The sequence below is a fragment of the Vibrio sp. ER1A genome (genome assembly GCF_000733315.1).
GTDB classification, from domain to species: Bacteria; Pseudomonadota; Gammaproteobacteria; order Enterobacterales; family Vibrionaceae; genus Vibrio; species Vibrio mediterranei.
The window spans coordinates 2282-59952 of sequence record NZ_JPJA01000097.1 but is presented as its reverse complement, the minus strand read 5'-3'; the positions used below and the strand labels follow the sequence as shown (position 1 = coordinate 59952).

The 57671-nt window shown below is 45.3% G+C and carries 54 protein-coding genes, 1 tRNA gene, 1 rRNA gene and 2 other annotated features; of the genes, 23 read left to right on the top strand and 33 right to left on the bottom strand.

Features of this window, described 5'->3' with window-relative positions; translation table 11 throughout:
• Positions 1-111 precede the first annotated feature (111 nt).
• A complete protein-coding gene (coaA, locus tag HW45_RS27065) occupies positions 112-1035 on the top strand; it encodes a type I pantothenate kinase (RefSeq protein ID WP_006074988.1) in 924 nt (307 codons plus the stop codon).
• Positions 1036-1182: 147 nt separating this feature from the next.
• Here the strand turns inward: coaA and birA are convergent, their stop codons facing one another.
• Both birA and murB read right to left on the bottom strand, forming a co-directional pair.
• The gene (birA, locus tag HW45_RS27060) at positions 1183-2142 is read right to left on the bottom strand and encodes a bifunctional biotin--[acetyl-CoA-carboxylase] ligase/biotin operon repressor BirA (RefSeq protein WP_038231145.1); all 960 of its coding nucleotides are present in this window, start codon (positions 2140-2142) and stop codon (positions 1183-1185) included.
• Entirely contained in the window at positions 2139-3173 is a 1035-nt protein-coding gene (gene murB, locus HW45_RS27055) for a UDP-N-acetylmuramate dehydrogenase (protein ID WP_038231144.1), read from the bottom strand. The genes birA and murB overlap by 4 nt, the downstream gene beginning before the upstream one ends.
• A gap of 59 nt (positions 3174-3232) precedes the next feature.
• Between murB and HW45_RS27050 the strand changes: the two genes are divergently transcribed.
• Both HW45_RS27050 and pssA read left to right on the top strand, forming a co-directional pair.
• Entirely contained in the window at positions 3233-3664 is a 432-nt protein-coding gene (locus tag HW45_RS27050) for a GNAT family N-acetyltransferase (RefSeq protein ID WP_038231146.1), read from the top strand.
• 91 nt (positions 3665-3755) lie between these two features.
• A complete protein-coding gene (pssA, locus tag HW45_RS27045) occupies positions 3756-5096 on the top strand; it encodes a CDP-diacylglycerol--serine O-phosphatidyltransferase (RefSeq protein WP_038231143.1) in 1341 nt (446 codons plus the stop codon).
• Between the two features lie 85 nt (positions 5097-5181).
• Here pssA and typA read toward each other — a convergent pair whose 3' ends face one another.
• On the bottom strand, positions 5182-7014 hold the full coding sequence (gene typA / locus HW45_RS27040) for a translational GTPase TypA (protein WP_038231142.1): 1833 nt from the start codon (positions 7012-7014) through the stop codon (positions 5182-5184).
• Positions 7015-7524: 510 nt separating this feature from the next.
• On the opposite strand from typA, the gene glnA reads away from it, so the two are divergent.
• The 5 genes from glnA to HW45_RS27015 all read left to right on the top strand — a co-directional run bounded on the left by glnA (position 7525) and on the right by HW45_RS27015 (position 14955).
• A complete protein-coding gene (gene glnA, locus HW45_RS27035; RefSeq protein WP_006074981.1) occupies positions 7525-8934 on the top strand; it encodes a glutamate--ammonia ligase in 1410 nt (469 codons plus the stop codon).
• 116 nt (positions 8935-9050) lie between these two features.
• Positions 9051-9569, top strand: a complete 519-nt coding sequence (locus HW45_RS27030) for a DUF4124 domain-containing protein (RefSeq protein WP_038231141.1) — start codon at positions 9051-9053, stop codon at positions 9567-9569.
• 144 nt (positions 9570-9713) lie between these two features.
• Positions 9714-10763 (top strand): nitrogen regulation protein NR(II), encoded by a 1050-nt coding sequence (gene glnL / locus HW45_RS27025; protein ID WP_038231140.1) that lies wholly within the window; start codon positions 9714-9716, stop codon positions 10761-10763.
• 50 nt (positions 10764-10813) lie between these two features.
• Complete coding sequence (glnG, locus tag HW45_RS27020) at positions 10814-12217, top strand: nitrogen regulation protein NR(I) (RefSeq protein WP_006074978.1); 1404 nt, start codon at positions 10814-10816, stop codon at positions 12215-12217.
• 176 nt (positions 12218-12393) lie between these two features.
• Positions 12394-14955 carry a bifunctional diguanylate cyclase/phosphodiesterase gene (locus HW45_RS27015; RefSeq protein ID WP_038231137.1) on the top strand — a complete coding sequence of 854 codons (2562 nt, stop codon included), beginning with the start codon at positions 12394-12396 and terminating at the stop codon, positions 14953-14955.
• Here the strand turns inward: HW45_RS27015 and hemN are convergent.
• The 5 genes from hemN to lexA all read right to left on the bottom strand — a co-directional run bounded on the left by hemN (position 14948) and on the right by lexA (position 19007).
• Positions 14948-16339: an oxygen-independent coproporphyrinogen III oxidase gene (gene hemN / locus HW45_RS27010; protein WP_038231134.1), complete on the bottom strand. Its 1392-nt coding sequence runs from the start codon at positions 16337-16339 to the stop codon at positions 14948-14950. The genes HW45_RS27015 and hemN overlap by 8 nt on opposite strands.
• Positions 16340-16531: 192 nt before the next feature.
• Positions 16532-17026, bottom strand: a complete 495-nt coding sequence (locus HW45_RS27005; protein WP_006074975.1) for a DUF2489 domain-containing protein — start codon at positions 17024-17026, stop codon at positions 16532-16534.
• 14 nt (positions 17027-17040) lie between these two features.
• Complete coding sequence (gene yihI / locus HW45_RS27000; protein WP_038231131.1) at positions 17041-17601, bottom strand: Der GTPase-activating protein YihI; 561 nt, start codon at positions 17599-17601, stop codon at positions 17041-17043.
• Complete coding sequence (locus tag HW45_RS26995; protein ID WP_006074972.1) at positions 17601-18239, bottom strand: class I SAM-dependent methyltransferase; 639 nt, start codon at positions 18237-18239, stop codon at positions 17601-17603. The genes yihI and HW45_RS26995 overlap by 1 nt, the downstream gene beginning before the upstream one ends.
• Before the next feature lie 147 nt (positions 18240-18386).
• The gene (gene lexA / locus HW45_RS26990) at positions 18387-19007 is read right to left on the bottom strand and encodes a transcriptional repressor LexA (RefSeq protein WP_038231129.1); all 621 of its coding nucleotides are present in this window, start codon (positions 19005-19007) and stop codon (positions 18387-18389) included.
• Positions 19008-19291: 284 nt separating this feature from the next.
• Here lexA and plsB point away from each other — a divergent pair, with 284 nt between their 5' ends.
• Positions 19292-21751: a glycerol-3-phosphate 1-O-acyltransferase PlsB gene (gene plsB, locus HW45_RS26985; protein WP_038231127.1), complete on the top strand. Its 2460-nt coding sequence runs from the start codon at positions 19292-19294 to the stop codon at positions 21749-21751.
• A 57-nt stretch (positions 21752-21808) separates the two neighbouring features.
• On the opposite strand, the gene ubiA is transcribed toward plsB, so the two are convergent.
• Both ubiA and HW45_RS26975 read right to left on the bottom strand, forming a co-directional pair.
• Positions 21809-22666: a 4-hydroxybenzoate octaprenyltransferase gene (ubiA, locus tag HW45_RS26980; protein ID WP_038231124.1), complete on the bottom strand. Its 858-nt coding sequence runs from the start codon at positions 22664-22666 to the stop codon at positions 21809-21811.
• Positions 22666-23205, bottom strand: a complete 540-nt coding sequence (locus tag HW45_RS26975; RefSeq protein ID WP_031494467.1) for a chorismate lyase — start codon at positions 23203-23205, stop codon at positions 22666-22668. Before HW45_RS26975 ends, ubiA begins: the two co-directional genes overlap by 1 nt.
• A gap of 159 nt (positions 23206-23364) precedes the next feature.
• On the opposite strand from HW45_RS26975, the gene HW45_RS26970 reads away from it, so the two are divergent.
• Entirely contained in the window at positions 23365-23772 is a 408-nt protein-coding gene (locus HW45_RS26970) for a flagellar basal body-associated protein FliL (RefSeq protein ID WP_038231123.1), read from the top strand.
• A 10-nt stretch (positions 23773-23782) separates the two neighbouring features.
• On the opposite strand, the gene glpG is transcribed toward HW45_RS26970, so the two are convergent.
• The 6 genes from glpG to ftsY form a co-directional block, all read right to left on the bottom strand.
• Entirely contained in the window at positions 23783-24616 is an 834-nt protein-coding gene (glpG, locus tag HW45_RS26965; protein WP_038231121.1) for a rhomboid family intramembrane serine protease GlpG, read from the bottom strand.
• A 2-nt stretch (positions 24617-24618) separates the two neighbouring features.
• On the bottom strand, positions 24619-24939 hold the full coding sequence (gene glpE / locus HW45_RS26960; RefSeq protein WP_006074964.1) for a thiosulfate sulfurtransferase GlpE: 321 nt from the start codon (positions 24937-24939) through the stop codon (positions 24619-24621).
• Between the two features lie 469 nt (positions 24940-25408).
• Positions 25409-26263 (bottom strand): RNA polymerase sigma factor RpoH, encoded by an 855-nt coding sequence (gene rpoH / locus HW45_RS26955; protein WP_038231119.1) that lies wholly within the window; start codon positions 26261-26263, stop codon positions 25409-25411.
• A gap of 301 nt (positions 26264-26564) precedes the next feature.
• Positions 26565-27521 carry a permease-like cell division protein FtsX gene (gene ftsX, locus HW45_RS26950; protein ID WP_006074723.1) on the bottom strand — a complete coding sequence of 319 codons (957 nt, stop codon included), beginning with the start codon at positions 27519-27521 and terminating at the stop codon, positions 26565-26567.
• Entirely contained in the window at positions 27511-28182 is a 672-nt protein-coding gene (gene ftsE / locus HW45_RS26945) for a cell division ATP-binding protein FtsE (RefSeq protein WP_038231118.1), read from the bottom strand. Before ftsE ends, ftsX begins: the two co-directional genes overlap by 11 nt.
• Before the next feature lie 65 nt (positions 28183-28247).
• Positions 28248-29480, bottom strand: a complete 1233-nt coding sequence (gene ftsY, locus HW45_RS26940) for a signal recognition particle-docking protein FtsY (protein ID WP_038231116.1) — start codon at positions 29478-29480, stop codon at positions 28248-28250.
• A gap of 206 nt (positions 29481-29686) precedes the next feature.
• Here ftsY and rsmD point away from each other — a divergent pair, with 206 nt between their 5' ends.
• Together rsmD and HW45_RS26930 are read left to right on the top strand one after the other, a co-directional pair.
• Positions 29687-30331: a 16S rRNA (guanine(966)-N(2))-methyltransferase RsmD gene (gene rsmD, locus HW45_RS26935; protein WP_031497060.1), complete on the top strand. Its 645-nt coding sequence runs from the start codon at positions 29687-29689 to the stop codon at positions 30329-30331.
• On the top strand, positions 30328-30633 hold the full coding sequence (locus tag HW45_RS26930) for a DUF1145 domain-containing protein (RefSeq protein ID WP_006074718.1): 306 nt from the start codon (positions 30328-30330) through the stop codon (positions 30631-30633). The genes rsmD and HW45_RS26930 overlap by 4 nt, the downstream gene beginning before the upstream one ends.
• Before the next feature lie 30 nt (positions 30634-30663).
• Here the strand turns inward: HW45_RS26930 and HW45_RS26925 are convergent, their stop codons facing one another.
• The 4 genes from HW45_RS26925 to HW45_RS26910 all read right to left on the bottom strand — a co-directional run bounded on the left by HW45_RS26925 (position 30664) and on the right by HW45_RS26910 (position 33508).
• A complete protein-coding gene (locus HW45_RS26925) occupies positions 30664-31251 on the bottom strand; it encodes a YhgN family NAAT transporter (RefSeq protein WP_006074717.1) in 588 nt (195 codons plus the stop codon).
• Between the two features lie 77 nt (positions 31252-31328).
• A complete protein-coding gene (locus tag HW45_RS26920; protein ID WP_038231115.1) occupies positions 31329-31565 on the bottom strand; it encodes a YecH family metal-binding protein in 237 nt (78 codons plus the stop codon).
• Between the two features lie 89 nt (positions 31566-31654).
• Complete coding sequence (locus tag HW45_RS26915; protein ID WP_038231113.1) at positions 31655-32275, bottom strand: lysoplasmalogenase; 621 nt, start codon at positions 32273-32275, stop codon at positions 31655-31657.
• Positions 32276-33136: 861 nt separating this feature from the next.
• Positions 33137-33508 (bottom strand): hypothetical protein, encoded by a 372-nt coding sequence (locus HW45_RS26910; RefSeq protein WP_006074713.1) that lies wholly within the window; start codon positions 33506-33508, stop codon positions 33137-33139.
• Between the two features lie 260 nt (positions 33509-33768).
• On the opposite strand from HW45_RS26910, the gene HW45_RS26905 reads away from it, so the two are divergent.
• On the top strand, positions 33769-34089 hold the full coding sequence (locus HW45_RS26905) for a DUF2500 domain-containing protein (protein ID WP_031494782.1): 321 nt from the start codon (positions 33769-33771) through the stop codon (positions 34087-34089).
• Positions 34090-34155: 66 nt separating this feature from the next.
• Positions 34156-35166, top strand: coding sequence for a 5-oxo-L-prolinase (locus HW45_RS26900; protein WP_038231111.1), 1011 nt, complete (start codon positions 34156-34158; stop codon positions 35164-35166).
• Here the strand turns inward: HW45_RS26900 and HW45_RS26895 are convergent.
• Both HW45_RS26895 and rhtB read right to left on the bottom strand, forming a co-directional pair.
• Positions 35163-36389: an EAL and HDOD domain-containing protein gene (locus HW45_RS26895; RefSeq protein ID WP_038231110.1), complete on the bottom strand. Its 1227-nt coding sequence runs from the start codon at positions 36387-36389 to the stop codon at positions 35163-35165. The two genes, HW45_RS26900 and HW45_RS26895, sit on opposite strands and share 4 nt — an antisense overlap.
• A gap of 16 nt (positions 36390-36405) precedes the next feature.
• On the bottom strand, positions 36406-37023 hold the full coding sequence (gene rhtB / locus HW45_RS26890; RefSeq protein ID WP_038231107.1) for a homoserine/homoserine lactone efflux protein: 618 nt from the start codon (positions 37021-37023) through the stop codon (positions 36406-36408).
• 126 nt (positions 37024-37149) lie between these two features.
• On the opposite strand from rhtB, the gene HW45_RS26885 reads away from it, so the two are divergent.
• Together HW45_RS26885 and HW45_RS26880 are read left to right on the top strand one after the other, a co-directional pair.
• Positions 37150-38142, top strand: coding sequence for an alpha/beta fold hydrolase (locus HW45_RS26885; protein ID WP_038231105.1), 993 nt, complete (start codon positions 37150-37152; stop codon positions 38140-38142).
• Between the two features lie 141 nt (positions 38143-38283).
• Positions 38284-39105 (top strand): Cof-type HAD-IIB family hydrolase, encoded by an 822-nt coding sequence (locus HW45_RS26880; RefSeq protein WP_006074707.1) that lies wholly within the window; start codon positions 38284-38286, stop codon positions 39103-39105.
• 80 nt (positions 39106-39185) lie between these two features.
• Here HW45_RS26880 and HW45_RS26875 read toward each other — a convergent pair whose 3' ends face one another.
• The gene (locus HW45_RS26875; RefSeq protein ID WP_038231102.1) at positions 39186-39644 is read right to left on the bottom strand and encodes an EVE domain-containing protein; all 459 of its coding nucleotides are present in this window, start codon (positions 39642-39644) and stop codon (positions 39186-39188) included.
• 54 nt (positions 39645-39698) lie between these two features.
• Between HW45_RS26875 and HW45_RS26870 the strand changes: the two genes are divergently transcribed.
• Entirely contained in the window at positions 39699-40727 is a 1029-nt protein-coding gene (locus HW45_RS26870; RefSeq protein ID WP_038231101.1) for a COG3650 family protein, read from the top strand.
• A 2-nt stretch (positions 40728-40729) separates the two neighbouring features.
• Positions 40730-41320, top strand: a complete 591-nt coding sequence (locus tag HW45_RS26865) for a tRNA-uridine aminocarboxypropyltransferase (RefSeq protein ID WP_038231099.1) — start codon at positions 40730-40732, stop codon at positions 41318-41320.
• Positions 41321-41326: 6 nt separating this feature from the next.
• On the opposite strand, the gene yigB is transcribed toward HW45_RS26865, so the two are convergent.
• The 6 genes from yigB to lptM form a co-directional block, all read right to left on the bottom strand.
• The gene (gene yigB / locus HW45_RS26860) at positions 41327-42046 is read right to left on the bottom strand and encodes a 5-amino-6-(5-phospho-D-ribitylamino)uracil phosphatase YigB (protein WP_038231097.1); all 720 of its coding nucleotides are present in this window, start codon (positions 42044-42046) and stop codon (positions 41327-41329) included.
• Positions 42047-42988: a tyrosine recombinase XerC gene (gene xerC / locus HW45_RS26855; RefSeq protein ID WP_006074702.1), complete on the bottom strand. Its 942-nt coding sequence runs from the start codon at positions 42986-42988 to the stop codon at positions 42047-42049. It abuts the gene before it with no gap.
• Positions 42966-43682, bottom strand: a complete 717-nt coding sequence (locus HW45_RS26850; protein WP_038231095.1) for a DUF484 family protein — start codon at positions 43680-43682, stop codon at positions 42966-42968. Before HW45_RS26850 ends, xerC begins: the two co-directional genes overlap by 23 nt.
• Positions 43683-43779: 97 nt before the next feature.
• Positions 43780-44610, bottom strand: coding sequence for a diaminopimelate epimerase (dapF, locus tag HW45_RS26845; protein ID WP_038231094.1), 831 nt, complete (start codon positions 44608-44610; stop codon positions 43780-43782).
• Positions 44611-44620: 10 nt separating this feature from the next.
• Positions 44621-45874: a diaminopimelate decarboxylase gene (gene lysA / locus HW45_RS26840; RefSeq protein WP_038231093.1), complete on the bottom strand. Its 1254-nt coding sequence runs from the start codon at positions 45872-45874 to the stop codon at positions 44621-44623.
• A gap of 36 nt (positions 45875-45910) precedes the next feature.
• Positions 45911-46030, bottom strand: coding sequence for an LPS translocon maturation chaperone LptM (gene lptM / locus HW45_RS30415; protein WP_443083049.1), 120 nt, complete (start codon positions 46028-46030; stop codon positions 45911-45913).
• A gap of 74 nt (positions 46031-46104) precedes the next feature.
• Between lptM and cyaY the strand changes: the two genes are divergently transcribed.
• The gene (gene cyaY / locus HW45_RS26835) at positions 46105-46419 is read left to right on the top strand and encodes an iron donor protein CyaY (RefSeq protein ID WP_006074697.1); all 315 of its coding nucleotides are present in this window, start codon (positions 46105-46107) and stop codon (positions 46417-46419) included.
• On the opposite strand, the gene HW45_RS26830 is transcribed toward cyaY, so the two are convergent.
• Entirely contained in the window at positions 46416-48941 is a 2526-nt protein-coding gene (locus HW45_RS26830; RefSeq protein WP_038231092.1) for a class I adenylate cyclase, read from the bottom strand. The genes cyaY and HW45_RS26830 overlap by 4 nt on opposite strands.
• Before the next feature lie 346 nt (positions 48942-49287).
• Here HW45_RS26830 and hemC point away from each other — a divergent pair, with 346 nt between their 5' ends.
• From hemC to HW45_RS26810, 4 genes are read left to right on the top strand one after another with little or no spacing between them, the layout of a single operon-like run.
• Positions 49288-50226, top strand: coding sequence for a hydroxymethylbilane synthase (hemC, locus tag HW45_RS26825; protein ID WP_038231091.1), 939 nt, complete (start codon positions 49288-49290; stop codon positions 50224-50226).
• A 6-nt stretch (positions 50227-50232) separates the two neighbouring features.
• Positions 50233-50991 (top strand): uroporphyrinogen-III synthase, encoded by a 759-nt coding sequence (locus tag HW45_RS26820; RefSeq protein ID WP_038231090.1) that lies wholly within the window; start codon positions 50233-50235, stop codon positions 50989-50991.
• Complete coding sequence (locus HW45_RS26815) at positions 50975-52159, top strand: uroporphyrinogen-III C-methyltransferase (protein ID WP_038231089.1); 1185 nt, start codon at positions 50975-50977, stop codon at positions 52157-52159. The genes HW45_RS26820 and HW45_RS26815 overlap by 17 nt, the downstream gene beginning before the upstream one ends.
• Positions 52159-53340 (top strand): heme biosynthesis protein HemY, encoded by a 1182-nt coding sequence (locus HW45_RS26810; protein WP_038231087.1) that lies wholly within the window; start codon positions 52159-52161, stop codon positions 53338-53340. Before HW45_RS26815 ends, HW45_RS26810 begins: the two co-directional genes overlap by 1 nt.
• A 39-nt stretch (positions 53341-53379) precedes the next feature.
• On the opposite strand, the gene HW45_RS26805 is transcribed toward HW45_RS26810, so the two are convergent.
• The 3 genes from HW45_RS26805 to rrf all read right to left on the bottom strand — a co-directional run bounded on the left by HW45_RS26805 (position 53380) and on the right by rrf (position 54764).
• Positions 53380-54372, bottom strand: a complete 993-nt coding sequence (locus HW45_RS26805) for a phosphotransferase (RefSeq protein WP_038231085.1) — start codon at positions 54370-54372, stop codon at positions 53380-53382.
• A 126-nt stretch (positions 54373-54498) separates the two neighbouring features.
• Positions 54499-54589: transfer RNA gene (locus HW45_RS26800), tRNA-Ser, on the bottom strand.
• 59 nt (positions 54590-54648) lie between these two features.
• Positions 54649-54764, bottom strand: a 5S ribosomal RNA gene (gene rrf / locus HW45_RS26795).
• A 141-nt stretch (positions 54765-54905) separates the two neighbouring features.
• Positions 54906-57266: a sequence feature (most likely nonfunctional fraction of RNA operon), on the bottom strand.
• Positions 57267-57359: 93 nt separating this feature from the next.
• Positions 57360-57671, bottom strand: a sequence feature (23S ribosomal RNA rRNA prediction is too short).

Below are 57671 nucleotides of genomic sequence, written 5' to 3'. Positions count from 1 at the left end.
TACACATTTCGGGGAATTACGCACGCTGTGTCGCATGAAATATTTGATTTATCCCTTTGTTCAGGTATGTTCAGCACTCTACGTGTATGGAAACCTTAAGTTAGGTGAGTTATGAGCCCTTTTATGTCATTTAGTCGCGAGCAGTGGTCTGCACTTCGCAACGCTGTCCCTATGACATTAACAGAAGATGATCTGAAAGAGCTTCAGGGTATTAATGAAAACCTGACGATACAGGAAGCCACTGATGTTTACTTGCCTCTTTCTCGTCTGCTTAACCTGTACGTTGCCGCGAGACAGAGTCGCAACTCCGTTCTTCAAGAGTTCTTGGGACAAAGTGACCATACGCCACCATTCATCATTGGTATTGCTGGTAGTGTTGCGGTCGGGAAAAGTACCACGGCTCGCTTGCTAAAAGCCTTGCTCAGTCGCTGGGAAAACCATCCTAAGGTAGAGCTTATTACGACTGACGGTTTCCTTCATCCTAATAAGGTACTGTTAGAAAAAGGGTTAATGGCGAAAAAGGGCTTTCCCGAGTCCTATGATATGCGTCGCTTGGTGCAGTTTGTTTCCGATGTCAAAGCGTGTAAGCGTAACGTTGTCGCTCCCGTCTATTCACACTTAACTTACGATATTACTGATGAGCAGAAAGTCGTCGACCTACCTGACGTGCTAATCATCGAAGGTCTCAATGTCCTGCAAAGTGGCATGGACTACCCTCACGATCCACATCGCGTGTTTATCTCTGATTTTCTCGATTTTTCTTTGTATGTCGATGCAGACAGTGAACGCATTGAAAACTGGTATGTGCAGCGCTTTATGAAATTCCGCCAAGGCGCCTTTACTAAGCCTGGTTCTTACTTCAGCCACTATACCCAGTTAAATGAACAAGAAGCAAAAACTAAAGCGAAGAATATTTGGGCATCGATTAATGGGATCAACTTAGTGCAGAATATCTTGCCAACCAAAGAGCGAGCTCAATTGATTTTACAGAAAGGTAAAGATCATAATGTTGAGACGGTTTATTTGAGGAAGTAGGCTGTTTTGATGAGGGGTTATGTGCGTCAAAGGTAGATCCCTGCCTACGCAGGGATGACAACATGCGGTGTGGTGACAATATCTAGTGTGGTAACAATATTTGATGCAGTGAGTGAAGTTGCTAAATTAGTGATAAGTTAAGCCACATCAGTTCAGTTTACGCAGAGAGATCTCACCACCAATAAATGGTTGAATACCCGCTTCTGTTTCCAGCAAAACGGCGCCAGTGGCATCAATGCCGCGCACAATACCTTGAATGTCTCGATTGCCCATAACCAGACGAACTTCTCGATCCAAAAAGTTATCATGACGATTCCAACGTTCAACAAAACCGTGTAAGCCACACATTTCGTAATCTTCTAGAGCGTTCTGCCAAGCCTTGATAAAGGCCACCACCAAATCGTTACGGCTAAATGGTTTGTCTACCACTTCATTGAGTGAGGTCCAAGGCTGATCGATGCCTTCTACTTGTTCACTCATATTTAGATTCATACCCATACCCATGACTAGGTTTGCCGCGCCACCAGCTTGGCCTGACATTTCAACCAAAATGCCGGCTAACTTCTTGTCATTAAAATACAGGTCATTCGGCCATTTAAGTTTTACACCATCAATCCCAAGTTGTTCTAAGGCTTCGACTATCGCCACGCCAATCACCAGACTCAACCCCATCGCCGCTGCCATTCCTGCTTCTAACTTCCAATACATGGAGATATAAAGGTTACTACCGAATGGTGATACCCATTGGCGGCCACGGCGGCCACGGCCTTTAGACTGGTACTCAGAAATGCACACCGCACCCGACTCTAAGCTGTTTTGTTTGTCGAGTAAGTATTGATTGGTAGAGTCGATAATAGGAATCAACTCAAATGGTGAGGTAACAGATCGCGATAGTTTCTCTTTGGACAACAGTTCCATAGGGGCCGCTAGTTGATAGCCTTTCCCCTGAACGCGAAAGATATCAACCCCCCAATCACGAATGCCTTTAATGTGCTTACTTACAGCGGCACGAGAAATACCTAGCTGCTCACCCAACATCTCACCCGAATGAAATCCGCCTTGAGAAAGCTGCTCTAAAATCGCCAATTTCACATGATGCTCTCTCATAGCATGTCCTTTAAATACACTTCTTGTTGAGCACCCATAAAGCGTACCTCATGCTCAAGCTCTACATTAAATTTCTTCAGCACACAGTCGCGGACATAAGCGGCAAGATTAACAATATCCTCCGCCTTGGCATTATTGGCATTCACCAATACAAGAGCCTGTTTAGGATGCACCATGGCCCCACCTTGAGTATGCCCTTTCAGACCACACTGATCGATAAGCCAACCAGCAGCCAACTTCATCTTGTCACCCGATGGATAAGCCACTAGCGCTGGGTATTGCGCTTTGAGCGTTTCATGCTGTTCGATACTGACAATCGGGTTTTTAAAGAAACTCCCAGCATTACCAGTCACAGTAGGATCAGGCAGTTTCTCTTTTCTCACTTTTACGACCACATCAAACACTTCTTTTGGCGTGGTCGTATCTGGGTCAAGAGACTGTAACGGACCATAACTTAATATAGGCTGCCATGTTTTATTTAGCTTAAGGCCAATGGCGGTCACGAGCGCCTTATCTTTCAGCTCGTGCTTAAAAATGGAGTCACGATAACCAAAACGACATTGATTATTAGACAGCCGCTTTATGGTATAGCTGTCTATACAAAGGTACTCCACATAATCACATACTTGCTGAAGCTCTATGCCATAAGCACCAATATTCTGAATAGGTGCGCTACCAGCACAGCCAGGGATTAAAGCCAAATTTTCAACACCAGCGTAACCCTGCTCCACACACCATTCCACCAAACTCGGCCAGTCTTCACCCCCTGATACATGCAAAAGATGTTCAGTCTCAGAGCTGGAGTACGAAATACCTTGCAACCGATTAATGATAACAACGCCCTGATAAGGCTCCGTAAATAACATGTTACTGCCCTTACCTAGCATCAGTTTAGGTAGCGCTTGCCAGTCTGGGTTTTGGTAAATCGCAATTAGGTCGTCGACCGATTCAGCTTCTACTAGCACCTGACACTGCTGTGAGATACCAAAGGTGTGAAATGGGCGAAGTTGGGCATTGTTTTCAGTTTGCATGGGCGTTCATTGATGGCTTACACTGCCGCTATTCTATCCTTTTGAGACGAGCATTGGCTATGGATACGTTAAAATTCGGTATGCTAGACCCCATTAAACTGCCGATTGCCAAAAAACTGTATAAAGCACACTACCCAGCTGGCAAACCAAAAAGTGATGAACGTATTCTCACTCTTAGCCAAGGCCACAGCCTCTGTGCCCTCGTACGATTTCGCACCATCGAGCAGTATCGATTGATGACCGGCATGCTGGTTCTTCCAGACTTCCGACAACAAGGTGTCGGTCATCATTTCATGGCACAACTGCGACAAAATGAGCTGACCAACAACGATTTTTGTTTTGCGCTAGAACATTTACAGGGATTTTATGGGCAACATGGCTTTAAAGTGATTGCCCAAGAAGAGCTACCAGGTCCTCTTAAGCAACTGTTTTCTCGTTATATTCACGGCGGAAAAGCACTGGCAGCTATGCGATACATTGATCCCCGTTAAACTTATCAACGCTTTACTACCCATTTAGGGCAAGAGTTTGGTAAAATTCTAGGTTCGCAATTTTGCAATGACCAAAGGTACAGTCCCTCATATGATGGCTCTTAGGAACTCTTTTGAACAGCTTCCCTCAATCGCGCAGGATCCCAATGCATTGGATGTATTGTATTCCGCCAAAGATTATCGCGAGTATTTAATTCAAGCGATACGCGAAGCACAATCAAGAATCTACCTAGTCGCTTTGTATTTAGAAGATGATGACGCTGGACGCCAAATCCTGACTGAACTTTATCAAGCAAAGCAAAAGAATCCGGCTCTCGATATTGCCGTTTGTGTTGACTGGCACCGTGCACAACGTGGTCTGATTGGCGCAGACCAGTCTGATGGCAACGCAGTGATGTATCGCGAGTTTAGACAAAATCACGAGCATGCCGTTCCTGTTTACGGTATTCCAGTGCGCGGAAGAGAAGTATTTGGGGTCTTGCACCTTAAAGGCTTTATTATCGATGATAAAGTGATATACAGCGGCGCTAGTCTTAACAACATCTACTTAAATTACGATGAGCGTTACCGATTCGACCGCTACCATGTTCTGAACAACCCTGAACTAGCAAATAGTATGGCTCAGTTTGTTGCAAACGAACTGATTGCCAATCCTGCCGTCAACGACCTGTCATTACCAGAAAAGCCAACGACAAAAGATATTAAGGCAGAAATCCGGCAGCTACGTGGTTCACTGTCTCAGGCACGTTATCAATTTAACGCTCAGCCGAGTAATGAGCACCAAGTAGCAGTGACACCTATTGTTGGTATTGGTAAGCGTCGTAACAGGCTTAACCAAAGCATCAATCAGCTATTAGCTAGTGCTAAAGACGAGATTTTTATTTGTACCCCTTATTTCAACTTCCCTAAGTCGGTAGCAAAAGAAATCAAGCGTGCCCTGAAACGCGGTGTTAAAGTGAAAATCGTGGTGGGTGATAAGACGGCGAACGACTTCTACATTTCTCCAGAGGAAGACTTCAAAACCATTGGTGGTTTGCCTTACCTCTATGAAATGAATCTGCGTCGCTTTGCTAAAGCTAACGAAGCACATATCGCGAGTCGCAATTTGTGCATTCGCCTATGGAAACATGATGACAACAGCTTCCACCTAAAAGGTATTTGGGTCGATAAGCGTTATATGCTGATTACAGGCAACAACCTAAATCCACGAGCTTGGAGCTTGGATTTAGAGAATGCCATTTTGATTCAGGACCATTACTCGCATCTTGTCGACAAGTTTGAGGCTGAGGTGGAAAACATCCTTGAACACACCCAGTTAATCTGTACCTGTAAGCAGTTGGAAAAAGTGGAAAACTATCCAGCGCCTGTACAAAAACTGCTAAAGAAAATTACTCGAGTTCAAGCTGATAGAGTATTGAAACAGTTACTTTAAGTTATTCAACCTGTAACGTCTTCGAAAAAGCAAACACAAAAAAACCAGCCTCACGGCTGGTTTTTTTACATCTCATCTAAATCAATTAAGACTTAGCTTCGCGACTTGCACGCTTACGATCGCTTTCCGAAAGGAACTTCTTACGGATACGGATGCTTTCAGGTGTTACTTCTACTAGCTCGTCATCATCGATGAACTCAAGTGCTTGCTCTAGAGTCATAATGATTGGCGGAGTAAGAACCTGTGCGTCATCAGTACCAGAAGCACGAACGTTAGTTAGCTGCTTACCTTTAAGCGGGTTAACCGTTAGGTCGTTGTCACGGCTATGGATACCGATAACCATGCCCTCGTAAACCTCAATACCATGACCGATAAACATACGGCCGCGCTCTTGTAGGTTAAACAGTGCGTTCGTTAACGCTTTACCAGCACCGTTCGAGATAAGTACACCGTTTACACGCTGACCAATCTCACCGCCCTTGAATGGACCGTAGTGATCGAACGTGTGGTATAGAAGACCAGAACCAGACGTTAGTGTCATGAATTCAGTTTGGAAACCGATTAGACCACGAGATGGCATCATGAAGTCCATACGAATACGACCTTTACCATCTGGAGCCATGTCCGTTAGCTCACCTTTACGTAAGCCGATAGCTTCCATGATGCTGCCTTGGTGCTCTTCCATTACGTCGATAGTTACAGTTTCGTATGGTTCTTGCTTCTGACCATCTTCTTCTTTGATGATAACTTCAGGACGAGAAACCGCTAGCTCAAAGCCTTCACGACGCATGTTTTCGATCAGGATAGATAGGTGTAGTTCACCACGACCAGATACACGGAACTTATCTGGATCATCCAGTTGCTCAACGCGCAGTGCTACGTTGTGTACCAGTTCCTTCTCTAGACGCTCAAGGATGTTACGTGAAGTCACGAACTTACCTTCTTTACCTGCGAATGGAGACGTGTTTACTTGGAATGTCATGGTTACTGTTGGTTCATCAACAGACAGTGCTGGTAGCGCTTCCACTTCACCCTGTGCACAGATAGTGTCAGAGATTTTTAGCTCGCCAAGACCAGTGATTGCGATGATGTCGCCTGCAGTTGCTTGCTGAACTTCGTGACGCTCAAGGCCTAGGTAACCTAAAACTGTACCTACTTTACCGTTACGAGTCTTACCATCAGCACCGATAACCGTTACTTGTTGGTTCGGCTTAACCGTACCACGAGTCACACGGCCTACACCGATAACACCAACGTAAGAGCTATAGTCTAGCTGAGAGATCTGCATTTGCAGTGCACCCTCAGGGTCAACAGCAGGTGCTTCAACGTTATCAACGATAGCTTGGAACAATGGTTCCATGTTCTCGCCTTCTTCGCCTTCTTCCAACGTTGCCCAGCCGTTTAGCGCTGATGCGTAAACTACTTGGAAGTCTAATTGTTCGTCAGATGCACCTAGGTTGTCGAACAAGTCAAATACTTGGTCCATAACCCAATCAGGGCGGGCACCTGGGCGGTCGATTTTGTTGATAACAACAATAGGCTTAAGGCCATGTGCAAATGCTTTTTGCGTTACAAAGCGAGTTTGCGGCATCGGACCATCTACAGCGTCAACGATAAGCAGTACAGAGTCTACCATCGACATAATACGCTCAACTTCACCACCGAAGTCCGCGTGTCCCGGAGTATCTACGATGTTGATGCGGTGATCATTCCAGTTGATCGCTGTGTTTTTAGCAAGGATCGTGATACCACGTTCCTTTTCGATATCATTCGAGTCCATAACTCGCTCTTCAGTTTCACCGCGAGACTCTAGAGTACCGGATTGCTGAAGTAGCTTGTCAACAAGGGTAGTTTTACCGTGGTCAACGTGCGCGATAATCGCAATGTTTCTTAACTTATCAATCTGTGGAGTTGACATAGATTTCTTTCACTCAGTCAAGAGTCGCCGCACGATAGCCGCTGACTCGATTAAAAAAACGCCCGCAATATACCAGAAATTACGAGAGTTGTGATCTTCTTCGTTGAAATCTTGCTTAAACATAGTCGGTTTAAGCTAGTTTTGCCGTAAATATCGGGCGCTAGCGCCAAATTCACTATTTTAGCGCAGCCGATCTGCTCATCGTAGGATTGCAGTTGACACCGATTCAAAAACCATGCTGAATGTATGGCATCATTGATTCAACTTGGTGCAGAAATTTAACATTGCACCATAAAAGTGCATTCAATGATCATTTTGGTGCATCATCTTGCTCCATTATGATGAGTAATTTTGTAACACCATGAAAAATAATGGATTTATTTTTTGGCACGGTTTTAGCTTTAGTAAAATCAGCATCGATTAACGCACTTCAATAAGCAGACGTTAATCAATGCCGATTAACACTAATCGAGTACTTAACCGCTTTAATAACACTGGAGGTTTTCCAAGATGTCAGTAGAAAATGTTCTATCGCTGATCCAAGAGAACGAAGTTAAATTCGTAGATCTACGCTTTACAGACACTAAGGGTAAAGAGCAGCACGTTTCTATCCCTGCACACCAAGTAGATGCAGACTTCTTTGAAGAAGGCAAAATGTTCGACGGTTCATCAGTTGCTGGCTGGAAAGGCATCAACGAATCAGACATGGTAATGATGCCTGACGCGGCAAGCGCAGTTCTAGACCCATTCACTGAAGATGCAACTCTGAACATTCGTTGTGACATCCTTGAGCCTGCAACAATGCAAGGCTACGACCGTGACCCACGTTCAATCGCTAAGCGCGCAGAAGACTACCTACGTTCTACTGGCATTGCAGATACTGTACTTGTTGGTCCAGAGCCAGAGTTCTTCCTATTTGACGATGTTAAATTCGCAACAGACATGTCTGGTTCATTCTTCAAGATTGACGACGTAGAAGCGGCTTGGAACACAGGCACTGACTTCGAAGGTGGTAACAAAGGTCACCGTCCAGGCGTTAAAGGTGGTTACTTCCCAGTAGCTCCAGTTGACTCTTCTCAAGACATCCGTTCTGCAATGTGTCTAGTTCTAGAAGAAATGGGTCAAGTTGTTGAAGCTCACCACCACGAAGTAGCAACAGCGGGTCAGAACGAAATCGCTACTCGTTTCAACACGCTAACGGCTAAAGCGGACGAAATCCAAGTTTACAAGTACGTTGTACACAACGTTGCACACGCATTTGGTAAGACAGCGACATTCATGCCTAAGCCTCTAGTAGGTGATAACGGTTCTGGTATGCACGTTCACCAATCTCTAGCGAAAGACGGTGTTAACCTATTCGCTGGCGACAAGTACGGCGGCCTATCTGAAATGGCGCTTTACTACATCGGTGGTGTTATCAAGCACGCTAAAGCAATCAACGCATTTGCTAACGCATCAACTAACTCGTACAAGCGTCTTGTACCAGGCTTCGAAGCGCCAGTTATGCTTGCTTACTCTGCACGTAACCGTTCTGCTTCTATCCGTATCCCAGTGGTACCAAGCCCGAAAGCGCGTCGTATCGAGCTACGTTTCGGTGACCCATCAGCAAACCCATACCTATGCTTTGCTGCAATGCTTATGGCTGGTCTTGACGGTATCAAGAACAAGATCCACCCAGGTGAAGCAATGGACAAAGACCTTTACGATCTACCAGCTGAAGAAGCTGCAGAGATCCCAACAGTGGCTTACTCACTAAAAGAAGCGCTAGAGTGTCTAGACGCTGACCGTGAGTTCCTAACTTCTGGCGGTGTATTCTCTGATGACTTTATCGATTCTTACATCGATCTTAAGTCTCAAGACGTAGAGAAAGTAAACATGACAACTCACCCACTTGAGTTCGAACTATACTACTCAGTATAATTCAAAGGTTTACAACCAATTATTAGGCTCGCCTCGCAGGCGAGCCTTTTTTATGTCCGTGTTATTTCTTGCAGCATTACCATCAAGGCTCTTAAGTAAAGCAAGGTTCCGCTAACATGAAATCTGCCCTGATATTGATACTGTGTATCCTGAGTCCTCTAACTTGGAGTATAGAGATCTACACCTGGGTCGATGAAAAAGGTGTGCAGCACTTCAGTGATCATCCTGCTAACCCTCAATCGTTGTTAATTGTGTTGCCTGAGCCTCCCGCCCCTTACTCCAGCAATGAAGTTTCCCCAGCAACAAATTCTTTCTCAGAAACACCAACACCCAAGCCTATCAGGCTAAAAGTGAGTATCCGCACTCCTACTCACGATGCCACCATTCGCAACAACGCTGGTAATTTCGATGTTATTGGTCACATAGATGGCAAACTTCACGTCACAGCCAAACTGCAGCTTCTTCTCGATGGCAAGGTATATGGTGCACCGAAAACTACTCCTCATTGGTCATTAACCGCCATTGACCGAGGAACTCACACCCTAACCATTCAAGCGCAACAAAACGGCAAGGTTATTGCATCGTCCAATACGATAACAGTGCATTTACATCGTGCATCGGTGCAATCGCCATAGCCATCAGCGTTTACGCTTTTACTCTATAAAAAATTGCGCCATACTTGGAATTATCAATGCACCATTTTAGTGCATAAACAAAAGACATTGCGTGCAACGCACCATCATGAGGCAACGTAATGCAAAACCGATTAAGGATAGCGTGTGGCAAACTGTGAACTCACCAGTGCAATACTCAATAATGTGGTAACGGCGACCTTGATGCTCAATGAGGGATTAACAGTTCAATACGCTAACCCTGCCGCAGAGCAATTGTTCTCGCAAAGTTCCAAGAGACTGCTTAATTGCCACCTTTCTCAGTTTATTCAACACGCTTCTCTAGACTTGGCCTTGCTAACCCAGCCTCTACAAAGTGGTCAAAGTATTACCGATAGCGATGTCACTTTAGTTGTTGATGGCAAACCGCTGTTATTAGAGGTGACCGTTAGCCCCTTATCTTGGAATAAGGAACTGATGCTTTTGGTGGAAATGCGTAAGATTGGTCAACAAAAAAGGCTAACTCAGGAGCTCAACCAGCATGCTCAACAACAAGCTGCAAAGTTGCTGGTAAGAGGTCTCGCTCATGAAATAAAAAACCCACTTGGTGGCCTGCGAGGAGCGGCACAACTGTTATCAAAGATGTTGCCTGATCCCTCACTTAATGAGTACACCAATATCATCATTGAACAAGCAGACCGATTAAGAGCGCTGGTCGATAGGCTTCTTGGGCCACAACGTCCAGGAACGAAAAAAGAAGAAAATCTGCACCTCATTTTAGAAAAGGTACGTCAGTTGGTAGAGCTTGATGCAGGAACCAGCCTGACCATAGAGCGAGACTATGACCCTAGTCTACCGCCGATCTTGATGGATACCGACCAAATCGAACAAGCGTTATTGAACATTACCAGTAATGCCGCGCAAATATTAAAACAACAAGAGAATGGGCAAATCACCTTGCGCACGCGCACTGTGCATCAAGCCAATATTCACGGACAGCGCCATAAACTCGCTGCTCGGATAGAGATCATTGACAATGGCCCCGGCATTCCGGCCGAACTCCAAGATACGCTGTTCTACCCCATGGTAAGCGGCAGAGAAGGCGGAACGGGTCTTGGGCTGTCCATTTCGCAAAATTTGATCGACCAACATAATGGAAAAATAGATGTAGAAAGTTGGCCCGGTCGCACCATTTTTACTATTTATCTGCCTATTTAGCCTCAAGGAGAAAGAGGACTTAATATGGCTTGCTGTAAGGAAGTTTGGCTATGAGTAAAGGATATGTATGGGTCGTCGACGACGACAGCTCAATACGATGGGTAATGGATAAAACCCTTTCATCAGCAAATATCAAATGCGAGACATTTGCTGATGCAGAGAGCGTGCTAATGGCATTGGAGCGGGAAACACCGGATGTATTGGTGTCCGATATCCGTATGCCCGGTATTGATGGCATTGAGCTGCTTAATCGAGTTCAAGAAAGCGCCCCAGATTTACCAGTCATCATAATGACCGCACACTCTGATCTCGATGCGGCGGTAAACGCCTACCAAAAAGGCGCTTTTGAGTACCTACCTAAACCTTTTGATATTGATGAAACACTCACTCTGGTCGAGCGCGCTATTACTCACAGCCTAGAGCAGAAAAGTGCCCTTTCGCAGGAAGAGGTGATCGCAGCTGATGCACCGGAAATAATTGGTGAAGCACCCGCTATGCAAGAAGTGTTTCGAGCGATTGGCCGTTTATCTCGTTCCTCCATTTCTGTGCTCATAAATGGTGAATCAGGTACGGGTAAAGAGCTTGTCGCGCACGCCTTACATCGCCATAGCCCTCGCTCTAGCAAACCTTTTATCGCACTCAATATGGCAGCAATTCCCAAAGACCTTATCGAGTCAGAGCTATTTGGCCATGAGAAAGGTGCATTTACTGGTGCAAATAGCGTGCGCCAAGGACGTTTTGAACAAGCCAACGGCGGGACCTTATTCTTAGATGAGATTGGCGACATGCCATTGGATATTCAGACTCGATTGCTGCGCGTCTTAGCCGATGGACAGTTCTATCGTGTCGGTGGGCACTCTGCAGTCAAAGTGGATGTACGTATCGTCGCCGCGACTCACCAAAACCTCGAAAAGCTGGTGACCGAAGGCGAATTCCGCGAGGATTTATTCCATCGCCTTAACGTCATTCGTATCCATATCCCATCTCTTCGAGAACGCAAACAGGATATTGAAAAGCTGACATTGCATTTCTTGTCTTTAGCAGCAGAAGAACTCGGTGTGGAGACCAAGTCTCTTAATCCGGACACAGTGGATATCTTAAATAAGCTCGACTGGCCGGGAAATGTGCGCCAGCTTGAGAATACCTGTCGATGGCTCACGGTAATGGCCAGCGGCAGTGAAATTCTACCAAGTGATTTGCCTACAGAGTTACTAGAGGAACCTAGGCGCGTTACTGATATCGGTGCTGGGGATTGGCAGTCACTACTCTCTTCATGGGCTCAGCAGGCCCTTGAGTCTGGTGAGACAGAAATACTTAACCATGCACAACCGCAATTCGAGCGTATATTGCTTGAAGCTGCTCTCAGCCACACCAATGGCCATAAGCAAGATGCAGCGAAAGTGCTCGGCTGGGGACGGAATACTCTTACCAGAAAGCTAAAAGAACTCTACTAACAAAGTTCTTATTAGATCATCGACTTGCCTAACGCACCGCCATTATTTAGGTCATTTAGTCTCAAATGACCTAAATAATTCTATCAATCGGCCGATTTATAACTATTGATTATTAACACGTTACGGCAAAGCCTCAGGCCTATCTGCGAGCTCGTTGCCACACAACATCAGAGCATATGCCAGGTTTACTGAAAATCTCCTTCAAGAAAGCCCTAATCACACCATTTATTTTGGTGTTTCTGTGCTCGATCGGCACCATTTTATGGCTACAGAAAGAGCACTACGACGACCTTGCGCTGGAGATAAGTGAAAAGCAGCTTACTAGCTTAAGCTACAACGTGATTCAGAGCTTAGATATCTATCTTGAAAGGCCGATGGCAGTGGCCGACGCATTAGCTCATGCGATTGAATACCATCAGCTGTATTCCGCCAATGATGCCCTAGCTATCGAAGATTATTTGCTGTCCAGTTTTAAATCCCTTCATACTGAGTTTTCGCAAATTGACTTATTGGGTTTTGGCGGCGAGTTAGGTGAATTCCTTGCCATACGAAATGCAAAGTCCATTCATACCCCAAACGGTTACTCTTTGATGGTAAAGGACGCGAATACTGGTGAGCAGCTTAATATCTACCAAGGTGAAAACCGACAGTCTCAAGTCATCGATACCATAAAACCTTATGACCCAAGATTGCGCCCTTGGTACCAGCCGGTCAAAGAAAACCCCGTGGCTATGTGGTCAAAGCTGTATGCCAACGCCGACGCGGAACAAGAAGTGACAATTTCTGCTCTCGCTCCGGTATTTAGCTCAGACGGAGACATTCGAACCTTCGTTGGAGTGGCTGCTGTTGATGTACAGATCGATACTTTTAGTCTCTTTCTCAATGAACTAAAACACGACCATAATGCGCAAGTCTTTATTATTGATAACCAGCGTCAGCTCATCGCACAAGCCGATGATGAATCGATTCTTGATGCTAACGGGCAAAGGCTATCAATGGCTGACAGCTTGCATCCTGCTTTGACCTTTCTTGATCAAACTTTAGATAATACCGAACTGACTGAACCTCACTTATTCGCCTTTCCTTACCGAGGAGACACCCATTATGTGATGGTTAGTCATTATCAAACTAATACCAATTTAAGTTGGTACGTTGTGGTGTCTATCTCCAATCACGCTCTGCTTGGCGATATACCCATGATCAGCAACCAAACGCTAATCGCGGGCTTGATTTTAGGCGTGCTGGGGTTACTTGTCGGTATCGTCATCATCAACCGACTGATTCTGCCTATGTCTGAAACCGCTGAGGCGGCAAAACAGATTTCTAATGGCTCTTGGGACTACCCATTACCCAAAAATAATCGTATCAAAGAGATCTCGCTGCTCGTAGAAAGCTTCTCCGCCATGCGCTCACACTTGCAAGCATCGTTTCATACTTTGCGAGAACAGCTCACGCGTGACAACTTGACCAAGCTGTATAGTCGACAAGGCTTTATTGAGACCTGCAATGCTATGAAAAGCAACAGCGGCTGTATGATGCTGCTCGGCATTAATCAATTTAGAGATATCAATGACAGCTTAGGTCACCATCAAGGTGATATTTTACTCTCTGTCATTGCAGAGAGACTCAAAGCGTGGGTGTTACTTGAAAATGGTGTGCTAGGGCGAGTTGCCGGTGACGAGTTTGCCATCTATCTACCCGACGTGCTGCCACAGCAACAACTGTGTTATCAACATCGAATTCGACAGATATTCAGCGCCCCCTTTGTGATGCAAGGTGAGCCATTAATGTTACAGGTCTCTATTGGTATCGCACCTATTACCGAAGAGGACACAACAGACACAACGCTGCGAAATGCGGGCATTGCCCATAGCCACGCAAAGTTTGATTGTCAACGCTGCTGCATTTATACCCCCGACATGGCGGAGAGTTCGAAAAAGAAAACGCGCTTGTTAGCGACATTACGTCATGCCATTGCTAACAATAAGTTTGAGGTGCATTTCCAACCCATAATTGAACTCGACAATGGCCAAACTTTAGGTGCTGAAGCTCTACTGCGACTTCGTGATGATGAAGGACAATTCATTTCTCCTTTGGATTTCATTCCTATTGCTGAAGGTTCGGGACTGATTAGCAGTATTGGTCGGATTATGGCAGAGAAAAGCCTCGAAACCGTTGTCAAAGCTATCAAACAACAACAGTTACCTGCGCACTTTCAATTGCACATTAATGTCTCAGTCATTGAACTAGCGAGCGCAAGCTATGTGGATGAATTGTCAGGACTGCTCAAACGAGCAGGTTTTCCGGCAAGTCAGCTTACTGTCGAAGTGACGGAATCGCGACTGGCTGACAATGATCCTATCACCCTTGGCAACCTCAGCAAAATTAGAGCGCTTGGCGTTAATATTGCTATTGACGATTTTGGTACTGGCTATTCTTCCCTCGCCTATCTCCACAAGCTGCCATTTAATAGCCTGAAGGTCGATAAAGCCTTTGTAGATAGACTGACTCCAGACAATGCTGAGCAGAGTGTTGTTGCAGCAATCACTAAGCTATCAAGCAGCTTTGGGTTTACGCTCGTGGCTGAAGGGATTGAAACACCACTGCAAGCTAAGCTCGTTCATGACCTTGGCTGTCATCATGCACAGGGGTATTTGTATGGTCGACCGACACCGTTAGAACAATGGCCGCAGCTGGCTGCTGCGACCAATATGAAAAATACGGTAGATATTAAATAACGCGGGAGAACTGTTGCTGACGCGCTTTTTGACGCAGATATTTGTCAAAACACATGCAGATATTACGAATCAATAAACGACCACGCAGTGTCACTTCAATTGAATCGTCTGACACTGCAACTAATTCATCATCAATAAACGTTTGCAGCAATTTCATATCTTCAGCGAAATAGCTTGAGAAGCTAATGCCAAAGGTCTTTTCTATAAATGTTTTGTCGAGCTTGAAGTTACAGATAAGCTGCTTGATCACTTCACGGCGAATCAAGTCATCTTTATCAAGGACTACACCTTTCCACAGTGCATGTCTCAAATCATTCACTTGAGCGTAGTACTTTTTCAGCTCTTTCTGGTTTTGTGCGTAACTGTCGCCAATCATAGAAATCGCAGAAACACCAAAGCCAACTAGGTCGCAATCACCTTGCGTCGTGTAACCTTGGAAGTTTCGATGCAGCTCACCCGCACGCTGTGCAACCGCTAGTTCATCTTCAGGAAGAGCGAAGTGATCCATACCGATAAACTGATAGCCTGCGCCAGTCAACGTCGCAATAGTATCTTGCAAGATCGCCATTTTTTCTTCAGCTTGAGGAAGATCCTCGTCTTTAATCTTACGCTGCGCGGCAAATAAGTTTGGCATGTGAGCATAGTTAAACACCGATAAACGCCCTGGACGCATGGTCAGAACCTGCTCAAGAGTCTCGGCAAAACGCTGTTTCGTTTGCTTCGGTAAACCATAGATAAGGTCGAGGTTGGTTGAACGGAAACCTAGTTGTTTGGCGCGCTCAGCCATGGCAAAGATAAACTCTTCATCTTGCTCACGATTCACCAGCTTTTGCACTTCTTTATTGAAGTCTTGAACGCCGATACTCAAGCGGTTAAAGCCTTCTGAGCGCAGATGGTCCAACATATCCAACTCAATTTCACGCGGGTCAACTTCGATACTGATCTCAGCACCTTCTTGGAAGAAGAACTCACCACGAAGAATTGCCATCAATCGACTGATCTGGCTTTTGGTTAGGAAGGTTGGCGTACCACCACCAAAATGCAACTGAGTCACTTTACGACCCTGAAGCAATGATGCACGCTGACGAATTTCGTGTTCGATAACATCGAGATACTCATCGGCTTTGTGTGCATGACGGGTAATCACTTTATTACAGCCACAGTAATAGCAAAGCTTATGGCAGAACGGAATATGAACGTACAGCGATAGTGGACGTTCTGGATATTGAGTACACGCCATGTCGTAATCAGAGATGGTATAAGCTTCGTGGAACTCGACAGCGGTCGGATATGAGGTATAACGAGGACCCGAGTAGTTATACTTATCGAGAATCGCTTGATCCCAGACTATCTGTTGCTTAGTTTCTGATTGACTTTGAGACATGGTAATACTTCCAATAAACATGTGTTTCTTGACGCCCCAATCACAACCTAACAAACGCAGATTGGCGGTGCGTCAACTAGGCGCTATTTTGCCACAGGAATATGACAGCGAGCGCCGTTAACTGCATTTTTGCTCAAATCGTCAACAAAAATGCTAGCTTGATCACTAGTCATGACCAACGAAACGAAAAGGCTATCCTACAAGCTTAATATCAATGGCATTGTTCAGTGGCTTAACCTTCTGCTGAAGGTCTTTAAGCTCTTCGATAATTGCGTCATTCAAACGCGCTTCTGCCTTCTGACGTGTAAGGTTGTCCCGCATTCGGTCTTGCTTTTTCATCTCTTGTCGCGCATCACCGCGTGGCATATCTTTAACGATATGATATAGCTCAGAAGTCGCGGGGTAGCTCTCATCAAAATCGACACGGTCATTACCTTGAACGTAGTCCATAATGTTGTAGAGTCTAATCGCCGCTTCTGATACATCACATTGCCCTTGAATCGTCGCTAAACAAATCGTATCGACGCTTTCAAAAATGTTGGCATTTCGCTTTTGGATAGCCAAGTCGCGATGCTGCTGTTGCAACTCCTTTTGCTTTTTAAGTTGCAGTAGCAAATAGCCCGCATAACTAGCCAAGCCGACAATAATGATGGCACCAGCAATGGCTAACAGTGTGAAGGTATTCATCTGCTCTACCCTTATTAATCCTTGAATTGGTCGATGTCTAGCTCTTCAAATTGAGACAACAAATCAGCATCGCTGCTTGCTTTGCCCTTTGTCTGACGAGGCTCTTCAACCATAGATGATTCAGACTCATCTTCGATCTCTGGTTCCATTAGGCCAAGACGGTTCATCAGTACTTCAATTCGGTCGAGTTTCTCGTCAACGTATTTTTGCAGACCTGCACCCAAGTTTTCACCGCTTTCAATACGATCAAGCAATACGTTAAGCTGTGCATCATTTTCGAGCATTTCAAGTTCTTGCTCAGCAGATAAACGACGCTCTTGTTTACTTGGCTTTTTCTTATCATCAACGATAAGTGCGATTTTTTTCTTGCTACCTAAACGCGGGTCTAGCTTTGCTGCGCTGCCTGCCTGTTTGGTTTTTGAACCTTCTGAATGACGACTGCCAGACTTCTGGCCTTTGCGCTTTTTCAAACGCTTGCGTAAGCGACCTTCCACATCCGATTCAGTGCGGTTGCGTGTAACAATTACAGGCTCTGGATTCGCGCCTGGCTTTCTCGATTTTTTCTTACGACTCATTACGTAAGCTTCCTCAGTAAAATGACATCATTACCAATGAATTCTAACTCCAGCCCATCTCTTTGTGCCAAATACACAAAGGTGGCTCGACTAAAGAATACAACGTGGGTTTGGTCGTTCTTGTAGTGCCATTTGGCAAAGGCATCCACATCAACCACCATTTTAGTCATTAAGCCTAACCATCCCGCAGGCTTAATGAGCGATAACCATTGTTGCCAAACTAAGTCTGGCTCATACAAGTGCTCAATAACTTCCGTTGCTGTGACGAAGTCATAGCTATTATCTAATACCGAACTCTCTGGATAATAGTACAAATCATACAGCGACATGTCATAGCCTTGCTCTTCGAACATCAAAGACAAGGTTGGGCCCGGGCCACAGCCAAAATCGAGACCTTTTGAGCCTTGTGATAATCGTTCTTGTAGTGGTGAGACTAGTCGAGATAAAAAACGTCGATAGCCAGCATCACTAGGATCATTGATATGAAGGTCATAAATCGCTTTTTCCGCGCTCGCATCAAGTCGTTGCTGCGTTGGTACAAACACCAACTGACAGGAACCACATTGCAAGTAATCTCGCTTCTTATCGCTGTGATAATGGTGTACAGAAAGTCCCGCACACAGTGGGCAAGCTTCCACAATTTATCTCCTGAACGATACAAGGGTGCGAAACATACCAGAAAGTGAGCACGGTGGGGAGTGGAGACGGGTATTTTTTCTACAATTTCATCAAAAACGCGTAGAATTTAAGGCAGAGAAGTCGTTTGCTTATCTGCCTTAGTGCTATTACATCCAATCAGTGTTGCGAATAATACCAACCGCAACCCCTTCAATAGCAAGGTGCTGAGCAGTTAGATCGACTTCAATCGGAGAAAATTCTTCGTTTTCTGCATGCAGCAATACGGTCGCGCCTTTGCGCTCGAGTCGTTTTACCGTCACATCGTCATCGACACGTGCAACCACCACTTGTCCATCACGAACATCCTGCGTTTTATGTACTGCAAGTAGGTCGCCGTCCATAATACCGATGTCCTTCATACTTTCGCCATTAACACGCAGCAGAAAATCAGCTCGTGGTTTAAACATGCTCGGATCAACTTGGTAGTGTGCTTCAACATGCTCTTGCGCCAAAATAGGCTCACCCGCAGCAACTTGACCAATCAATGGCAGGCTGGCGTCTTCGTTCGCAGCATCTTCAAGCAGAATACGAATGCCTCGAGATGCACCAGGGATAATTTCAATGGCTTTTTTACGTGCTAGAGCTTTTAGGTGTTCTTCTGCCGCATTCGCAGAGCGGAAACCCAACTCTTTCGCGATCTCGGCACGAGTAGGTGGCATACCTACATCGTCTATTTTGCTTTTGATTAAATCAAAAACTTGCTGTTGTCGTGGCGTTAGCGGCTTCATAATTCACCTGTCTGTTTATACAGTTAACTGTGAGTATATCCAGTAATGGTTTAATTGCAAAGACAATTGGTTGTTTTTTTAGCGGCTTAACACCATATCTAACTCAGACAGAGCAAAAAACACCGAATTAGGATGTAACGAGTTTTTTCATTAAAAGGTAAGACCAGTTTCTGGTATGCTTGCACCGCTCTAAATATAGTGCCTAGGATTAACACACTACAATTCATAGTATGTGTGCTTCTCAGGCATTGTTTCTTTCGAACAAATTGAGGCTGTGAACCTTTATGTCTTCAGGACAATCACTGTTCCGTTCCTTTCTTAAACTGCCAATGTCGGTATTGGTAAAAGGGACGGCGATTCCATCTAACCCTATCGAAGACCACAATATCGATGCAACGAAACCTGTGGTGTACGCCCTTCCGTTTAGCTCCAATGTCGATCTGCTCGCATTACAAGAGCAAGCCTTGGCCGTTGGGTTACCGGATCCATTAGAGCCTATCGTGCTCAATGGAGAAGAGCGTAGTCGCTTTGTCTTCATCGCCTCAAGACCAACTCTCATTAGCAGCGACCAGAACGTTCCGAACGAATCCATCGCACTGTTTTCTGACTTACTTAAAGAGCACGAGAAAGACCGTGAACTTGATGTTCAGGTTATTCCGACCACCGTTCTTTGGGGCCGTAAACCTGGTAAAGAAGAAACACCAAAGCCTTACCTGCAACCGATGAACGGTCTGCAAAAAGCTTTTGCGGTTATTGCTTCAGGTCGGGACTGCATGGTGCGCTTTAGCCCAGTAGTGTCGCTACGCTATATGGCAGATTCACATGGCACGGATGAATCTATCGCTCACAAACTGGCACGTGTAGCCCGTATCCACTTCTCAAGACAGAAGTTCGCTGCCTCTGGACCAAACCTGCCAAACCGCCAAGTACTATTCCATCGTTTACTCAACTCCCAAGTGATTGAGCAAGCGATCACAGACTACGCGCAAGCTAGCGATATTAGTGAAGAAAAAGCACGCAAAGAAGCTCATCAAATCATGGATGAAATTGCTGCTGACTTCTCATATAAGCTGATAAAAAGTGGCGACCATATCCTTCATTGGCTGTGGAACAAACTCTATCAAGGCATCAACGTCAATAACGCTTCTACCGTGCGCCGTTTAGCGCAAGACGGTCATGAAATTGTTTATGTACCTTGTCACCGTAGTCATATGGACTATCTATTGTTGTCCTATGTTCTTTACCGTGAAGGCATGGTACCACCGCACATTGCTGCGGGTATTAACCTCAATTTCTTCCCAGCAGGGCCTATTTTCCGTCGTGGTGGCGCGTTCTTTATTCGCCGCAGTTTCAAAGGAAATAAGCTTTATTCGACGATTTTCCGTGAATATTTGGCAGAGTTATTTGCCAAAGGCTATTCCGTTGAATACTTCAGCGAAGGCGGTCGTTCACGTACTGGCCGTTTACTGCAAGCAAAAACCGGCATGCTGGCAATGACGATTCAAGCGATGTTGCGCGGCCTTAACCGCCCTGTCACTCTGGTTCCCGTGTACATTGGTTATGAACATGTGATGGAAGTGAGCACCTACGCCAAAGAGCTGCGTGGTAAGCGCAAAGAAAAAGAGAATGCAGGCCAAGTAATCAAGACCATTCGTAAACTGCGCAACTTTGGTCAAGGCTATGTGAACTTTGGTGAGCCAATTCCACTCAATCAATATCTCAATGAAGCCGCGCCAAACTGGACGCAAGACATTGATCCAATGGGCACCAGCAAACCACAGTGGTTGGTACCTGCAGTCAACGATCTTGCGACCAAGATGATGACTAACATTAACGATGCTGCGGCAACTAATGCTCTAACGCTGTGTGCCACAGCCTTGCTTGCCTCACGTCAACGGGCGTTATCTCGTGACAGCTTGGTGTCACAGATTGATTGTTATCTGTCACTGCTTAAGCACGTTCCATATTCACAAACTAGCACGCTGCCTAACGATTCAGCAGAAGAATTGGTAGCTCACGCCGAGTCATTGGATAAGTTTGTCATTGAATCTGATACCTTAGGCGACATTATTTCCCTAGATCGTCACCAGTCGATTCTGATGACCTACTATCGCAACAACATCATCCACTTGTTTGCATTGCCATCTTTGATCGCACAAATGTTGATCCGCCAACATAAATTGTCACTCGAAGCTATCAAGTACAATGTGGAGAAGCTTTATCCTTTCCTCAAGAAAGAGCTGTTCTTGAATCTAGACCAGGCAGAGTTGGAACAGGCCGTCGACGGCATCGTTGCAGAACTTGAACGTCAGCAACTAGTCGTGGTGGAAAAAGGGTTTGTCTCAATGAACCAATCCAACACTCAAACCTTGATGTTACTAGGTAGAACGATTTCCGAGACGCTTCAACGTTATGCGATTTCACTCAATCTACTAGCTAGCTACCCTGAACTAGGCAAGAGTGATTTGGAACAGAAGAGCCAAGAAATTGCCCAGCGTCTTGGTCGTCTTCATGGCATTAATGCCCCGGAGTTCTTTGATAAAGGCGCCTTTGCAGCTCTGTTCAGCACCCTGAAGGAACAAGGCTACCTTGATGTAGAAGGTAATTGTGATAGCGCCGCTACCGAAACGTTAGCTAGCCTACTATACAGCTTGCTCTACCCTGAGGTGAGATTAACTATTCAAGAGAGTGTCCATCAAAGCGATGTCGAAACTTCTATAGAAGACGCATCTGCTTCTGAGTAAATCCCTCAAATAACAAAGGCGCTATTCAATAGCGCCTTTGTTCTATTCTCTATCTTGCTACGGCCAAAATGCTACTAGCAAACCGATCGTCACCACCATACCCACATAGTTATTATTGAGGAAAGCTTGGAAGCACGGCATTCGCTCACGTTGTCTAATGAGCCATTGTTGATAAACAAACAATGCCCCAACCACCAGCAAACTCCAATAAAAACTTGCACCGAGTTCATACCATCCACCCAATGTGTACAGCATGAGTAATGTAGCAAACTGCAATAAACCAATGATGAGTTTGTCTCGGCGACCAAACAAGATTGCCGTCGATTTGATCCCTACTTTTAAGTCATCGTCACGATCAACCATGGCGTATTGAGTATCATAGCCAATGGTCCAAAGGGCGTTAATCACAAAGACAAACCAAACCATAGGTGGCAGCTCATTTGCTTGTGCAGCCCACGCCATCGGAATCGACCAACTGAACGCCAATCCTAAAAACAATTGCGGTAGATGAGTATAGCGCTTCATAAATGGATAAATAAACGCTAAAAATAGACCAACAAACGACAGCTGTATCGTCAGAGTATTCATCGTCAATACAAGGATAAACGACGCAATAGCGAGGAAAAGGAACAGCGCTATGGCTTCTCTTGATGACACCAAACCTGCTGGAAGCGGTCTAAGTTTGGTGCGTTCTACATGGCCATCCACCTTACGATCTGCAAAGTCATTAATCACACAACCTGCACTGCGCATCATGATCACTCCCAATGAGAAGACCACTAATACATGCAAATCTGGTATCCCTTCGGCCGCAAGAATCAGCGCCCAAAGTGTTGGCCAGAGCAGCAGTAACGAGCCGATGGGTTTGTCCATTCGCATTAACTGCCAATAGGCTTTTGCCTTTGCCGAGGTCATTATTCACTCTCCATGTTATAGACCGGCGAGTCGGGAAGAAAAAGCTCCGCGACCAATATTGGATGTCCTGAGACCCACAAACGAGAACGACGAGCAAACAAGTCCCCTTGCGGAGTCGAGATCATGGCAACTTGCAGCGCATCACGCTTAGTATCTGAGCTTGAAAAAACGGTGACCCCAATAGGTACAGTTCCTTGTTGTGAAATGTCGTATTGGCTTCTATCCATAGCATCGAGCGACATCAACGTGCGACCGATGACCCAAGGTACATCATCGCCTGATAGCACCACCTCTCGTAGCCAGCAGGCTTCGTGATCAAGTAACTCTACTTCTTCATGAGACATGCATTGTGGAGTACTGGCTTCGTTGCGCACCACTTCTACTGCGAAGTGATCACAATGAGCACTTAATTTATGTGACAAAGAGCCCTGCTCTGTTAACCATTGCAAGACATTATCATTGGTAAATCGAAACTGTTCTGGAGATTGCCATTGAGCGTGGCTTAATACTTTCAGATAATCGAAAACTGAATCATTCATTTTGCTATTCAATAACACGCGCTTAAGGCGTACAATCATTATTCTTCTGAATGGCGTATTGTACCACTCGAAGAGGCCATAAACTCTAGTTGTATCGTGCTATTGTAACAAAATTAGGCTTATGGAATATCGGCTAAATGGAGTTAGGAAGAGAGAAATATGCGTAAACGTTACCTAAGCCAGTTTTTCCTTATCATGGGCTTGACTGTCACATTCCCTGCTCTTTCGGCAGATCCTACTGCTCCTAGCCTCGCTTATTTCACTTTAGAACCAGAGTTGACGACGAACTTTTATACTGAAGGCAAGCGACTCGGTTATGTTCAAGTACGAATCGACGTTATGGTCGCAGATGCCAGCGACCTTGTTATTATTGAACACCATCAACCACTTATTCGTGATGCGGTTGTAGAGCTACTCGGTCGTCAAAATGCGGATGTCATCAAATCTCTGGCTGGTCGAGAAGAAATTCGTCACGCCTTAGTTGAGAATCTCAATAACCTACTGTTAGCAGAAACCGGTAAGGCCGTCATCGCCGACCTTTTATTTACCAAATACTTATACCAATAGGAAGCGCAGCCTAACGCGCTTTCAAACGCTGGCTGTCCACCAATCCTAATACGATACCGCTTACTAGACCAGTTAAGTGCGCCATATTGGCAATCGCCAAGAAAGGTTGGAAGAAACCGAGAATAAGCCAAACTAACATAAAGCCTACGATCGGCTTTTGAATGATGAGACCAAGCTCAGGTCGTTTCCAAGTGAGCATCCAAAGATATCCCACCAACGCATAAACTACGCCTGACAGACCGCCAAAGTTTGCTCCCTCAACCCAGTATTGTCCGGTTCCAGACACCGCAGCCGATATCAAAAATATCTCAATAAGCTTCACAGAGCCAAGACGTTTCTCAATATCGCCTCCGAGCTGCCACCACCACAATAAGTTAAAGATGATATGTAATGCCGAGAAATGCAGCAGTGCGTGAGTAAACCAACGCCAGATTTGCCATTGCTGTCCGTCGAGAGCAGGGAAATGCAAAGATGCAAAGATCGCTTCCCCCCAACCAAGCTGCTGCAAGATAAAAATCACTGAACAGATGAGCATGATACTCAAAGTCGCCACGCCAGCTTTTGCCTTAAGCAGCGACATAAAGCTAGGTGTCTGATAATGGAATTTATTCTGACGCGTCTCTGCCATGTCCCAAGAAGAGGCTTGGTACTTCGGATGATTAGGTTCGGTCAGGAATTGCTTGAGTTCGGCCTCCGCCTCGACTTGGTCTTCACTATGTATCAGCCACAAGGCAAATTGACCACTTCCTTCTGGCATCATTTGTACATCAATCTTTCTCAATGCCATATAATCGATAAATGCCTGACCCATTCTCGGGTTTTGAATCGTGATCAATCTAATCATAGTTATTTCTCTATTGGTAATTCGGCGCGCTGCCAAGCCTCAAAGCCACCATCAACACTATATACCTGCTCAAAACCTTGGTTTAGCAAATATTGCGCCGCACCTTGGCTACTGATGCCGTGATAGCACATAACCAACACTGGCGACTCAAACTCCACTTGCTGCATGAAATCAACAATGCTGTCGTTGGTAAGATGAAATGCACCCGAGGCATGCGCCACGGTAAATGCCTGAATATCACGAATGTCCACCAATCGTGCTTCTGAGTCACTGCTCAGTAGTTGATGTGCGTTGACCACATCGATGTGTTGAAACTGCTCCATAGAGTCTAAACCTTCACTTTCTTTGTGCACCAATCACTATCAAATTTAGTTTGGATTCGATGCTTTTTATACGTTGTTATTTCACGTCTGATAGTATCACTATTCAGTGTTGTCAAAGTACCGATAATCAATAAGGTTATCCACTTAAGCTTAAAAAACCACCATCTGTGTGTAACTCTGTGGATTGCGTTGATAAGGTGCTTTTAGATCCAACGATCCACAACATCTAGGTATGATCTTGATCTATCTGTGTGTAAAGCAAAAGGTATCCCCAGTACCAAAAGCGCTTCAATCGACCGTTTGTCGCTGCTTTCTGACAGTTGGTAAATAATTTTGTCACAGACTTATCCACAGAGCACAAGTGAAAAATGTGATCACATAATTCGATCGTTTTGATTCTCTGATCAAAAGTAAAAAGGCCGAGATCTCTCGATCTCGGCCTTAATCATTTATTCTGCTTAAACTAAGCTTAAAACTCGCCGACGGCTGCCTTAAGTTTCTTCATTGCGTTCTTTTCTAACTGGCGAATACGTTCCGCAGACACACCGTAGGTATCGGCTAAATCTTGCAACGTAGATTTGTTGTCATCCAACCAACGAGAACGCACGATATGTTGGCTACGCTCATCAAGCGTCGCAAGCGCGTGGCCTAAACGGTTATTGGTGTGAGTTTCCCAGTTCTGAGCTTCAAAGTCTTCTGCGAGATCTGAGCTCTTATCTTCAAGATAGAGCGCAGGAGCAGTGTATGAACCGGTATCGTCATCATCGTTTTGCATTTCAAACGTTGAATCTTGAGCCGCGAGACGTGATTCCATCTCTCTGACTTCTGATGGCTCGACTCCCAGCTCTTTTGCTACCGTTTCTACTTCACCATTGTTGAACCAACCTAAGCGTTTTTTCGACTTACGTAGGTTAAAAAACAGTTTGCGCTGAGCTTTAGTCGTCGCAATCTTCACAATACGCCAGTTACGTAATACGTATTCATGGATTTCCGCTTTAATCCAATGCACCGCGAAAGATACCAGTCTTACCCCTACTTCAGGGTTGAAGCGCTTCACAGCTTTCATCAGACCAATATTGCCTTCTTGAACTAAGTCAGCCATAGGAAGCCCATAGCCAGAATAGCCACGAGCAACATGAACAACAAATCGTAGATGAGACAAAATCAGCCCTTTCGCTGCCTCTATTTCACCATCATAGTGTAATCGCTCTGCTAGTTCACGCTCCTCATCAGCCGTCAGCATTGGGTAGCTGTTGACTGAGCGGATGTAGCCATCAAGGCTATCTTGTGTCACTAATGCCATTGGATACGCTTGGTTTGCCATTCACTTCCTCATTCGTGTCGAGTGGGATTAACACCTTCTCAATCCATCAATACTGAACCTTAATAGGCTGAGATTCAAGAAGGGGTTAGTAATTATGCATAATCAATTGGTCTAAACAAGGGTAAATGCCGATTAAATTTCATTCATTAATAGGTATTTTCTGCCCAGATGGGACTGAGCTCCCACTATCTCACTGAATAACTACATAATTATTAATAGTCACGTACAAGCGAACAATTGTTACACTCTGCGTCAGGATTGAGCAGCTTTGCCGCTCAATCAATATTCTGACCTGAGTTTTCTAGACCGGTTCAATTTCTTTTAAGTGACGCTTAGCTGAAATTCTTGCTGCGCCTGTCCCCAAGAATAGTCCGAGCATCAGGATTAGCAAGGTCTCGTCCCAGCCGAGGCCAAGGAGTCGGAAATCACTATCATACAGAGTAGCAAGGTCGGTCACAGCGCTATTGAGTAGGACAGTAATCAACGCCGTCAACAACCAAGCAACAACCGCACCTAACAACCCAAACCACATACCTGAATAGAGATACGGCCTCAAAATATAAGCATCGGTCGCACCAATCAATTTCATGGTTTGAATGGCTTCTTTATTGGCTAATACGTTAAAGCGCAATGTATTGCCCACAATCAAAAATACAGAAACCAACATCAGCACCGATAACGTCACGACTAATGTTGAGGCTAAGGTTTTGATTGCATCAAATCGACTCAACCAATCTTCATCGCGGCGAATATCGGTAATCTCTTCTTGAGTACGCAGTTTAGCTACTAAGTCTCGGTCAGTCTGTACGTCGGCATTCACTGGAATAATGGTAAGCACCCCAGGAAGCGCATAACCGTCAAGCAAACTCAGAGCCTGATCCAGACCAGAGTGCTCACTGAGATCAGCTAAACCCTCTTGCGGCGTAATGTACTTAACCGAACTGACCTCTTCCCAACCTTCAATTGCGTCTTTAAGTACCAACACTCTTGCATCTGGCACACCGACGGAAATAAACGCGGTGACTTGCGATTGGCTCGCCACGTTAGAGGTCACTGCCACGACGTTCTTACCTAGCAGGTAAAGACAAGCTGGCATGGTTAGCGCCATAGAAATAACCGCCAGAGTTAGAATGTTACCCAATGGACGCTGCCACATCTCTACTAAAGACGCTTTTGCCTGCTTCCAATGCACAGTAAAGAAATTATCCGACTTTAAACGGTGCTTCTTTGGCTTGCTATTTTTACGCTTAAACACCATCACTGACCTCACTTAAGAATCCTTGGTTCAGTTCAAGGTAACGATATTGAGGTCTGGAGCGAACCAAATGGATATCGTGCGTCGCCAACAAAATGGACACGCCTGCGCGGTTAAACTCTTCAAATAGCTTTAACACTTTGTTGGACAATTCAGGGTCTAAGTTACCAGTAGGCTCATCTGCTAATAGCATAGTGGGTCGGTTCACAACCGCTCGCGCGATACCCACACGCTGCTGCTCACCACCGGACAACTGACTCGGCAGACATTTGGCCTTATCCAATAAACCCGTTTTATCTAGTGCTGCGGAAACTCGACGCTTGATTTCATTTTCAGAGATAGACTCGATACGCATTGGCAACGCCACGTTATCAAATACACTGCGATCCATTAGTAATCGATGATCTTGAAATACGATACCAATGTTACGACGAAGGAAAGGGATATCCTTTGATGGCAAACGGCTGATGTCGTGATCGTTAAATAGGATACGACCATCGGTTGGTCGTTCAATCGCACAGATCAGTTTTAGTAGCGTACTTTTACCTGCGCCAGAGTGGCCGCCTAAAAACGCCATTTCGCCGCGTCGAAGGTGAAAATCCACTTTTTGCAACGCTTGTCTACCACCGCGGTAAGCCTTGCTCACTTGCTCAAATTTGATCACCGAATCATTCCCCTGATTGGATGCCTATTTTTGACAAGGGATGCTGCGCATCCCTTGAGTTTTACTTAGTCTTCTCGGCTAAACAGTGCGTCGATAAAGTCTTGTGTTTCAAATGGTCTCAAATCGTCAATACCTTCGCCCACACCAATATAGCGGATTGGGATTTGGAACTGGTCAGCTAAGGCAAAGATAACCCCACCTTTCGCGGTTCCGTCTAGCTTCGTCAGCGTAATGCCCGTCAGCGGTGCTACGTCGCTAAACAGTTTCGCCTGGCTAATCGCATTTTGACCGGTGCCAGCATCTAGCGTTAGCATGATTTCATGCGGTGCCGACTCGTCAATCTTCTTCATAACACGGACGATCTTGCGCAATTCTTCCATTAGGTTGGCTTTGTTTTGTAAGCGACCTGCGGTGTCAGCAATCACAACGTCAACGCCGCGCGCTTTTGCGGCTTCAATAGCATCATAAATTACTGACGCACTATCCGCGCCAGTATGCTGAGCTATAACCGGTACGTCATTGCGCTGGCCCCATACTTGAAGCTGCTCAACCGCTGCAGCGCGGAAAGTATCACCCGCAGCCAGCATGACTTTCTTACCTTGGGCTTGATACTGCTTAGCAAGCTTACCAATGGTGGTTGTTTTGCCAACACCATTGACCCCTACCATCAGTATAACGAAAGGCATCTTAGTACTATCAACTTCAAGAGGCTTCTCTACATGGCTTAGAATCTCTGCCATTTCCTCTTTAAGCAGACCATACAGTGCTTCACCGTCTTTAAGATCAGCGCGAGAGGCTTTTTCAGTTAAGCTATCAATAATCTTAACCGTGGTGTTCATACCAACGTCAGCAATTAACAGCTGCTCTTCAAGCTCTTCAAACAGCTCATCGTCGATCTCTTTGCCTTTGAATAAGCCAAAGAAACCTGCACCAATATTGGCTTTTGTGCGACTTAAGCTACGCTTTAGGCGCGCAAAGAAACTCTCAGTTGGCTTCTCTTGCTCTTGAACTCGAGCAATCACTTCTGCTTCTGCTTCTGCTTCTGCTTCTGCTTCTGCTTCTGCTTCTGCTTTTTCAGTGTTGATTTCCGCTTCGGGTATTGCAACCTCTTCCGCAGTTGTTGGTTCCTGCTCTACCGTTTCAGGTGCTGTTTCTGCGGTGACCTCAACATCACTACTTTCTTGCTGCGGTTGTTCGGTTTCAACGTCAGCAGATGTCTCTTGTTGTTTTTGCGGTGCTTGCTCTTCATCACCAAAGCCAAGCCACGAGAGTAACCCGCGTTTTTTCTTTTCTGTCATCTGAAACTATCCTGAATACTGTCTTTTCAAATGGTCTTAAATTCGGATTTGCTTAAAACGCTATCTATTTACGACAAGCGATGCAAAAAATAATTGCGACAAAGCAGTGAAAACTTTTGTCAGAGATTGGTACACTTCGTCACTTATCCAATTAAGCTCTTTAATGAGCCCGTTATAGTAACACTTAATTGTCGGTCAAAAAATCTATGGTTAGACGTCGCAAGCAAACTCCATCACAAAAACCGTCCCAGAAGACGACATCTCGTTCAGGCGCCACTCGCGGGGGTAAGGCACCAATGGGGAGTGTGCGCATTATTAGCGGACTGTGGCGCGGACGAAAACTGCCGGTTCACGATGCAGAAGGACTCCGTCCAACCACCGATCGAGTCAAAGAAACGGTGTTTAACTGGTTAGCGCAAGATATTCCACACGCGAAGGTATTAGATCTTTTTGCTGGCTCAGGCAGCTTAGGATTTGAAGCGGCTTCTCGGCAAGCCGCGCAAGTTACTATGATTGAGCTCAACGACAAAGCTTACCAACAAATTATCAGCAATGTAGCGCTTGTTAAGGCAGACAATATCGTCACCCATCACGGCAATGCACTTAGCTTTTTAGACCAACCAGGACAACCACACGATGTGGTGTTTATTGATCCTCCATTTCGTCAAGGCTTGCTACCAGAAGTGGTTCAAAAACTTGAAGATAATGGTTGGCTTGCCGACAATGCGTTAGTCTATATTGAAACGGAAAAAGAATTACAAATCGACGTCATCCCAGAGCACTGGGATCCATTAAAAGAAAAAACGGCGGGTCAGGTTTGTTATCGATTATTTGAGAGGGAAACAAAATGAAAGCACTGTTAATGCTGGCGAAGATCGCCTTTGGATTTGTTTGGTTTGTATTGATACTGAATATTTTCCATCCATTCCCAGGAAAAGGTGCGATAGCGCTGTATATCATGACAGCCTTTCTGTTCTTAATGCATGGTGTGCAGATGGCCATTTTCCTTGGCGCCTTTGGTGACAAGCTCAAGCTAGGCACATGGGAAAAATACTCTATTCTAGCGTTCGGTATTTTCGCTCTGCTCGATATTAGACAAAAACACATGATGGGACCTGCTCCCGATAAAGCAGAAGATACTGAAAACAAATAAGAGAAAAGCCGCGAATGCGGCTTTTCTTTTTTAACTTCCCAAGTAGCTCTTTATCCCATCTAAGAACATCTGTGTCGAAATCATAACGAGCAGTAAGCCCATCAATCGCTCGACCGCTTTCAGACCTCTTTCTCCTAACAACTTATGGAAGAAGCTATAGAACATCAAAATAAAGAAAGTAGCGCCCCAAGCGATGAGAACTGCAAACGACAGGTCCGTCAGACTGTCGGGGTTTTGTGTTGATAACAACAGAATGGAGGCGATCACTGAAGGCCCAGCAATCATCGGGATAGCCATAGGAACAATAAACGGTTCGTCACCCGCCGCCAAGCCAGCCACACTACCCGCCTGTGGGAAGATCATTCTTATCGCAATGATAAATAGAATGATACCACCAGAGATACTCAGCGTTTCTGGTTTAACATGAAGGAAAGTCAGTATGCTCTGCCCCGCAAAAAGGAACAACATCAGAATGAGTAGAGCGAAGCATAACTCGCGTACTAGAACTTTCCGCCTTCGTTTCGGATCTAGATGTTTTAAGATGGAAAGAATAATAGGGAGATTGCCGAGCGGGTCCATGATGAGGAACAACATGGTCGCCGCGGAGAGTATATCCATGAATACAGCCTGCTAACGATAGATTTTCGTGAAGTATAGCAGGCTTAGTTGTCGTCTTTTAGTCGAAACAATCTCGTCTAATGAGAACAAACTCTCTCGATGTTTAGCTCCCATACTCCCTGATTCTCAATCACTTTCTGTTTTTCAACAAAAAAGGCCAACAGCGAATCAAGGTCAAAGCCTTCACGGCTGCAAGTGCGGAAACGAGCTTCAGTTCCAAATTGCTCGATAACGGTTTGTTCTAACTGTTCGCGTGTCATTGGTTGTTCACGTAACAGATTAAGCACTTTATGAGCATGGATAGCAGCGGTCATTTGGTAGTCCTCATTAAATCAACGATTGAATATTAACGTTAAAGTGACCCCTTCCGTGATGATCTACCTCAATCGCACACTTTTTTGTACTAGCTAATCGCAGAAGCCACGATTAACGCATGAGCTAAATAATAGCTGCCAGAGATGGCATAGCGCGCACGGCGCGAGTGAAAACGATATTTATCTAACGCCAATAACATGGCAGATAGAACCATGGTGAGCGCTCCCAAGAAGCCTAATAAAGATGACATGCCACTTTGTGCCAACCAGGCTTCACCCGCAGCACACACTAAATGCACTAAAGAAATGCCCATCACGGTCACGGGAACCAGAAATGAGTCAAGGCGAGGTAACAGTAGAAAAAAGGTGACTATAGCGAGACATAGCATCAAAGCGGGCAACCACAGCACAAATTGGCTATTCACCTGCCCCCACATAGCCCAGCCATAGAGAGATTGAGCAATTAGATACCCAACAAAACTAAGCTTGGCAAACCGAGTGTATTGACCAGAAGCATCACTAAATAAGAAGACAACTAACCCCAGTAGCACCAAAAGCTCATACTTGGTTTCTAAACCTGAAGTAGCCAACAGCACAATTAGTAAACTATGAGTCAAAGCGCTAAAAAGCACACTTCGAGACTTATCGCCTTTTTCTACAGCAAAAATAAACAGCAAACACGATAAAGCTATCGCCAGCCAACTCCACATACACACACCTAATTCTTGTTATCCACGCCAGTGTATGGAGCTCACTTTTGCTGTCCAGTAGTAAGGTTGAAAAGTTGGACTTGCTTTAAATTAAATAAGATTGCCGTTGACAGTGGGCCAGATCATCGAAAATGAACTGACTCTTGTTAATCATTAGCTAAAAAACAAAAGCAAACGTTTTCCCTTTAACATAGAGATCGGAAGTCAGTTTCCACTAATGAACTAAAATCAGCGAAGAGAACTATGAAACGAAAATTTACTAATATCTTTATATTTCAATACTTAAAAGATAACAATCAAGAGTCCACTGCACTTTGACTATCGTTCAAATTGCAACTTTTCTTCTCTTATACTAAGAATTTTTCGCCCCTCACTCTCACTGAACAAGATTTTCTTCAACATCCTGACCACTTACCAACACAAAGCTCACTTAGGCCAAACAAAGCGATCGAAGGCAATATAATCCAAAGCTTTAATAATAATCAATTTTGTGATCTATATTTTTTCTTTAATATCATTAAGTTAAAAGCAACAAACCACCAAAAACACCACATTGAACAGATTTAAAGCTACGAAAATACACTGTTTTATTGACCATTAATCGCTAGTTAATGGAAAGAAAACTGCAAAAAACAGAAGATATTTACTTTCTAACTTGCCAAACATTAAAAAACAGTGCTATTCTGTTTAACAAGATAGGAATTCAAGAAAGGAGCAGTGTTATGATTTCATCTTCTCAGAAGCAGGGTCTAGTGATGATAGCCGTCGTGGTTGGATTAATGACACTGCCGATTCTTTACTAGCCAACGCTAGAAAGACAAAAAAAGGGACGCTTTCGCGTCCCTTTTTCATTTTAACTATTTACTTAGATAAGATATGGAGCACTTTTTCCCAGTGCACATAGTAAAAGCCCATCGCAAGCAACGTGATCAGTGCCATCAGCCACATGGCTGTGCGCCAAATAAATCGGCTGCTCCTCGGGGTTAACTCCTGTTCACACTCATCACAAGCTCTCATGAAACCAGATTTATCGTCTAGCTCATAATCATCTTCATGGACTATTTTATTGCGGATAGTGGCAATATATCTCAGTTTGCTAATGACATCATGCGGCAGCCGTTCTTCACAGCTTGAGACAAGTTGATGCAAACCTTTTCCATCAGCACGATATTGCTGCCTCAATAACTTCTCTAAGCGTCTCGTTCGCAACACTACACTTTCAATGTCAGACATAAGCATCCCTCCCACAACCAGCAAAAATGTGAAAATAGGTGCGCTGGCTACTATCCAAAGATTTCATTCACTCCATTGTTAACTATCTGTATTAAGAATTCGACAATTGTTAGGTAAATTCAAGTAAAGATTTAAGCCTAAAAATGCGATTTTTTGTGTGATATGACCCTAAAATTGACTCGATGGTCGGGAGTTGCAGATTATTTTCTTCTGAATATGTGCGATCTTAGTTCCAGGCCACTTAGACATACGAGGTTTACATGCCTATATCACTGGTTATCATTCTCATCGTTTTGATCATCCTTGCTGGCTATCTTTTTGTTTATGTACAAAAAAAGCACACTGTGGGTGTTAATGCTCCAGAGAGAAAAGCGGCAGTCACTATCTTAGATAAACAAGTCGTCGTTACCGACGATCCTACCCAAGAAGATGAATATTGGATTTACATCCAGAAAGGAACATTTGGTCCTAAACGCGAATTTCAAATTGGTGTTCATTACTATCACCACCTCAACCCAGGTGATAAAGGAGAGTTAACCTATCAAGGGGACAAATTCCTACACTTCTCACTAACTCGCTAATTTATTTAGCTTTACTAGTAAGACTCATGCTAGCTTTAATTATCTAACTAAACATGGAAGTGACTCATGGATCTGCGAGTAAAGCTAGGTCAGCATTTATCTGTTGCGCTTATCACCATTTTGTCGGCTGGTTGCAGCGCAGCCTATCAAGGAAGAGTTAACGACGCTGAAGTCCATCTTGTTGACTACTTTCAGCGTTCAGAAGGCGCTCAAGCTCTGATAGATAACATGGATAAGCTAAATATCGATCACGCCTATGTTATGGGGCTACCTGTTATTAAGAAGTGGGATGCCTCTGCTCCTAAACCACCGCGTTTTGTCTATGGCGATGATTCCCCTGTCTACTATTATTCGCACACAGACGAATTGATTGCCCGCGAAGTTGAAGCGTTACCCGCGGCAAGCCAAGCCAGATTACACCCTTTCCTGAGCGGCTTTAATACCACCGATCTCAATGCCGCAGAGCTTATCGAAAAGGAACTCAAGTATCGACCTGGTTTCTGGCAAGGTATTGGCGAAGTGATTACTAGACATGATCATTTAACAGCTTTGACTGCCGACGAAAAACCGCGCGCTAATCACCCTGCGTTGCAAAAAGTGTATCAGCTCGCCGCACAATACGACTTGCCCGTGCTGTTGCACACCAATATCACGTCGCAAAGAGAAGATAATCCACTTTATTTACAAGAGCTCGAGCAAGCATTGAGCACCAATCCAGACACCCGCTTTCTATGGGCTCACGCAGGTACCACGTCCACTCTTACTCGCACTATTAAAATGAAGTTTCTCTATGAAACCGTCTCAGATTTACTCAGCGAGCATGACAATCTCTATATTTTGGCGTCGTGGACTCTGATCGACGTCATGATGCCAGAGGGCAAATTGGATCGACGCTGGCTAGCACTGATAGAGGCTTACCCAGATCGATTTATGGTTGGCAGCGACGTAGTTGGAGCATTTGGTTATCAGCAAACCGCACTAAGCACTTGGCATCCCATTTTGTCAGCGCTGCCTAAGAACATCGCAGACAAAATGGCCTACCAAAATATGTTGGACGTACTTCCCAAGACTCGCTAGCTAAGCGATTGCATTTTTTGACTCCAGCGCTGCGCATCTGCCAGCGCTGAGAACACCTCATTTTGCGACAAACCTAAATGCGCTCGATGACGCTCCACACCTTGCCAGTCTGCCATTTCAAAGCACTCTCCTAGAGACAATAAACAGCCATACGGACCTTCACGCTCCAGAAGTGCACCTTTGATCTCATTAGAGAGAGGAAGCTGATGCAGCAGCTTATCTAAGGAGAGGTCCATCAAAGCATCTAAGATAGAAAACAAACCAATCATAAAGGCTTGATCCCGGTGCTGTTTGAATTGAGGGTGTTTGGTCATCAAACGGCAGAATTGAGCTCGTTGCAATGAAAGCTCATACAGTGCCTTCGGCTTATTACTAGAAATAAAGGATGCAACCGTAAGAGAGACAAACAATTTAAGCTTCTCTTGACCGAGATAAATCAGTGCTTGGCGAAAAGAGGAAATTTCAGAATCTAAGCGAGGACTGAGCGTATTCACAAATTGCAGCAGCTTATAAGAGAGCGTCACGTCTTTGGAAACAATTTGCTCAACCTTATCAAAGTCGACTTCAGGTACACACACTTGCTGGAAAAGCTCCATGGCCACCAGCTGCTCGGAGCTGATGTAAACTTGTTTCTCCATAATAGGCTTACTAAAAAAGAAACCTTGGAAAAACTTAAAGCCCGCTTGTTTAGTCAGTAGGAACTCTTCTTCAGTCTCAACACGTTCTGCAAGGTAGTGACGAGGGCTTCCTTTCGCCTTTTGTTGAGTAACAAAAGCGCACGCTTTCTCTACACCCATCGCCATAATGTCTAGCTTTACAATCTGCACAAATGGCAGGAATCGCTCCCAAGCTTCCCTGTAGACAAAATCATCAAGCGCTATCATATAGCCCAATTGATGCAGTTCTTTGACAACCTGATAGAGCTCGTCGTTAGGCTGGCAAGTCTCTAGGATCTCTATCACCACGTTCTGCTTGGGCAAAATTAACGGCAAGCGACGTATAAGGCTCTGGTGTGGAAAGTTAATAAAACATCGCGACGCAGTGATGCTAGGGTTGGTCCCTAATGAAAGATAGTTCTCTGCTATCAGTCGATAGGTCGCCCTATTCGCTTCAACGTGTGCAGGAAACGCGTTTTTTTCGCCGTCTCGAAAAAGAAGCTCGTAGCCTAGTGTATGACGACGAGCATTAAAAATGGGTTGGCGAGCAACGTAAGTAGCGTACATATCTAAGCCAATCAGGCTATGATTTTGCGGCGGCCAGCAGCGCACCACAACCGACAAACATCGAACCAAACACCTTGTTTATCTTCGCCATGATACGGTCAGAACGAATAAAACGTCCCATTTGTGACGCTAGGGAGGTATAGCCAAGCATGACCATTGCATCAATCGCCACCGTGGTCACACCCAGAATAGCTAGCTGTGTTACTTGATCGCCATTCGGATCAATAAACTGAGGAAATAACGCCACCAAAAACACAATAGATTTGGGATTAGTCAGGTTGATAAAAACCGCACTGCGCATCAAATTCCATGCACTGCGATTATCCTGCTCTGCCATTGCGCTAACCGACGACGTATCACGCCATTTTTGAATGCCCAACCAAATCAAGTAGACCACGCCAATCCATTTAATCACGCTAAAGGCAATCGCCGATTGAGCCACTAGTGCTCCAATGCCCGCGCCAACGAGCACGATATGTATCGCCAAGCCTATCTGCAGTCCAGCAATCGCGGCTAACGACTTACGCGTCCCATAACTGATACCATTGCTAATCGAGTTCACCGTACCAGAGCCCGGCGCTAAACTAAAAACAATCGCCGTTAAGACGTACGCTAACCAAACATGATAATCCATTGTATTTCCTTACCACTGATTTATTCGTATCCTAGTAATGAGGATAGTGGGCAAAAAGCATTCTATTCGATTCAAAAATATCGAAAAAACAGCATATTACACATAATGCACCAGATAGGCTAATTTATGAGCAAATTAAACGCTACCGATGTCACTTATACTCAAGAGCCACAATTTGAGCAAGCTATAAACTCACAAATTGCTCAATTATGGGAGAACCGACAGGAAGGTACGCTAAAAGCAAAAGACGGCACCAAGCTCTTTTGGTGTAAGCTAACTCGCCCGGAGCATCAAAAAGCACTCGTTGTTGTGAATGGCCGCATTGAATCGGCTTGGAAATACCAGGAGCTGTTCTATGACTTCTTTCAGCAAGGCTACGACATCTATTCCTTTGATCATCGTGGACAAGGACTCTCTACTCACCTAGCACCAAATCCTGAAATGGGCCATGTCCATGAGTTTGAAGACTATCTTGACGATATGCAGATGATACTGGATACGTTCGAACTTGAGCGCTATCAGCAACGTCACCTACTTGCCCACTCAATGGGCGGAAACATCGCCACACGTTTTATTCAAACTCGCCCTCATCATTCATTCGATAAAATAGCGCTTAGCGCTCCTATGTATGGCGTGAGTGTGCCATGGTACCTCAAGCCCATAGCGACCATAGTCGCGCAGATTATGACGGCTATATACCCGAAACCAACGTTTGCACCAGGGTATCAAGGTTATGTCGCTAAACCCTTCGATATCAACCCTCTTTCACAAAGTGAAGTACGCTATCACTGGTTCCGAGACCTGTACGAGAAAATGCCAGAACTGAAGATTGGTGGACCAAGCACTCGCTGGGTTTGGCAGGGTTTAATGGCTGCAAAGCAGTGCATTCAACAAACTCGACAAGTAAAAATACCGCTTCTCCTCGTACAAGCAGGCGCGGATCAAATTGTTAGCAATCAGGACCAAAGTAAGTTCATCAATAAGCTTTCACGTACCAATCACCAAGCTCAAATGATCACGGTTCAAGGGGCTAAACACGAAGTACTGTTTGAAAAAGATGAATATCGCAATCAAGCAATGGATGCAATTCGCCATTTCTTTAGCGCCGAGAAGCGATAACGCAATTGGTAACAGTTTGGGTAAATGAGGAAATATTTCTGTAACCCATTTACCCTCTTTTTCTGGTTTAATATCCCCTACAATAGAGCCATTCCACAATGCTGCGAATTCACCCTATCCTCCAATGACAAAGAGAGAACTATGACCCTTAACCGCGATTCCATCAAAATTGTTGCTTCTGATTTAGACGGTACACTACTGGCAACAAACCACCAGCTTAGTGATAACTCCAAACAAACACTTAAGGAACTTCACGCGAAGGGATATACGTTTATTTTTGCCACTGGTCGTCACCATGTGGACGTGGCTGGGATTCGTGAATCAGTGGGTATTCCTGCTTACATGATCACATCAAATGGTGCGCGTGTTCACGACCAAAATGATCAATTGCTGTATAGCCAAAACGTGCCAGAGGAGCTGGTACAACCGATTGTTGACGTGCTAAGCACAGACAGCGAACTATTTGTTCATATGTATCAGGATGAAAAGTGGCTACTCAATCAAGAAGATGAGTACTTACGTAAATTCCATACAGAAACTGGATTTACTTACCACTTGTTCGATGCGACTCAAGCACCAACTTCTGGTATTGCAAAAATCTTCATTACTCATCCAAAGCAAGACCATGAACATTTAGTGGAATTTGAAGATGCTTTACGCGCCAAGTTTGGTGATTCCCTAAACATCGCGTTTTCCACTCCTTGGTGTTTAGAAGTCATGGCAAAAGAGGTGTCGAAAGGTGACGCTTTGCAAGCCGTGGCAGAAAAACTTGGCTTTGGCTTAGAAAACTGCATCGCTTTTGGTGATGGGATGAACGATGTGGAAATGCTAACAATGGCAGGCCATGGTTACATTATGGAAAATGCGCACGACAAAGTGAAACGTGCTCTACCTAACAATGAAGTCATTGGTAGTAATGCCGATGATGCCGTCGCTGAGTTTTTAAAACAAAACCTTATCTAACGCGACGATTCCAACCGTCAAATACTCCCATTCTCATCCATATGTAGCGCATATCCTAGCTATCGAGAATGGGAGTTTTGTTATCTGGCGACTCGGCTTAAGATGGCTTGCCATTCAGATTCAGTAACGGGCATCACAGAAAGTCGGTTGCCTCTTTTCACCAAAGGCATCTCCATTAACTCCGGCATAGTTTTCAGTACGCTCAACGGCAACACGCGCTTAAACTTTTCGCCAAATTCAATGTCTACCATTAGCCAGCGAGGATTTTCGGGATCAGACTTCGCATCGTAATAATCGCTTTCAATATCAAACTGAAAATGATCGACATAAGCCTCTTTGGTGATCGTCGCTAAACCAGCTACACCAATTTGCTTACATGAAGAGTGGTAGATCAATACCGAATCACCCACCTTCATCTCATCACGAATCATGTTTCGAGCTTGATAGTTGCGAACGCCCTCCCAACAGGCTGTACCTTTGACACGTAATGTATCAATCGAAAATTCGTCTGGCTCTGTTTTAAATAACCAATATGCCATAATGGTCCTTGTATCTGTTTTTCTTGTAATTTTGACTGACTAAGGAAGAGATTAATGAAAATGTCGCGTTTACCGCTCGCATTTGCTCCACTCATATTGCTTCAAGCGTGTTCTTCTTTCAACACTACTGATTCAAACAAGGACAGTCAGGTTCCTCAAGCTGAACTGTCTCGTCCAGAAACTATCACACCGCAAACCTATGTGATGCGTGGCCAAGCGGTTATTGGTCACGAGACTCGCACTATTCAGCCGTGTGGTAGCCAACATCAATATTGGCTTCAATTACCGAAAGAAGTGCGAGAACAAGCAGAAAAACTCACACAAAGGCCCTACCAACCAGTTTATGCTGAAGTCATCGGTTATTTAGAACCGCCGAGTCATCGTGGTTTTGATTCTGATTACACAGGTCGTTTTGTCGTGAAACAAGTCAATATGATCACCGCAGAAAACCCAAAACGCTGCAAGCAGCCACTTCGTTCCACGCAAGTGTTAGGGAACGAACCATTTTGGTCACTAAAGTTTGATAATGCGCAGCAAGCCAGCTTCACCTTATTAGGTGAAAATAAGCAAACCCTAAAGCTGAAAGACACCGCCATTACTCAAACCACACGTCGTTATGAATTTGATAATGCTAATCTGCAAATGAGCAGTAAGCCGTGTAGCGATACCATGAGTGACACCATCTATGGATGGAGTGCGGCGCTCACCATGGGTGAACAGGCAAGACAAGGCTGTGGCACCTTATCGAACAGTGACAACACCCTCAAATGGACGGGCGAGTATCTTGCGCAATCCACAGAGACCGCCGGTTTTACAGTCTCTATGACGCTGCTTCCTGATCATACAGCCATTACCCGCTATGAATACCCAGACAACTCACCCGCAACGGAAGAGCGTGGATTTTGGCAGCAACTCAACAACCAACAGGTTCAAGTCATCATGACTCGCCACCAACAGCAGTACCTTGTGTCACAGCGAATTTTCACCCTGTCAGATAACCAGTTAACAGCAACTCAAGAAAAAGTTGGTGATGTACTCTATCCGATCGCTAATGGCGGCTTGGTGTTGTTCAAGAGTAATTAACCATGACGCAAGTGTGCACAACTTGTGGTTTTATCCACAATTGCTACTGTGAAGCGATCCCGACGATCGCTTCAGATCTTTGTTTTACCCTACTAACTCATCCTAATGAGTTTCAGCGAGAAACTAATACCGGCAAACTTGTTGCGCGGGTAATCAAACAGGTCAATATCCGCGAATGGCAACGTAAGCAGCCTGACCCATACTGCCTGCCTGAAAGCAGTGTATTAACGCCAGTCTTGGTGTTTCCTGATCAAGACAGCATGCCACTAACACAGTGGCAAACACAGCATCCCTCAGCAAGTAATTTCATCGTACTGGACGGTACGTGGCAAGAAGCGAAGAAAATGTTGAATCGCAGCCAGTGGCTACAAAACTTACCTAAAGTTCATCTTGAAGCGACGCAAAGCTCTCAATATCAACTAAGACGTAATCAGGAAGCGGGTAATCTGTGCACGTTTGAAGTGTGTGCACAAATGGTCAGAGAGCTAGAAAGCAGTGATGAAGCCAACGCAATGCTGACGTTCTTTGAACAGTATTTGCAGTGGTTTCAAGCAGAGCGTAGTGGGCACGCTCTGCCTAGTTGTTCTCAATAAAGCACGTTATAACTTAAGCTCAAGTAACTGTTGGATATGATTAATTTCAATATCTGGCAGTTGCTTGAGACGCACCGTCTGCCTTGGCGATTTTGCTTTGTCGTTAAACCAGCAAGCACTGAAGCCATTACGTATCGCTCCAGCAACATCAGTGATCACATGATCTCCAACATGCAGGATATGACGACGTGGCATGGCTAGGTGTTGTGCCGCTTTATCAAACATATCGGGGTAAGGCTTAGCTCGTCCATCGGGACCCGCTTTAAGGATCAGATCGAAGTACCGACTGAGCCCTATCTTCTCCACGTCTACATTACCATTGGTGATAGCTACTAGTGGGATCTGTTTACTCAACGCCGACAGCACGTCATGTGTTTCATGTGGAACATCGAAATCGCTACGCCAAATCAATACCTTTTCTATCAGCGTTTGTGCAGCCTTGGTTGCTTTTAGATCATCGTAACCCAAATGCTCCAAACCCTGTTTAATCTGCTGATATCGCCATTGGGTCACGTCGTGTTTTAACGCAGGATCCGCTTTAACCAATGCCATCTTAAACTCATGCCACTGCTTTTTATCCCAACGCTGACTAATTGGGTGCTGTTGATATAACCATTGTGCCGCTTGCTGTTCTACGCGGATTATCACCGGGAAATTATCGTAAAGCGTATCATCAAGATCGAAGGTCATGGCCTGAATAGGGGTAAAGCTACGATAAAAGCGCATTTACTCGTCCTCTTTCTTTTTGGGCGTACCATTCTTATGGGCACGAGGGTGTGCCTGATCATAAGCTTGAGCCAAATGTTGAAAGTCGAGGTGAGTATAAATCTGAGTGGTCGAGATATTTTCGTGGCCAAGCAGCTCTTGCACTGCTCTCAGGTTATTACTCGACTCGAGCATGTGCGTAGCAAATGAGTGACGCAGTTTATGTGGACTAACATGGCTAGCAAGAGACTGCTTCTGCCCCCATTCCGCCATACGCTTTTGCACACTACGATGAGAGATCCGGGTACCAAGCTTAGACACAAATAACGCTACCTCACCCGGTTTTGCTAGTTCTCCACGAACTTTGAGCCATTTCTTCGCCCACTCAGTGGCGTAGCCTGAAAATGGCACCTTACGTTCTTTGTTACCCTTACCAATAACGCGAAGCTCGCCGCTGGATAAGTTCAGATGTTTAACGTCAATGCTGACCATTTCTGCCAAACGCAGTCCAGCACCGTACATCATTTCCATCATGGCGCGATCACGTACCGCCAGTGGATCATCTTCATCAACCTCAAGCAGTTGGTTCACTTCATCAACATCGAGGTTTTTCGGCAATGGACGTTGCTTACGCGGTGCACTGACACCCTTCGCTGGGTTTGCTGTGAGCTCGCCACGTAAAATCAGAAAATCAAAGAAGCTTCGCAGCGATGAAAGCCTCGTGGCGATGCTGCTAGCTTTCATACCCTCACGCATGCCTTTACCCGCAAGCTGCCTTACCCAGCCTGCATCGACTTGCGTCCACGCACCAATACCCATTTCATGCAAGTGCATGCCCATGGTTTCTAACTGTTGACGGTAGTTACGTTGCGTGTGGAGACTTAACCCTTTCTCACTACGAAGGTACTCGTAGAAACGCTCTAGCGGCTTTTGCAACCCGCTAGGCAGTACTTGGTCTGACATCGTCTTCCTCTTGCGCCTGCCACTCTAAACTTTCACAAAGATAGGAGACCACCAGCGCTAAGTGTCTTAAAAATAAGGTATCCATCTCCGGCTGAAAATGACCGCCATCCTCGCTGGAAAAAATCAATAAACCTTGGGCGAATTGACGCTTTAATGGCAATACTACATACGAACCGAGTTCAGGAACTTTTCCGTTGGCAATCTGCTGCTCCTCAGTAAACAGCATGGTTCTATCGGCTTGACGAAGACGACCTAGATAAGCGTCTTTTCCATTGAGATGATTGGTAGTAAAACGCTGCCAACTTTCCATAGAAAGCGGGTCGGCACTTTGTTCATCAATTAGCTTCAAGTACCCATTAAGGTTAAGCCCTTGAGCCGTTTGCTTAATCGCATTTACAACACTTTGCAGATCTCGGCATTTGAGTAGATTCTCTTGCAGTGACATAAACTCATAAAAGGTTTTGTCATTGCGAGCGGCCAGAGACATCAAGGCAGTAATTTCTTCTTCCAGCGCTTCAATACGTTCGCGCTGTCGTTGTAATTGGATACCTACGAGAGAAACAGCACCTTGCTGTTGGTGCGGTAGGGAAAGGGATTCAACTAGCGACTCTCTACCCTTAAAAAAATCTGGATGATCAGAAAGATATTGTGCTACCACTTCTGCTGTAAGGTGGTTCGCTTCAAACTCAGACAAAATGTTTCCCTTTATTCCCTGTCAGTAGATAAAAATGGCGGGCCTATTTCTAGGACCCGCCATTAGTATATACCCAAGTGACCTCAAGGTGCATTGACTAGCAAGAAATCTGCCCATCAAACACGTGAGTTGCAGGCCCCGTCATAGTTAACGGGTGGCCTTCGCCTTTCCAGCTAATCTTTAAGTCGCCACCCGGCAAGTGCACTGTGACATTCTCATCCAATAACCCTTGGACAATACCAATTGCGACGGCACCACAAGCGCCACTACCGCAAGCCTGAGTTTCTCCCGCCCCACGCTCGTACACACGAAGGTTCACTTCATGGCGGCTCAGCACCTGCATGAATCCTGCGTTAACGCGTTCAGGGAAACGTTCATGCGACTCAAGCAATGGACCGAGTCTATCAACGTCAGCTTCTTCAGTGCTATCGACCACCGTTACGACATGTGGATTACCCATACTCACCGCACCACAGAACAGCGTATGCTCCCCAGCACGTAAGATATAGGTTTTCTCTTTTTGCTTCGCTTTGAAAGGAATCTTGTTTGGCTCAAACTCAGGTTGTCCCATGTTCACAGTCACTAAGTCGTTCTCTTCCAACTTCAAGACCATTTTGCCTTTCTTGGTGCTAACACTCACGCTGTACTTATTGGTCAAACCCTTCATCTGCACGAAACGCGCAAAGCAACGCGCACCATTTCCACACTGCTCAACTTCACTGCCATCGGCATTAAAAATGCGATAGTGGAAGTCAGTTTCTGGATCATACGGCGCTTCAACAATCAAAAGCTGATCGAAACCCACACCAGTATGCCTATCCGCCAAGCGACGAATGAGATCGGGTGAGAAAAATACGTTCTGGGTAATACAATCAACAACCATAAAGTCGTTACCCAAACCGTGCATTTTAGAAAAGTGGAAATGCATAGTGGTTCTATTACTCCGGTAAGATGCTTTCTAATTCCCAAAGACTTTGCAGAGATTCGCGCTGACGCACGACATACGCCTTATCTCCATCGACAATGATTTCTGCAACACGTGGACGCGTGTTGTAGTTCGAAGACATAACGAAGCCATAAGCACCTGCTGAGCGAACGGCGAGTAAGTCGTTTTGCTCTAAGACCAAAGAACGATCTTTACCGATAAAGTCACCCGTTTCGCAAATAGGGCCAACGAGGTCGTACGTTATCGCTTCACCCTCTCGTGGTGAAACCGGAATAATGTCTTGCCACGCTTGATACAATGCAGGTCGCATCAAGTCATTCATCGCCGCATCAACAATCGCAAAGTTCTTATGTTCGGTATGTTTTAGGAACTCAACTTTGGTCAACAGCACACCAGCATTCGCCGCAATAGCGCGACCTGGTTCGAAGATAAGCTCAAGCTCTGGGTGATTCTCTAATCGAGCTAATAGCGCTTTCGCATAATCTGAAGGCTGTGGCGGTAATTCATCACGATAAACCACACCTAGGCCACCACCAACATCAAGGTGCTTAATATTGACACCATCAGCACGCAACTGGTCAATAAGAGCAAGCAGACGATCTGTCGCATCAATAAACGGTTCAATATCAGTAAGCTGTGAACCGATATGACAATCGATACCATGGACTGCAAGGTTTGGCAGGCTTTGAGCAAACTTGTACACTGCTGGAGCGCGATCAAATGCGATACCAAACTTATTGTCACGCAGACCGGTCGAGATATAAGGGTGCGTGTTAGCATCTACATCCGGGTTAATTCGCAATGAAATCGGCGCAACTACACCCATTTCACCGGCGACTTGATTAAGTCGTTCCAATTCAGGTTCAGATTCAACATTAAAACACTTAATACCTAGCTCTAGAGCGCGGCGCATCTCTTGTGCCGTTTTGCCCACACCAGAGAATACTACTTTGCTTGGCTCACCACCTGCTGCCACGACGCGTTCTAGCTCACCACCAGAAACGATATCAAAGCCAGAACCAAGACGTGCTAGCGTATTTAACACACCTATATTGGAGTTCGCTTTTACCGCATAGCACACGAGATGTGGGTGGTCGCCCACCGATTTATCAAACGCATTCCAGTGACGTTCTAGCGTCGCTCGTGAATAGACGTATAGCGGAGTGCCGTATTGCTCGGCAAGTTGCGTAAGTGACGTTTCCTCGGCCCAAAGCTGGCCATCGTCCTGATAGTTGAAATAATCCAAATCCTGTATCCCTTTACACTGTATCGATGGCGGTGATTATTGAGCTTGCTCATTTGCTGGTGCGTCATCAGCAGGAAGATAAAGTGGTCCAGTTTGGCCACATCCCGCTAATGTCACTACGATGAGCATAAAAAATGCGGTAATCGTCTTTTTCATTTTGCATATCGTGATTATTGAATCAATGCCCCCTATAATCGCACCACGAATTAGAAAAGCAATAGGATTACAAAATGAACGACACGGAATTTCACCAATTAGTCGATGAGCAGATGCAAAACATCGAAGAAGCGATTGATGATTCAGGTGCAGATATCGATTATGAAGTGTCTGGCAATGTCATGACTTTGGAATTTGAAGACCGTAGCCAGATCATCATTAACCGCCAAGAGCCGATGCACGAGATTTGGCTCGCGTCTAAATCCGGTGGATTTCATTTCAAACTGATTGATGGCGCTTGGACCTGTTCAAAAACCAATGTTGAACTTATGGACATGGTCAAAGCCGAGTGTGTGAAACACGCCGGCGAAGACATTGATTGGGTTTAAGCGTTCACCGCTTTAGACGTTTTAGAGTTTGGAGAGCCATCATTACGATAAGGAATGATATAAGGTTCTCCCTCTTCAGGATGAATCAGTTGGTAATACTGCGGTAAGTTGAAGTTAATTAACTTCGATGACATTTCACTATCAACGTTCGACGTGTAGAAGCTGTTTACACTCGCAATCATCTCATCTTTGCTACCACGCATCTGATGATACACTTCTACTTGGTTAGATTCGTCAAGCACGTAGATGTTGAAACCATTATCGGTATCTTCAAAGAAGAACTGAATCAAGCCCTCACTCGCAAAGCCATCCACTACATCGGGTAGTTGGAACTCTTCTTCACGATCCAGCATAAGAAGTGGTGAGCCCTGCAATTTATTGGTCGAGATACTACGATAGAAATCTACTGAGTTTTCCAGTTTTTGTACTGACACGCCGCGACGCTCAAAGAACAAGCCATACATTTGGTTCGCCACTTTAATCGCTTTAAAACGACGACGTTTCTCTTGATCAACAGGTTTTAAGCGTAGCTCAATACACTCTGCAAGTAGTTGATAGACGGTATTACGTAGGACACCACGCAAGTTTTTGCTGTAGCAGAACACATCAACAGACTCAGGTGGTAACGCATCTTGGTGCATCTTACCTAACACTGTTTTTAATGCGTCAAGCATCGCCGTTTCCCCTTCAAAATGAAGAGTACGAACTTCATGCCACGAATTACGGTAAACCAGATCTACCGAACCGATAAGACTTTTTCCTTCCTGTCCAAAACTCAATATATCAACATTTTTCAGGTCGACTTTGGACGTTTTGGCGGACAGTTCAGAGGTTGGGTCATTTTCAAAGTTGATAAACATCGCCAACTGGCTGATTTCACAAGGACTACCAAGCGCTTGCATACTTGGACGACGTTTACGTAATGAGAAAGTATTACGCAGATCACTCACCATCTGATAGAACTTATCGATGTCGATATGCGCTTCACGCACCACAGAGTTGAGGTGAGTCGATTCGGTAATCAAGCCGTTGAAAAACGCCCACGCCACCAACTTACTCAGGTATTCATTATGCTCAAGAGCAGGTTGCCCTAAGATTCGATGCGGAATGAGTGGCTGCTTATAAAGGTACCAGCCGGACTTGTAGCTCTTGCCCTCTTTAACCTCGATAAAGGTCAAATCTGGTTCGTGCAAATCAGGAGAAATCTGGGGATTGAGCAGTGTCACCTTACCAGGCAGAACCTCAAAAGCAGCGTAAAGCTTACGCGCTAGAATACTGATGTCTTGAGGACTGATGGCAGAGGTAATGTCGTTACGACGAGCGAACTGAATCAAATTACGGTAACTGAGCATTAAGGCATCTAGCAATGCATTGTGCACCACCATCACTTGCTCTACCTTCCAGTTACGGCGACTGTCTAGCTCCTGCAATACTTCTTGAGACCACTGCCATTGAGCAGTCATTTCACTTAACGCTTCACGACGCCATGGCACTGAGCCTATACCAGGCTCACGAGATAGCTTCTCATGGGTTTTAAGGTAGAAGCAACGACGCACTAAATCTAGACGAGTCGTATCACCAATACGTTCTAAATAACGCGTCACCTTTTCAAGCATCAGGTAATACGCATCCATCCCATAAAGGTCGGGCGCATCGGCAAAGAAGCGTCGCTTAGTATCGATACTGAGTAACTGAGTATGTGGATATTCCCACGAGTACGCCTCTAACAGAATCGCTTTTAATACCGATTTGTAAGGCGAATCGATACTCTTGTACAGCTGCCATAAGCTTGAGCCAAAGTACTCTTCTGCAGGAATTCGATTGAGTCGACCGAAATCAATCCACTCCTCACAATTGATGTATCCATTTTGGCAAAGCTGCTCGACATAATCTTCGTAGCACTCTTCCATTTCCGGTGGCACGATTTGCCACAACAATCTTTGACCACCTAAGCGCACGGCTGAGCGGTAGAATTCATCCAGCAACAATAAGTGCTGCGATGAACCACAGTTATCACCGGTCATTTCTTCGGAAATATTGCTGCGAAAGCGCTCTTCATCCATTAGGAAGAAGTTTGCTTCAACACCCAAGCCTTTGGCCCAATCGGTGATCAACAAGCACTTATTGCTCAGCTTTTCACGAGCTTCGGTCGGCATATCTGGAGAGATACAAACCCAGATATCCAAATCACTTGATGTACTTTGGCCGATCGACGAAGTACTGCCCATGGTGTAAAGGCCTAGAATATCGTGTTGACGCGGCTCTGGCAGCGGTTGCCCCAAAGCTAATGCAATATCATCAAGGAACTGACGTTGAACGTCATTTGCTTCAAAACCGTAAAGACCACTTGGGCTGTCAGTTTCAAAGAAGCCGGGAATAATAGGATGGTTGAAGTGGAAAAGCGCTGGAATCAGTTGGAAAACACGTTGTCCTTGCATATCCATAAGCGCCAGCGCGCGTTCAATTCGCTGCTGGTTGAGATTATCAAGTCTCTGGATAAGGGTATGAGTGTATGCCTGCAAGGGTGATTCCTAGGTCTAATCTAACTGCTATATTGCGTAGGTTTTAAACAAACAAGCGTTCAAAACGTGATCAATGTATCATTTTTATTATAGGCGGTAAAGCAATACTCGGCACTACAGCCCCTCACAGCACAACATCGAGGATTTGGTTTTGCCTTCCAAATCATAGCGGACAATTCTAACAGTAGTCGCAATAACAAATGCGATTAACCTCACACTATTAACAATATTTGTGACAAGCAAAGTTGTCGTTTAGGAGAGCCTTAGGGAAATCACTAAGCATTTCATAGAGACAGTGTTAGGATTGTGCCTCGACCAAAAACAAAGAAATGCTTACGAGAACGATATGACGCAACCTCAGCCAATCCGAATCGCTACCCGAAAAAGTCCTCTTGCCCTGTGGCAGGCTCATTATGTCAAAGATGCCCTTATTGCGGCGCACCCAGGACTGGAAGTTGAGTTAGTCACTATGGTCACCAAAGGCGATATCATTTTAGATACCCCGTTGGCGAAAGTGGGCGGTAAAGGCTTATTTGTTAAGGAGCTGGAAGTCGCCATGCTTGAAGGGCGCGCCGATCTTGCTGTGCACTCAATGAAAGACGTTCCTGTAGACTTTCCAGAAGGCCTAGGCCTTGTCACCATTTGCGAACGTGAAGACCCTCGTGACGCTTTCGTTTCCAATACTTACACTAACATTAGCGAACTGCCTCAAGGCGCTGTGGTAGGTACTTGTAGTCTTCGCAGACAATGTCAGTTAAAAGAGCAACGCCCTGACTTAGTCATTAAAGAACTTCGAGGTAATGTAGGGACTCGCTTAGGAAAACTTGATAACGGTGAGTATGACGCAATTATCCTTGCTGCCGCAGGCCTGAAACGTCTAGAACTTGAATCACGTATTCGCAGCTTTATCGAACCTGAAGAATCCTTGCCTGCAGTTGGTCAAGGTGCGGTTGGCATTGAGTGTCGCCTTGATGATGAACGATTGATTAAATTACTCGAACCTCTTAATCATGCTAACACGGCTGATCGTGTTCTGTGTGAGCGAGCCATGAACTTAACGTTAGAAGGCGGCTGCCAAGTGCCGATTGGTAGCTACTCACTGATCGATGGCGACGAGATTTGGTTACGAGCTCTTGTCGGTGAACCAGATGGTTCAAAAATCGTTCGTGGTGAAATTCGTGGTAAACGAGCGGATGCGGAAGCCTTAGGCGTACAATTAGCGAATCAACTGCTCGATGATGGCGCAAAAGAAATCCTAGAAAAGCTCTATCAAGAGCACGAGTAATGACTTATGAGAGTATTGGTTACACGCCCTGAAAATCAAGGCGCAGAACTTTGCAATCTCATAGAAAAAATGGGGGGCATTGCCCTCCATCAACCACTTATTGATATTCAGGACAATCTGCAGCTTTGTTTAGATGACGACCAACTGCAACGTTCGGATATCATCATTGCCGTCAGCCAATACGCCGTCTATGCCTTCCATCATATTCTTACTCATCAGCAACTCTCGTTACCTGACTCCTGTATTTATCTAGGGGTTGGTCAAAAAACCGCACATGAATTAAGCAAACTCAGCCAACAAAACGTAAACTATCCGACGGTAAGTGATAGTGAACACCTATTGGCATTACCAGAGTTGGCGAATGTGTCAGGAAAACATGTCATCATTCTTCGAGGCAACGGCGGCCGAGAACTCATTTATGATCAGCTTTGTGCACTTGGTGCAGATGTTCAATACCTAGAAACCTACCAACGCAGATATCTGCCACTAAAAATAGACGCAATAAAACAATGGCGCTCAATGGGTATCGACACTCTGGTCGTTACCAGTGGTGAACAACTTGAGTTTTTATTGTCTCAAGTATCAGAACCAGAATTGAACTGGTTAACACAACAACAGCTATTGGTTCCGAGTGAACGAATTGCTACTTTAGCGATGACAAAGGGATTTAATAACGTTACCAATACCCAAGGTGCATCGAACTCTACAATATTTGCTGCTCTCCAGCGTCTAGAAATAGGACTTAACAATGACCAACAAAAATAAAGACGAGCAAATCCAGTCTGAAGAACAACAAGACGTTAAGGCTTTAGCCCCAGAAGCTGATACATCGAAAGCTGAACAAGAAACTTCTCAACACGAACAAGCTAAACCACCAACGACTGCACCGGAATTCGAAGAAAAACAGGGCAAACGTGGTGTTAAGCTTGGTGCGGTAGCTATTGTTTTAGCAGTTATTTTTGGTGGTGGTCTCAGCTACCAAATGCAAAAGCAGGCCAGCGATTATGAAGCGCGCATCGCCAAGCTTGAGTCACAACTACAAGCGACAACAAGCAATTTAAGCAACGAAATGCAGCAAGTGCAGTCGGACACACTTAAACAAGCAAAAACAGTGACACATAAAGCCGAAGTCGTGTTAGGCCAGCAACAAAAAAGTATTGAAAGCCTGCAACTTGCGGTTGCCGACGTTAAAGGTCGTCGCCCTAATGATTGGCTTCTGGCTGAGGCCGACTATTTGGTTAAACTCGCGGGTCGCAAACTGTTCTTGGAGCACGATGTGGTAAGTGCGACACGTTTGATGGAGAGTGCTGACCAGCGTATCGCTGCACTCAACGATCCAAGCTTAGTGTCTCTGCGCCAGTCAATGGCAAATGACATCACCAAGCTACGTACTGTTCCACTTATTGACCGTGACGGACTCGTACTGCGACTAACTTCGCTACAGCAAGAGGTTGATAAGCTACCTCTTGCCAACGCCATCCTTCCTGATGCACCTGCTGTCGAGAAACGCCAAGTTTCACAAGACATCTACGATTGGCAAAATAACCTGATGACGTCGTTAAAAGACTTCTCAGAAAACTTTATTACTTTCCGTACTCGCGATGGCAATGTAATCCCACTGCTTTCACCTGAGCAGCACTTCTATCTCAAAGAAAACATCAAATCTAAGATAGAAACTGCCATTCGTGCGGTATACAAAGAACAAGGCGAGATCTATAAGATGTCGTTAGAAACCGCAGAGAAATGGTCAGAATCGTTTTTTGATATGGACAACAATAGCGTTAAAGAGTTTAACGCTGCGCTAGGCAAACTGAGCCAACAGAATATTCAAGTTAACTATCCAGTCAAATTGGAAACTCAAGCTCAATTATCCGATGTCATCAATGAACGTCTGCGCCGTGAAGTCACCACCATCATCACGGAGGAGAAATAATGATTCGATTAATCTTTCTCTTCATCGTACTTGGTGCGGGTCTATTTGTTGGTACCCAGTTTTCGGGCCAGCAAGGTTATGTACTGATCTCAATTGCCAATAAAACCATCGAGATGAGCGTTACTACCCTAGTCGTGTTTGTTATTGCAGCTTTGGCGGGACTGTTTCTGCTCGAATACATCATCAAGAAAGTGCTTTACACCAGCGTCACGACATTTAATTACTTCAGCGTTCGTAAAATGCGTCGTTCACGCCGCTATACCAATGAGGGTATCGTTAAGCTGCTAGAAGGTGATTGGAAACTTGCAGAGAAAAAGGTAACACGTTGGGCTAACTATCACGATATGCCGCTTTTATGTTATCTCGTCGCTTCTGAAGCTGCCTTAGGGCAAGGTGACAAAGCGAAGCGTGACCATTATCTAGCGCTGGCCGCTAAACAGGAAAACTCCGATCTTGCCGTTCAGCTAACTAGAGCGAAACAAGCGGTTCGAGAAGAGGAATGGGAAGTTGCGGCGAGTACTTTAGAAACTCTCAAAGCAGAACACCCAAACAACTCCATTGTTTTGAGCTTGCAAAAAACAACCTATCGAGAACTTGGCGAGTGGCAAGCCTTAATTGATTTACTGCCTAAACTCCATAAGGCAAAGCTCATCGATGAACTAGAGCAAAATGAACTGAACGAACGCGCTCAATGTGGATTGCTAGAAGATATTGCTAGTCAGCAAGGCAGTGAAGGTTTAATCAATCATTGGAATAAGTTGCCACGTAAAACACGCCAAAGCACCCACTTAGTGGGCTGTTTTAGTAAACAGCTTATCGCTCGAAAGGCTGATGCAGAAGCGTTTACTGTAATTAAAGAAACGTTGAAAAAACAGGGTCATGATGACTTGTATAAGGTATTACCAGAACTAAACCTTGCAGATACACACCCTGTTGTTGTGCTACTTGAAGATGTTGTTAAAAAGCAACCGGATACACCTGAAGCACAAAGTGCACTAGCGCAATTCTACTTCCGAGAAGAAAAGTGGCCAGAGGCGCAACGTCATTTCGAGCGTGCCCTATCGCTTCGTCCTGATGTTTCTGACTATGCCTATCTAGCTGATACTTTAGAAAAACAGAATTTATCTAAAGCAGCAAGTGAAGTGTCGAGAAAAGCGTTGACACTTATTGAGAGTAAGTAGGCACTATTACTGTTAAAAAAGCTCCTAACGGAGCTTTTTTTATAACTGAAAATCATCTAATGCTTGTTGAGTAAACTTGCTGGTAAATGCATTAATTCTACTATGGTCTGGACTCCAGCCTAGCAAGAAACGTTGATAGTCAGCCCAGGCCAATCCAAATAGTGCGCGCCACTCCTCGCAAACACGGTTAGCATTAATTTCCGGTTTAAAATGTTCTATCGCTGAGTGCAGCTGTATGAAGTAATAGTCAAGGTAACTCGCTACGTTTAAGTCAGCCGTTGAAAAGTCTAATGTCGTGGTAAAGAACAAAGCGACATCTTTAACTCCTACACCACCCCCTACGTATTGAAAATCTACCGCAGATACAGCACTACCTTGTTTATTGAAGCAGAAGTTAGCCAACTTTGCATCCCCATGTACCAGCGTTTGGTATGGACACTCGTTTAACTTTTCATCAATGATGTTCGCAGCTTGTTTAAAGCGTTCATCTTGCATTGCTTGCCATTCGTCAGGACGAGTCGCTAAGTGCCAGTAAGTACCTTGTTTCCAAAGCCCATTCGTATTCGCTCCAAGCCAAAAAGCATGAAACTGAGCAAGCCACTTTAGAACGCTTTTTATCTCCATCTCTGTTGCGGTTTTCACTACTCTAGCGCGCTCTAATAACTTCAGATCCTCAAGAATGAGCTCAAGGTGAGATTGATACTTATGAGCAGAGAAACACTGTGGAGCCCAGCCTGAGGGCATTGTCGATACGAACTCCTGATACCAAGAAAACTCTACTTGATAGGACTGGAGCTTTCTTTGATGTGAAAGTTGAGTATTCCACCCTCTAGGGTGGCTAGCTGGTACTTCATCAGGTAATTGAATCGCTTTGACAATAACACTAGATAAATGGGATTGTGCGAGCTCAAGCCTAACTAAATGCCCATAGCCACTCCATAGAGTCTGAATAAGCTCACAGGAGAAAACCTGAGCCTCATTACCAATAACTTCTCGAAGGGTTGGAGTGACCGTAAAGTCAGATAATATCAAAGTAGACTTCCTAGGTTGGCTGCCATAAAACGGACTCTTACTTTGACAGAGTTAATGATGAAACGAAAGATCAGCGTTTCTCAAGATGTAAAAAAGCCCGCTGATTACTCAGCGGGCTTTTTAATGTGGCGGAGAGATAGGGATTTGAACCCTAGATACGCTATTAACGTATGCCGGTTTTCAAGACCGGTGCTTTCAACCACTCAGCCATCTCTCCACAATATGTAATCGTCCTAAAGTCTTACTTTAATTTGCTTTAGTTCGATGTTGTTCAAAGCCTGGCGATGTCCTACTCTCACATGGGGAAGCCCCACACTACCATCGGCGCTATTGCGTTTCACTTCTGAGTTCGGCATGGGATCAGGTGGGTCCACAACGCTATGGTCGCCAAGCAAATTCTGCTTTTACTTTCAGCTTTTATTAAAAACTGAAGGCAAAAAATCTGGAAAACTGATTTTAAGAGTCTAAATACACATTCAAAGTTCTTGCTTTGAGTCCATCAAAACCCTTTGGGTGTTGTATGGTTAAGCCTCACGGGCAATTAGTACAGGTTAGCTCAACGCCTCTCAACGCTTACACACCCTGCCTATCAACGTTCTAGTCTCGAACAACCCTTTAGGACACTTAAAGCGCCAGGGAAGACTCATCTCAGGGCTCGCTTCCCGCTTAGATGCTTTCAGCGGTTATCGATTCCGAACTTAGCTACCGGGCAATGCGTCTGGCGACACAACCCGAACACCAGAGGTTCGTCCCACCCGGTCCTCTCGTACTAGGAGCAGCCCCCTTCAATCTTCCAACCACCTCTGCAGATAGGGACCGAACTGTCTCACGACGTTCTAAACCCAGCTCGCGTACCACTTTAAATGGCGAACAGCCATACCCTTGGGACCGACTTCAGCCCCAGGATGTGATGAGCCGACATCGAGGTGCCAAACACCGCCGTCGATATGAACTCTTGGGCGGTATCAGCCTGTTATCCCCGGAGTACCTTTTATCCGTTGAGCGATGGCCCTTCCATTCAGAACCACCGGATCACTATGACCTGCTTTCGCACCTGCTCGAATTGTCATTCTCGCAGTCAAGCGGGCTTATGCCATTGCACTAACCTCACGATGTCCAACCGTGATTAGCCCACCTTCGTGCTCCTCCGTTACTCTTTGGGAGGAGACCGCCCCAGTCAAACTACCCACCAGGCACTGTCCTCATTCCCGATTAGGGAACCAAGTTAGAACATCAAACATACAAGGGTGGTATTTCAAGATTGCCTCCACAAACACTGGCGTGCTTGCTTCAAAGGCTCCCACCTATCCTACACATGTAGGCTCAATGTTCAGTGCCAAGCTGTAGTAAAGGTTCACGGGGTCTTTCCGTCTAGCCGCGGGTACACTGCATCTTCACAGCGATTTCAATTTCACTGAGTCTCGGGTGGAGACAGCGTGGCCATCATTACGCCATTCGTGCAGGTCGGAACTTACCCGACAAGGAATTTCGCTACCTTAGGACCGTTATAGTTACGGCCGCCGTTTACCGGGGCTTCGATCAAGAGCTTCGTCCGAAAACTAACCCCATCAATTAACCTTCCGGCACCGGGCAGGCGTCACACCGTATACGTCATCTTGCGATTTTGCACAGTGCTGTGTTTTTAATAAACAGTTGCAGCCACCTGGTATCTGCGACTCTCGGTAGCTCCATCCGCAAGGGACTTCACCACTAAGAGCGTACCTTCTCCCGAAGTTACGGTACCATTTTGCCTAGTTCCTTCACCCGAGTTCTCTCAAGCGCCTTGGTATTCTCTACCCGACCACCTGTGTCGGTTTGGGGTACGATTCCTTACAATCTGAAGCTTAGAGGCTTTTCCTGGAAGCATGGCATCAATGACTTCACTACCGTAGTAGCTCGACATCGTGTCTCAGCCTTAAAAAGGTCCGGATTTACCTAAACCTTAAGCCTACGCACTTGAACCTGGACAACCGTCGCCAGGCCCACCTAGCCTTCTCCGTCCCCCCATCGCAATTGTAAGAAGTACGGGAATATTAACCCGTTTCCCATCGACTACGCCTTTCGGCCTCGCCTTAGGGGTCGACTTACCCTGCCCCGATTAACGTTGGACAGGAACCCTTGGTCTTCCGGCGAGGAGGTTTTTCACCCCCTTTATCGTTACTCATGTCAGCATTCGCACTTCTGATACCTCCAGCAAACCTTACAGTTCACCTTCAACGGCTTACAGAACGCTCCCCTACCCAATGTGTAAACACATTGCCGCAGCTTCGGTGTATAGCTTAGCCCCGTTACATCTTCCGCGCAGGCCGACTCGACTAGTGAGCTATTACGCTTTCTTTAAATGATGGCTGCTTCTAAGCCAACATCCTAGCTGTCTAAGCCTTCCCACATCGTTTCCCACTTAGCTATACTTTGGGACCTTAGCTGGCGGTCTGGGTTGTTTCCCTCTCCACGACGGACGTTAGCACCCGCCGTGTGTCTCCCGGATAGTACTTACTGGTATTCGGAGTTTGCAAAGGGTTGGTAAGTCGGGATGACCCCCTAGCCTTAACAGTGCTCTACCCCCAGTAGTATTCGTCCGAGGCTCTACCTAAATAGATTTCGGGGAGAACCAGCTATCTCCAGGTTTGATTGGCCTTTCACCCCTAGCCACAAGTCATCCGCTAATTTTTCAACATTAGTCGGTTCGGTCCTCCAGTTGATGTTACTCAACCTTCAACCTGCCCATGGCTAGATCACCTGGTTTCGGGTCTATATCCAGAGACTGAACGCCCAGTTAAGACTCGGTTTCCCTACGGCTCCCCTAAACGGTTAACCTTGCCACTGAATATAAGTCGCTGACCCATTATACAAAAGGTACGCAGTCACACCACGAAGGTGCTCCTACTGCTTGTACGTACACGGTTTCAGGTTCTATTTCACTCCCCTCACAGGGGTTCTTTTCGCCTTTCCCTCACGGTACTGGTTCACTATCGGTCAGTCAGTAGTATTTAGCCTTGGAGGATGGTCCCCCCATATTCAGACAGGATATCACGTGTCCCGCCCTACTCGATTTCACTGATTATGATGTGTCGGTTACGGGGCTATCACCCTGTATCGCGAGACTTTCCAGACTCTTCACCTGCATCATTAAAAGCTTAAGGGCTAATCCAATTTCGCTCGCCGCTACTTTCGGAATCTCGGTTGATTTCTCTTCCTCGGGGTACTTAGATGTTTCAGTTCCCCCGGTTCGCCTCGCTGAGCTATGTATTCACTCAGCGATAACTGCTTATGCAGTTGGGTTTCCCCATTCAGGAATC

Coding starts and splice junctions, on each gene's coding strand:
- coaA (WP_006074988.1), top strand. CDS start 112: ATGAGCCCTTTTATGTCATTTAGTCGCGAGCAGTGGTCTGCACTTCGC.
- birA (WP_038231145.1), bottom strand. CDS start 2,142: ATGAGAGAGCATCATGTGAAATTGGCGATTTTAGAGCAGCTTTCTCAA.
- murB (WP_038231144.1), bottom strand. CDS start 3,173: ATGCAAACTGAAAACAATGCCCAACTTCGCCCATTTCACACCTTTGGT.
- HW45_RS27050 (WP_038231146.1), top strand. CDS start 3,233: ATGGATACGTTAAAATTCGGTATGCTAGACCCCATTAAACTGCCGATT.
- pssA (WP_038231143.1), top strand. CDS start 3,756: ATGATGGCTCTTAGGAACTCTTTTGAACAGCTTCCCTCAATCGCGCAG.
- typA (WP_038231142.1), bottom strand. CDS start 7,014: ATGTCAACTCCACAGATTGATAAGTTAAGAAACATTGCGATTATCGCG.
- glnA (WP_006074981.1), top strand. CDS start 7,525: ATGTCAGTAGAAAATGTTCTATCGCTGATCCAAGAGAACGAAGTTAAA.
- HW45_RS27030 (WP_038231141.1), top strand. CDS start 9,051: ATGAAATCTGCCCTGATATTGATACTGTGTATCCTGAGTCCTCTAACT.
- glnG (WP_006074978.1), top strand. CDS start 10,814: ATGAGTAAAGGATATGTATGGGTCGTCGACGACGACAGCTCAATACGA.
- HW45_RS27015 (WP_038231137.1), top strand. CDS start 12,394: ATGCCAGGTTTACTGAAAATCTCCTTCAAGAAAGCCCTAATCACACCA.
- hemN (WP_038231134.1), bottom strand. CDS start 16,339: ATGTCTCAAAGTCAATCAGAAACTAAGCAACAGATAGTCTGGGATCAA.
- HW45_RS27005 (WP_006074975.1), bottom strand. CDS start 17,026: ATGAATACCTTCACACTGTTAGCCATTGCTGGTGCCATCATTATTGTC.
- yihI (WP_038231131.1), bottom strand. CDS start 17,601: ATGAGTCGTAAGAAAAAATCGAGAAAGCCAGGCGCGAATCCAGAGCCT.
- lexA (WP_038231129.1), bottom strand. CDS start 19,007: ATGAAGCCGCTAACGCCACGACAACAGCAAGTTTTTGATTTAATCAAA.
- plsB (WP_038231127.1), top strand. CDS start 19,292: ATGTCTTCAGGACAATCACTGTTCCGTTCCTTTCTTAAACTGCCAATG.
- ubiA (WP_038231124.1), bottom strand. CDS start 22,666: ATGACCTCGGCAAAGGCAAAAGCCTATTGGCAGTTAATGCGAATGGAC.
- HW45_RS26975 (WP_031494467.1), bottom strand. CDS start 23,205: ATGAATGATTCAGTTTTCGATTATCTGAAAGTATTAAGCCACGCTCAA.
- HW45_RS26970 (WP_038231123.1), top strand. CDS start 23,365: ATGCGTAAACGTTACCTAAGCCAGTTTTTCCTTATCATGGGCTTGACT.
- glpG (WP_038231121.1), bottom strand. CDS start 24,616: ATGATTAGATTGATCACGATTCAAAACCCGAGAATGGGTCAGGCATTT.
- glpE (WP_006074964.1), bottom strand. CDS start 24,939: ATGGAGCAGTTTCAACACATCGATGTGGTCAACGCACATCAACTACTG.
- rpoH (WP_038231119.1), bottom strand. CDS start 26,263: ATGGCAAACCAAGCGTATCCAATGGCATTAGTGACACAAGATAGCCTT.
- ftsX (WP_006074723.1), bottom strand. CDS start 27,521: ATGGTGTTTAAGCGTAAAAATAGCAAGCCAAAGAAGCACCGTTTAAAG.
- ftsY (WP_038231116.1), bottom strand. CDS start 29,480: ATGACAGAAAAGAAAAAACGCGGGTTACTCTCGTGGCTTGGCTTTGGT.
- rsmD (WP_031497060.1), top strand. CDS start 29,687: ATGGTTAGACGTCGCAAGCAAACTCCATCACAAAAACCGTCCCAGAAG.
- HW45_RS26930 (WP_006074718.1), top strand. CDS start 30,328: ATGAAAGCACTGTTAATGCTGGCGAAGATCGCCTTTGGATTTGTTTGG.
- HW45_RS26925 (WP_006074717.1), bottom strand. CDS start 31,251: ATGGATATACTCTCCGCGGCGACCATGTTGTTCCTCATCATGGACCCG.
- HW45_RS26920 (WP_038231115.1), bottom strand. CDS start 31,565: ATGACCGCTGCTATCCATGCTCATAAAGTGCTTAATCTGTTACGTGAA.
- HW45_RS26915 (WP_038231113.1), bottom strand. CDS start 32,275: ATGTGGAGTTGGCTGGCGATAGCTTTATCGTGTTTGCTGTTTATTTTT.
- HW45_RS26910 (WP_006074713.1), bottom strand. CDS start 33,508: ATGTCTGACATTGAAAGTGTAGTGTTGCGAACGAGACGCTTAGAGAAG.
- HW45_RS26905 (WP_031494782.1), top strand. CDS start 33,769: ATGCCTATATCACTGGTTATCATTCTCATCGTTTTGATCATCCTTGCT.
- HW45_RS26900 (WP_038231111.1), top strand. CDS start 34,156: ATGGATCTGCGAGTAAAGCTAGGTCAGCATTTATCTGTTGCGCTTATC.
- HW45_RS26895 (WP_038231110.1), bottom strand. CDS start 36,389: ATGTACGCTACTTACGTTGCTCGCCAACCCATTTTTAATGCTCGTCGT.
- rhtB (WP_038231107.1), bottom strand. CDS start 37,023: ATGGATTATCATGTTTGGTTAGCGTACGTCTTAACGGCGATTGTTTTT.
- HW45_RS26885 (WP_038231105.1), top strand. CDS start 37,150: ATGAGCAAATTAAACGCTACCGATGTCACTTATACTCAAGAGCCACAA.
- HW45_RS26880 (WP_006074707.1), top strand. CDS start 38,284: ATGACCCTTAACCGCGATTCCATCAAAATTGTTGCTTCTGATTTAGAC.
- HW45_RS26875 (WP_038231102.1), bottom strand. CDS start 39,644: ATGGCATATTGGTTATTTAAAACAGAGCCAGACGAATTTTCGATTGAT.
- HW45_RS26870 (WP_038231101.1), top strand. CDS start 39,699: ATGAAAATGTCGCGTTTACCGCTCGCATTTGCTCCACTCATATTGCTT.
- HW45_RS26865 (WP_038231099.1), top strand. CDS start 40,730: ATGACGCAAGTGTGCACAACTTGTGGTTTTATCCACAATTGCTACTGT.
- yigB (WP_038231097.1), bottom strand. CDS start 42,046: ATGCGCTTTTATCGTAGCTTTACCCCTATTCAGGCCATGACCTTCGAT.
- xerC (WP_006074702.1), bottom strand. CDS start 42,988: ATGTCAGACCAAGTACTGCCTAGCGGGTTGCAAAAGCCGCTAGAGCGT.
- dapF (WP_038231094.1), bottom strand. CDS start 44,610: ATGCATTTCCACTTTTCTAAAATGCACGGTTTGGGTAACGACTTTATG.
- lptM (WP_443083049.1), bottom strand. CDS start 46,030: ATGAAAAAGACGATTACCGCATTTTTTATGCTCATCGTAGTGACATTA.
- cyaY (WP_006074697.1), top strand. CDS start 46,105: ATGAACGACACGGAATTTCACCAATTAGTCGATGAGCAGATGCAAAAC.
- hemC (WP_038231091.1), top strand. CDS start 49,288: ATGACGCAACCTCAGCCAATCCGAATCGCTACCCGAAAAAGTCCTCTT.
- HW45_RS26820 (WP_038231090.1), top strand. CDS start 50,233: ATGAGAGTATTGGTTACACGCCCTGAAAATCAAGGCGCAGAACTTTGC.
- HW45_RS26815 (WP_038231089.1), top strand. CDS start 50,975: ATGACCAACAAAAATAAAGACGAGCAAATCCAGTCTGAAGAACAACAA.
- HW45_RS26810 (WP_038231087.1), top strand. CDS start 52,159: ATGATTCGATTAATCTTTCTCTTCATCGTACTTGGTGCGGGTCTATTT.